We start from the raw sequence: 41,461 nt of genomic DNA on the forward strand, positions 1-41,461 counted from the left end.
GATCGAGAAACGCGGGGCTGTGCTTGAGGCGCCGCTCCAGGGTATCGACCAGCAGCGCCACCCTGGGAGCGGCCATACCCGCGGGCCAGCAGTGTTGCAGCAGCTCCAGCAGTTGCCAGGCATCGCCCGGCAGGGCGGGGAACTCCTCCAGCAATTGCAAGCCCGCTTGCAGGGCTGTCTGATATTGGCTGGCCTGCATCGCCTTGTGGCGCAGCTGGCGCAGTTCGCTCAGCCTCTGCTCTCTTGCCGTCAGGCGCAGGCCCAGCTCGGCCACCAGATGGTGGAACAGCTGGCGAGTGAGCGGGTGGGGCGCCACCCTGACGCGGTATTGGGTCAGTTGGGTCAGGTAGCGCTGGGCGTGGTGGGGCAAACCGCAGAACTGGCTGACTGCAAAGCCGAGCAGCAGGGTGAGGTGGTTGTCGCTCCCCTCATCCGGCTGGTGGTGGGCAATCAGGATCAGCGCCTCGTCAAATCGGTAATCCAGCCCCAGCATCAACGCCTGCAGCAGCTCATATTCGTGGGGTTGCAGGTGGACGGTGCGCTTGAGGTGCTTCCACTCCTGTTGCAGGGAGCGGATCCGGTTGCTGGAAGGGGCGTGCCACAGCACCGCCAGACTGGCATTGAGCATGAAGCTGTCGATGGCGAGCCGGACGTGCTGCTCGCTGAAGTGGCGCAGGGTCAGGCTGTTGGCCTGCTCCAGCACTTTCTCCTCATCTTGCAGCACCAGCCCGAGCAACATCGCCAGTTGATGCCAGCGTGGCTGATGGGGGCGGATCTGCAGCAGCTCTCCCATGGTCTCCCAGGCCGCCAGCCAGTAATGCTGATGCAGCTGGCTGGCGAGTTGCAGCTCAAGCCGGGTGGCCATCGAGACGCTGGCCTGATGGCGCTGCAAGTCGGTCCGGGCGCTCTGCAATTTGCCGAGCCCCAGCATGGCGTAGAAGAGCCCGGCCCTTGGCCAGCTCGCCTGATACTCGTTGGCACAGAGGGCATAGTGCTGGGCGGCGGTGACCCGCTCGGTCGATTGCAGCAGCAGATAGCCCTTGAGCCGATCCAGCCAGGGGGTCAGCGAGCGATTCTCCCGTTGAAACAGCAGGTCTTCACAGAGGGCGGTAGCCAGTTGCCACTCCCGCAGCAGAATTGGGGCGGCCAGCGTGCGGGTCAGGCTGCTTAACTTCACCAGCTGGCCGAGCACCGCGGTGAGCTGCTGGGTCATGAAGGGAAGAGCCAGATAGAGGGAGAAGTAGAGATCCGAGGGGAGAAACTCCTGCTCGCTCTGATCGGCATCGAGCAGCAGCAATACGCAACCGGGTTGCAGCAGGCCGAGATAGTGCGCTTCGTGCAGCAGCCGTGCTCCGTCAAGATCCTGCTGCTTGTCCTGCTGACAGATGATGGCGTCGAAGGCGTGCTGTTGCAGCAGGGCCAGCAGGCCACTGCGCTCGTGGTTTGGATGGCTGTGGTAGTGGATCCGGTCGGCGGGCACTCCCTGTTCGGTCAGTTCCCGGGTGATGGCGCTACGGAGCAGGGGATCCTCTTCGAGCAGCAGTATCGTCATGCAGGTACTTCCTGTGAGCAAACCATTAGGTTGATTATGGTAGACCCAAGAGGAACATAGGCACAGCACTCGCTGAGTGAAAAGCTGACAGTAGCCAGCAGTGTGCTGGAGGGCGCACTATGGGCTGTCATTTCAATCGGTTATGCCATCGCTCAGGGCTGCGACCTGTTATTGCAGAGGGCGGACCTGCGTCCCGAAGGGGCAGTCGCTCTGGCGGATCAGCCGCGACCCCTTGCCCTGTTCCCCCAGCCAGCTCAATTCCAATTTGCCGAGGCGGCCCAGATGGCGCAGCTCGAACTCGTAGCGCTGGCAGAGGTTGTCCTGGGGCAGGCTCGCCATCCCCGCTGGCAGTCGGTATTGATAGCGCAGGAGTGGCCCATCTTCCAGCTTGCTGGTCACTGGCACCAGCCCCTCTGGGGTGGGCTGCGGTGCCCCGAGTGCGCGGCGCAAACTGAGCGGTGCATCGATCGCCTTTTGATAGTGCAGGCCGTTCATCGCCGCCAGCTCCTCTTCCAGTCGTTGCAACTCCCCTTCCAGCCCATTGAGCGCGGCCCCCAGCTGCTGGTGGGTCGTTGACGAGGCGCAGCCACCCAACAACAGGGTGGCAAGCAGCAGGGCGGCTCTGATGGGGGGCACGGCATCTCCTTGGCTATGACGATGAAGCGTGAAGGTCAGGTCGGTTGGCCTGACTATAGCAGGGGATTGCTGGGGGGCGTCCCCTGCAGCAGTTGGGCCAGACGGGCCAGCCCTTCGCCGACCCGGGCGTCGGTGGCGGGTTGGCTCAGGCTCAGGCGCACCCCCTGTGGAGCAGCAAACTGGCCGGCGGCGAAGTGTTCCCCGCTCGCCACACCAACGTCAAGGGCGTCGGCGGCGGCAGCAAACTGCTGGCTGCGCCAGGGCTCCGGCAGCGGCAGCCAGGCGTGCATGCTGCCCGGCTGCCAGCGGGCGGCGGGCAGCAGGTGGCGCAGCAGTTCGCCACGGCGTTTGAGGATCTCCCGCTGCTGCTCGACCAGCGGCATGATCTGGCGCTGACTGACCATTTTGCAGGCGAGCTCGATCAGCAGCGGGCTCACCATCCAGCTCGACAGCCGCATGGTCTGGGCGAAGGCGCTGCGCAGGGCAGGGGGCGTCAGCACGAAGCCCACCCGCAGGCCGCCGCAGGCGATCTTGGCCAGACTGCCCAGATAGATGACCCGCTCCGGCGCCAGATTGACCAGAGGGATCACAGGTTGCTGGGGCAGCAGGCCGTTGACGTCATCCTCGATGATCAGCAGATCGTGGCGACGGGCGATGGCGACGATGGCCTCCCGCCGCGCCAGACTCATGATGGCGGTGGTGGGGTTTTGCAGGGTCGGCGTGAGGTAGAGCAGCTTGGCCCGGCGGGTACGGCAGGCGGCGTCCAGCGCTTCGGGCAGCAGCCCCTCCTCGTCCATCGCGAGCCCCATCACCTGATTCTTCAGCTGGCGGACATTGCCCAGCATACCGGGGTAGCTTAGCCCCTCGCACAGGATGGTCTCCCCCACGCAGCCGGTCGCCAGCAGCGCCAGCATGATGCCGTGCTGGGCGCCGTGGCTGAACAGCAGGCGATCCTCACTGCAGGCCACCCCTTGCTCCGCCAGCCAGTCGACAAACTGCTGGCGCTGATCCGGTCGTCCCGCCTCCTTGTCGTAGCCGAGCAGGGCGTTGAGATCCCCGTCCGCCACTTCCCCCAGCATGGGGCGAATGATGGCCGCCCGATCCAGCTGCACCGGCAGGTTCTGCCACAACTCGATGCGGTGCCCCTCCTCCTGGCGGATCACCCACTCATTGGCGGGATCCGTGTTCGCTCCCTTGACCCAGGTACCGTGGCCCACCCGGGCGGCCAGCAGGCCGCGCCGCTCCGCCTCGCTGTAGGCGCGGGTGACGGTGCCGACGGTGACACCCAGACGATCCGCCAGGGATCTGTGGGTAGGCAATCGGGTCTGCGGTGGCAGCTCGCCATTCGCGATCCCCTGTTCGATCGCTTTGACCAGCTTGAGGTAGAGGGGTCCATCGAAGGCCGCAAGGTCGGGTGTCCAGATTGTCATGGTGACAATAAATCCATTGATCCAAATTTGTTGTCAATATAGCGTGATTTTCAACCTGATAACAACCAAATAGCACGCATTGTATCGATACAATGTGGCAAGCAAGGAGTCACAATATGACGATGGAGTGGTATGTCACCCTGTTCGGTTTTGCCGTACTCACCTGCGGTACGCCGGGGCCCAACAACCTGATGCTGACGGCCTCCGGCGCCAATTTCGGGGTGCGTCGCACTCTGCCACATCTGCTCGGGGTGGGGCTGGGGCAGCCGGTGTTGCAACTGGTGCTGGCGCTGGGGCTTTATCCGCTGTTCGAGCGCTGGCCCCTGCTACGGCTCGGTTTGCAGATCTTCGGCAGCCTCTATCTGCTGTGGCTGGCGTGGCGTATCGCGGTGGCCGGGGCGCCGGGGGATCCGGCCCGGAGCGCCCGTCCGCTAACCATGCTGGAGGGGCTGGGTTTTCAGTTCCTCAATCCCAAGGCGTGGATGATGGGGATCTCCGCCATCAGTCTGTTCAGCCTGCCCGGCGCCAGTTACTGGTCGAGTCAGCTGGCGGTGATGGTCATGTTTGCGCTGGTGGCCCTGCCGGTCTGCTTTGTCTGGGTACTGTTCGGCCATCAGCTGAGCAACTGGATCAGCTCGGATCGGGGCTGGCGGCGGCTCAACGGCTCCCTCGGTCTGCTGACGGCGCTCTGCGTGGTGATGCTCTGGTATTGAGCCGTGCTGCGCTGATGGGGGAGGTGGCCGAGAAAGAGGCATTTCTGACTTGTCGCCACGGGGTTGGCTCTGCATATTAGAAGGCTTTCCCCATAACGGGGGCGTTGCATCGACAAGAGGTTGAGATGGATCTGAACTGGTTACTGCCCCTGGCGGGGTTTGCTCTGGTTACCTGCGGCACGCCGGGGCCCAACAATATGTTGCTCACCAGCGCCGGGGCGGCGCAAGGTTTTCGCCGCACGATTCCCCTGCTGGTGGGGGTGGTCGGGGGGATCAATCTGATGATCCTCGCTACCGCGCTGGGGCTTGGCGTGGTGTTCGAGAAGGTGCCGCTGCTGCACGACGGCCTCAAGCTTATCGGTTCGGCCTATCTGCTCTGGTTGGCGTGGAAGGTGGCGACGGCCAGCGGCCCGGCCGAGGGCAACCGGCCGCTCATTCCCGCCCATCAGGGGGCCATGCTGCAACTGCTCAATCCCAAGGCATGGATGATGGCGCTCTCCGCCATCAGCGGTTTCACTCTGGCGGGGGAGGCTTACTGGCCCTCCGCGCTCTGGGTGTTGGTGATCTTCTTTATTACCGGCCTTTACACCGGGGCGTTCTGGGTGTTGTTTGGTGCCCAGGTGCGGCAAATCATCCGCACTGCCCGGGGTTGGCGGCGTTTCAACCTCGGCATGGGGCTGGCGACGGCCGCCTGTGTCGGGATGATCTGGATTTAGCTCGGGGTTGACCCGGGCCTTTACCGGCTGTCTTGTTGGCCCTGCGGGGCCTTTTTTATCTCGATCCAGTGACCTTGCCTGCAAGGTGGCGTGGCTCTGCCCTCCCTTGGGATGAAAGGAGTTCATATGAAATGTATCGGTCTGCTGGGTGGCATGAGCTGGGAGTCCACCGTCAGTTACTATCAGGCGCTCAATCGCGGGGTGCGGGCGCAGCTTGGCGGCTTGCACTCGGCGCGGGTGCTGCTCAACAGCGTCGACTTTGCCGGTATCGAGCGGTTGCAGCATGCCGGTGACTGGCCCGCTACCGCCCGCCTGCTGGCGGCGGAGGCGCGCAAGTTGCAGGATGGCGGCGCCGATTTCTTGCTGATCGGCACCAACACCATGCACAAGGTGGCGCCCGAGATTGAGGCAGCCATCGATATCCCGCTGCTCCATATCGCCGATGCTACCGCGGCCAAATTGCAGGCGGACGGGATAACCCGGGTCGGCCTGCTCGGCACCCGCTTCACCATGGAGCAGGATTTCTACAAGGGGCGCTTGCAGGCGCGTTTCGGGTTGACGGTGCTGGTGCCCGATGAGGCCGGGCGGGAGCGGGTGCACAGGATCATCTATGACGAGCTCTGCCTGGGGGAGATCCGCGAATCGTCGCGGGCCGAGTATCTGGCGATTATCGAGGGGCTGGCAGCCGCTGGCGCCGAGGCGGTGATCCTCGGCTGCACCGAGATTGCCCTGCTGGTGGGGGATGCCCGAGCGGCGGTGCCGCTCTACGACACCACCGCCATCCATGCCGAAGCGGCGGTCGCGCTGGCACTGGCATCCGATTAATAAACTGGTCAGATCTCACTATTCATGCTTGTCTCATACCCCTTGCCATAAAAGCGTGTAAAATTGCGCCCTGAATTTTCCCCGGCCAACGCGGGTTGGCTGCGGTTTCCTAGCATGCAAGGCTGACATTGTGACTGAAGTAGATAGATTCGCGGATATTCGCCCCTACCGCGATGAAGAAGTGCCGGCAGCCATCGAACGGCTGATCCAGGATGATGAATTTATCGGCGCCATCGCCAAGTATCGTTTCGGTTCCCTGATGAGCTGGCTGGGTTGGGCCATCCGCCCGATGATCCGCCTGTTCCTGCGCCGCAAATGGTCAAAAGTGACCACAGTGCATCAGGTCCAGATGGGGGTTACCCGGTATATGTCCCGCATGATCGCCACCTCCACCAAGGGGGTGACCTTCTCCGGGATCGAGCATCTTAAGAAAGAGCAGGGCTATCTGTTTGTCTCCAACCACAGAGACATCGCCATGGACCCGGCGTTCGTCAACTGGGGGCTGCACACCCACGGTTTCGATACCGTGCGCATCGCCATCGGTGACAACCTGCTGCGCAAACCCTGCGCTACCGAGCTGATGAAGCTCAACAAGAGCTTTATCGTCAAACGCTCTGCCAAGGGGCCGCGGGAGATGATGAAGGCGCTCGGCGAGCTGTCTGCCTATATTGGCAACTCGGTTCACGAAGGTCACTCCATCTGGATCGCCCAGAAGGAAGGGCGCGCCAAGAATGGCGATGACAAGACCGATCCCGCCATCCTCAAGATGTTCTACGTCGACGGCAAGAAGCAGAAGATCGACTTCGTCGACTACATGCGCAGCCTCAATATCGTGCCGGTCAGCATCAGCTATGAGCTCGACCCCACCGACAAGGCGAAGGCGCGCGAGCTCTACGAGAAGTCGGTCAACGGCAGTTACGAGAAGGGCGAGTTCGAGGATATCGAGAGTATCGTCGCCGGTATCGTTGGCATGAAGGGGCGGGTACACGTCTCCTTCGGTGCGCCGATTACCGAGGGCTTCAGCGATCCGGACGAACTGGCCGCGCTGATCGACAAGGCGATCTGGAGCAGTTACCACCTGTTCCCCAGCAACTATCTGGCGGCCGATGTCTCCGGCAAGGCCAATACCATCGAGCAGGCGGCCTTCCTGACCCGTCAGTCAGAGGTGCCGGAAGAGCACAAGGCGATCTGGCGGGCCATGTACGCCAAACCGGTGGAAAACGCCCAAAAGGCTTGAATGAAACCGGTGGCTAAACGGTTTTGCGAAAAAAACGGGCGCTGATGCGCCCGTTTTTGCGTCTGGTCAAAGTCGAGGAGGAAAGGGTGGTGAATAATATGGTTTCAGCTGGTACGATCACTATGAAAATGGGATTATGTCTCTTGGCAAGGTGCTGACGAGTGTGTAACAGTGCCCATATAGCTGAACATGAGCAAAAGCTCTAAACCGGTTTGCACGGATTGCAGACGGCATTATTGAAGGACCTGTCACAGGTCCTTTTTCATTGGCTGGAAAAGATGCCGCTCAGATATACCTAACAGGAAACAGACGCCATGATCACCGGTAGCCTGAACACCCTGCAGCGGACGCCGCTGCCCGCCCCGCTGGCCCGCATTATGGCCGAGGTGGTGAAGAGCGTGGCTCACTGGGGTGACGCTCCGCTCGGCAAGACCGAGATCGATGGCCTCAACCTGTTCTGTCTGGTGAGCGAGGATCTGACCGAGCCAGCCGCGGATCGCCGTGGCGAATTCCATCAGCAGTATCTCGATATCCAGTTGCTGCTGCGCGGTGAAGAGTGGATAGGTGTGGGCCCCCACGACTACGTGAGCGACGGCGCCGACCATCCCCATCCCGACCTCTGGTTTGTCGATGACGAGCAGACCAGCTATCTGGCGCTGCAACCAGGCGATTTCGCCATCTTCTGGCCGGGCGAGCTGCACCGCCCGCTCTGTACCTTAAACCAGCCCGCCAAGGTGAAGAAGCTGGTGGTCAAGGTACACAAGAATCTGCTGGTTATCGCTTGAGCATTCCCATTGAGGCGAGCCCTGCGCAGCTGATGCGTTGAGACTCGCAAGCATTGAAACCAGTGATACGTACCACAAGTTGCGATCACTCTTTCAAGAGCAAGAATTGAAAAATTGGACGCACCCTCCTGCGACCATAAGCCCCCGGCAGGGGAATCCCATCCTCTTTTGGATGACACGACACTGTCGGCATAAAGCCGAAGCACAGGAAGATGTAGAAAATGAGCAAGTTGGTATTGATCCTTAACTGCGGTAGCTCTTCCCTGAAATTTGCCGTAATGGACGCCGAAACAGGTGAGGACATGCTGTCCGGCCTGGCCGAATGCTTCAATCTGGATGATGCACGTATCAAATGGAAACTCCACGGGGTCAAGGGCGAAGCCATGCTGGGAGCGGGTGCCGCTCACCAGGAGGCCCTCGACCATATCGTGGGTCACATCCTGCCGCAGGATCCGACTCTTGCCGAGCAACTGGTGGCCATCGGTCACCGAATCGTACACGGTGGCGAGCAGTTCTCCCGCTCCGTGCGTATCGATGACGGCGTGATCGCCGGTATTGAAGCTGCCATTCCGTTCGCCCCGCTGCACAACCCGGCGCACCTCATCGGTATTCGCGCCGCGCTGAAAGTGTTCCCGCAGCTGTCCGAGAAGAACGTGGCCGTCTTCGACACCGCCTTCCACCAGACTCTGCCGCAAGAGGCCTACCTCTATGCGCTGCCGCACAAGCTCTACCGCGAACACGGCATCCGTCGTTACGGTGCCCACGGTACTTCTCACCGCTACATCGCGGAAGAAGCCGCGAAAGAGCTGGGCAAGCCGTTGAATGAACTGAACATCATCAACTGCCACCTGGGTAACGGTGCCTCTGTCTGCGCCATCAAGAACGGCGAATCCGTAGACACCTCCATGGGGCTGACTCCGCTGGAAGGTCTGGCGATGGGTACCCGCTCCGGTGATATCGATCCGGCCGTGGTCTTCTTCATGCACGACCAGCTCGGTTACAGCGTGGAGCAGATCAACCACACCCTGACCCGTGAGTCCGGTCTGTTGGGGATGACCGAAGCGAGCAGCGATTGCCGCTACGTCACCACCAACTACGCCACCGACGCCGGTGCCAAGCGTGCGCTGGATGTCTTCACCTACCGTGTGGCAAAGTATGTCGGTGCCTACGCCGCTGCGATGGACGGTCGTCTGGACGCCGTGGTCTTTACCGGTGGTATCGGTGAGAACGCCGCCATGGTGCGCGAGATGGTGCTGAACCGTCTGGCCCTGTTCGGCTTCAAGGTGGACAAAGAGGCCAACAACGCCGCGGTACTGGGTGGCGAAGGTCGCATCACCACCGCCGACAGCCGTTGCGCCATGGTGATCCCGACCAACGAAGAGCTGGTCATCGCCCGCGATGCCCTGAGCCTGGTCTGCTAAGTCAGCCTCGCTCTGAAACAACGCCCGGCCTGTGCCGGGCGTTGTCATTTCTGGCGTACGCCGATTTGACATGGGGGAGGGGAGCGGTACCCTGACCATCACTGTTTTTGCAGCCTGCGGGCTGCCCGGTTCGGGAGAGAGCAATGAAAGAGGCGTTTTTTAACTGGTTGTCGGGCCTTGGGGTGGAAGTGACCAGCCTGATGGCGCTGGTGATCGCGCTGGGCTTTATCGTCATCACCTCGTTGCTGCTGCACATGGCGCTGCACCGGGTGCTGCTGGTCCGGCTGGTGGGGATCCTCGGCAAGGCCAAGCAGGTGTGGCTGCCGCCCCAACTGCAACAGCGCCTCTTCAACCGGCTCGCCTTCGTGCTGCAGGGGGCCGTGCTGCTCGGTCAGGCGGAGATCTGGCTACCCCGTCAATCGGATAGCCTCAAACTTATCGAGATGGTGGCCCAGCTCTGGATCTTGCTGTTCCTGCTGCTGGCCTTCTTCGCCCTGCTCGACTGCCTGTTGTCGGTGAGCCGTTACACCCGCCTTGGTCGGGATTTGCCACTGCGTGGCATCTTCCAGGGGGCCAAGCTGGTAGGCAGCATTCTGGTGGGCATCCTGATGATCGCCCTGCTGCTCGGCAAGTCGCCGCTGTTCCTGTTCAGCGGTCTGGGTGCCATGACCGCAGTGCTGATGCTGGTGTTCAAAGACCCTATCCTCGGACTGGTGGCAGGGATCCAGCTCTCCGCCAACCGGATGCTGAGCGTCGGTGACTGGCTGCAGATGGACAAGTACGGTGCCGATGGCGAGGTGACCGACATCGGCCTCACCACGGTCAAGGTGTCGAACTGGGACAAGACCATTACCACCATTCCTACCTATGCCCTGATCTCCGACTCTTTCAAGAACTGGCAGGGGATGACCGAGTCGGGGGGCCGTCGCATCAAGCGCAGCGTCAATATCGACATGACCAGCGTGCGCTTTCTGACGGCCGAGGAACAGTTGCAGCTCAAGCAGGCCCAACTGCTGGCACCCTATCTGAGCCGCAAGGAGCAGGAGCTGAGTGCCTACAACCAGCAGCTGAGCGATGCCCTGAGCTGCCCCATCAACGGTCGTCACCTCACCAACCTCGGCACCCTGCGCGCCTATCTGGATGCCTACCTGCGTGCCCACCCCGGCATTCGCAAGGACATGACCCTGATGGTGCGCCAGCTGGCACCCACGTCAGACGGTCTGCCGCTGGAAATTTACTGCTTTACCGCGACTACCGCATGGGCCGATTACGAAGGGATCCAGGCCGATATTTTCGACCATATCTTCGCCATCATTGAGCAATTTCATCTGCGGTTGCATCAATCTCCCACAGGTTACGATATGCGTGCCTGGCAACGGGGATAAACAGGGAAATGGGGCGGGTCGAGGATGCGGAAAAAACCGTATATTAATCATCGACCCGTCGCCACTTGTCAGTTGAAATTTGCCGTGCAGAGGAGAAAAATGGCGGCCTTCTCTTCGCGCCCCTGATCCCCTCTTGATCAGCTGCCAGCCCAGAGACGTCACTTCAAGTCATCATCATGGGAAAGTTATGAAGCTCCTTCGCAATAGTGTGGCAACACTCTGCTACAGCCTGCTGCTGACCGCTGCGCCGGTTTTCGCTGTTGAATATGCTCTGCCTGCGGCCAACAGCCGTCTGGTAGGGGAAAATCTGGAATATGTGGTTCCGGCCGAAGAGAACGGCCAGCCGCTGGAGGCCATTGCGGCCAAATTCCAGCTGGGGCTCACCAACATGACCGAAGCCAACCCCGATGCGGATCCCCTGCTGGTACAGACCGGCGAGAAGCTGGTGATCCCCCAGCAACTGATCCTGCCGGATGCACCCCGTGAAGGGATTGTGCTGAACGTGGCCGAGATGCGCCTCTACTACTACCCCAAGGGTAAAAAAGTGGTGGAAGTGCTGCCCATCGGCATCGGCCAGCTCGGTACCGATACCCCGGAAAACTGGGTGACCAGCGTGCAGCGCAAGAAAGCGGGCCCGACCTGGACCCCGACCGCCAAGATGCATGCCGAATATGCCGCCCGTGGCGAGAGCCTGCCTGCGGTCTGGCCGGCCGGTCCGGACAACCCCATGGGTCTGTTTGCCCTCTACATCGGCAAGATGTACGCCATCCACGGTACCAACGCCAACTTCGGCATCGGCCTGCGGGTGAGCCACGGTTGCGTGCGTCTGCGCAACGACGACATCGCCTACCTGTTCAAGCAGGTACCGGTCGGTACCCGCGTTCAGTTCGTCAACCAGCCGATCAAGGCCTCTCTCGAGCCCAACGGTGTCCGCTATCTGGAAGTGCACCAGCCGCTGTCGCGCAGCGAAGAGGAGTTCAACTCCAAGCTGCCGGCACCGCTGCCGATGACTCCGGCGGTGACCCGCTTCATTGCCCACGCCGACAGTGACTCCCAACTGGTGAAGCAGGCGCTGGAGCAGCGCAACGGCATGCCGATGGCGATCAACCGCTAACGGCAAATCCCCATCACGACAAAGGGCGAACAGCATGCTGTTCGCCCTTTTTGTTTCTGCTGCGTTGACTCAGCTTCGCAGCAGATTTGTCTGCAGCTCGCTGCCGAGCTGATCGAGCAGCTGATAGCGCGCCTTGTAGCTGGCCCGCTTGCGGGAGGGGATCTCCTCCAGCGTCTTGCGGGGCACCTCCAGCGGCAGGCTCATCCAGAGTTCATCCTGCACGCTGCCCTGATGCTCCTGCCACAAGCCGTCGAGGTCGAACTTGACCCGATCGGCGGTGCGCTTACTGCTCTGATAGACGTGGCTTTGGGTGCGGATCCCGAGCAGGCTCTTGCACGCCAGCCCCCGGGCCAGCTCGGCGGCCATATAGACCAGCAGGGACATGGGGCGCAGCCCGCCGCACGCCTTGGTGACCAGCTTGATCTCCTCGCTCTGCCCCTTGCCGCCCTGCAGCGAGCAGATCTCGAGGGTCGGGTTCGGCGCGGGGCGCAGATTGAGGGCCATGTAATAGAGCGCAGCGTCACCCAGCTTGAGGGTCAGGCTCATCTCCCCCTCTTTGCCCATGTGGGTTTGGTAATCCAGTTGCAGGGTCAGCGGTGCCGTTAGCTTGTCGCTCTGCCACTGGGCCAGCAGCAGGCCGCGCCCGCTGTAGATTGCCAGTTGTTGCGCCTTGGGCAGCTGACGTGCCAGCTGCTGGTAGTGGCCGCTGATAAGCCCGGCTCGCAGGCGCTTGTTGAGCCCCTTGTGGCGATAGGGGTGGATCGGCTTTTCCAGAATATCGGGAAAGCGGCTGATCGCCTGCGCCAGCAGCGGTTGCTCCTGCTGCTGGCGATAGAGGGCGCGGGCGCCGGGATTGAGCCAGAGACGCCCCACATACTTGGCCCGTCTGATGAGATGACCCGACTCCTCCACCGGGTGAAGGCGGCGGGCGAGGGTTCGCAGGTGTGACAGATGAGATGACATGGTGCCGACCTCTGACTGGTGTAATGAGACAGGGCGGGGAGTGTAGGAGCGGGGCGCTGGCTTGTAAAAAAATGGATAGTAACAAAATGTGAAAACATAACGCTCAGTAGCGGCTGGCGCGGCGAGATGACCGCCACGGCCACGGCAGGAAATCTGGCGCCATCCTCTTGATGCGGCAGATGATTTGATGCGCAAAGGTTTTTATTGTGTTTTGTGTTTGTTAAAAGTGATTGAGCTGGCGCGAACGGCTGATTAAGCTAGGCCGGTTTTTTAGGGATGAGCCCGTCACCAGAGCGGGCAGAAAATGACACAAAACGGAGTTTTGCATGACAGCTAGCACACCCATGTTAATCACCTTCCTGGTGTATATCCTCGGAATGGTGTTGATCGGCTTCGTCGCCTATCGCGCCACCCGCAACTTTGATGACTACATTCTGGGCGGTCGCCGGATGGGGAGCTGGGTGACCGCTCTCTCTGCCGGCGCCTCCGACATGAGCGGCTGGTTGCTGATGGGCCTGCCCGGCGCCGTCTTCGTCAGCGGTATCTCCGAGAGCTGGATCGCCATCGGTCTGGTCATCGGCGCCTACCTCAACTGGCGCTGGGTAGCGGGTCGCCTGCGGGTACATACCGAGAAGAACCGCAACGCCCTGACCCTGCCGGACTATTTCACCTATCGCTTTGAAGATCACAGCAAGGTGCTGCGCATCCTCTCTGCGCTGGTGATCCTGCTGTTCTTCACCATCTATTGCGCCTCCGGCGTGGTGGCCGGTGCCCGCCTGTTCGAGAGCACCTTCGGCATGGATTACAACACCGCCCTCTGGGTCGGTGCCGCTGCCACCATCACCTACACCTTCTTCGGCGGCTTCCTCGCGGTGAGCTGGACCGACACGGTGCAGGCGACCCTGATGATCTTCGCCCTGATCCTGACCCCGGTCTTCGTCATCATCGCCGTCGGCGGGATAGACAGCGCCATGATCGAGGTGGCCGCCAAGAGCGCCACCAACCTCGACATGTTCAAGAATCTGGATGTGATCGCCATCATCTCGTTGATGGCCTGGGGTCTTGGTTACTTCGGTCAGCCCCACATTCTGGCCCGTTTCATGGCGGCGGATTCCCACCACTCCATGGCCAATGCCCGCCGTATCAGCATGACCTGGATGGTGTTCTGCCTCGCAGGCGCGGTTGCCATCGGCTTCTTCGGGCTAGCCTATTTTGCCCGCTTCCCGGAATTGGCGGCTGGAGTGACCGGAAACCCGGAGCGGGTCTTTATCGAGCTCTCCAAAATCCTGTTCAACCCCTGGATCGCCGGTGTGCTGCTCTCCGCCATTCTGGCGGCGGTGATGAGCACTCTAAGTTGTCAATTACTGGTCTGCTCCAGCGCCATCACCGAGGATCTCTACAAGCCGTTCCTGCGCAAGAACGCCTCCCAGCGTGAGCTGGTGTGGGTTGGTCGCCTGATGGTGCTGCTGATCGCGGTGATTGCCATCGCCGTCGCCATGAATCCGGAAAACCGGGTGCTGGGGCTGGTGAGCTACGCCTGGGCCGGTTTCGGTGCCGCCTTTGGCCCCGTGGTGCTGCTCTCGGTGCTGTGGCCGCGAATGACCCGCAACGGCGCGCTGGCGGGCATGCTGGTCGGTGCCATCACCGTCATCGTCTGGAAGCAGTTCGGCTGGCTGGGGCTGTATGAGATCATTCCGGGCTTCCTGTTCGCACTGCTGGCCATCGTGGTGGGCAGTCTGCTTGGCGAAGCGCCCTCAAAAGCGATGCTGGAGCGTTTCCGCGATGCCGAGGAGGAGTACAACACTCCGGCCGAGAGCGCGGGAGAGCCGGTCGCGGTGAACTGATCCCCCTTACCGCTTTCTGATTGAGAGCCCCGCCCCCGGACAAGGAGCGCCCTGGTTGGCCATCCTTGCGCCGGTTTGGCGGGGCTTTGTGCTATCTGATTCACTCTTGGGCACTTTTTTATGTTCGGCCGGTGGCTCCCGGGTGCTCGCTTTCTTTTGTCTTGGCACCGAATATGGGACACTAGGCCGCCTGAAGGAGACCTAGTGCATGCGGCTATTCACCCTGATCCTGATCCTCCTGCTGGGGGGACTGCAATATGACCTCTGGCTGGGGAAGAACGGGCTATCCGATTATCAGAACCTGTCGGAGGCCATCTCGCAGCAACAGCGGGACAACCAGACTCTCAAGGATCGTAACGACCTCATTTACCGCGAGATAGATGATCTCACCTCTGGCCTCGAGGCCATCGAGGAGTTGTCGCGCAACGATCTGGGTTACATCAAGCAGGGGGAGACCTTCTACCGGATCATCCCCAAAGAGAAAGACAAAGAGACAGCGCCGGACGATGAGCCCTACGATGACTGATGCCAGCCGGGTATCCGGCCTGACGGCGATCGTCCCTGCCGCCGGTATCGGCAGCCGAATGGGGGCCGATTGCCCCAAGCAGTACCTGCAACTGGCGGGTAAAACCATTCTCGAACATACCCTGGAACGGCTGCTCTCCCACCCGGCCATCGCCCAGGTGATCGTGGCGCTGGCGCCCCATGACCGCTGGTTCGAGGCCCTGCCCGTGGCGGCCGACCCGCGCATTGTGCGGGTAGAGGGAGGCGCCGAGCGCGCCTTTTCCGTCCTCAATGGTCTCCATGTGGCGCAAGGAGAGTGGGTGCTGGTGCACGATGCGGCCCGCCCCTGCCTGACTCACGGCGATCTCGATGCGCTGATTGCCGCGGCCATGGGCTGTGGCGGCGCCATTCTCGGCAGTCGGGTGCGCGATACTATGAAACGCTCCGATGGGGAGGGCAATATCATCGCCACCGTCGAGCGCGAGCAGCTCTGGCATGCCCTGACGCCGCAGATGTTCCCGACCCGTGCCCTGAAACGGGCGCTCGAAGAGGGGCTGCTGCTGGGCGCCACCATCACCGACGAGGCCTCCGCCATGGAGCGGGCCGGATTCACGGTGCGGATGGTGGAGGGGCGCGCCGACAATATCAAAGTGACCCGGCCGGAAGATTTGTCGCTGGCGGGGCTGTTTTTAAGCCAGCAGGCATAAGCCCCTCAGTCAGAACAGACCGTTCAGAGCAGAGTGTCTCGAACAAACAGGCCCGAACAAGGAGTTAGCATGATCCGGATTGGACATGGTGTGGACGTACACAAAATTGATGGGGTTGGTTTCAGCATGTTGGGAGGTTGCCGCTGATGATGCGCATTGGTCATGGTTTTGATGTTCATAAATTTGGTGGTGTTGGCCCCTGCATGCTGGGTGGCGTGCCGGTTCCCTACGAGCAGGGGCTGGTTGCCCACTCTGACGGCGATGTGGTGCTACACGCGGTGAGCGATGCCCTGCTGGGGGCCATCGGTGCCGGTGACATCGGCCGCCACTTCCCCGATACCGCTGCCGAGTTCAAGGGGATCGACAGTCGCATTCTGCTGCGTGATGTCTTTGCCCGGGTACAGAAGGCGGGGTATGCCATCGGCAACCTGGATGTGACCATCATCGCCCAGGCCCCCAAAATGGCCCCCCATATCGACGCCATGTGCGCCGTGCTGGCCGCCGATCTGCAATGTGATTTGAACCGGGTGAACGTCAAGGCGACCACCACCGAACAGCTTGGGTTTACGGGGCGCAAGGAAGGGATCGCCACCGAAGCCGTCGTCCTACTGGTGAAACAATAATGCTGGAACAACTTGCCTATCTGCACGGGGCGCCCACTGCCCGCGGTATCCTCAAGGCCGAGGCCGCCGACTTCGTGGTCAATGAAGATCTCGGGTTTGAGCCTTGCGGGGAAGGGGAGCACATCTTCGTCCGTGTGCGCAAAACTGGCGAGAACACCGCCTGGGTGGCGGGTCTGCTGGCCGATGCGGCCGGGGTCAACCGCAATGCGGTGACCTGGGCGGGCCTGAAGGATCGCCACGCGGTGACCGAGCAGTGGTTTGGCATTCATCTGCCGGGCAAGGCCGAGCCGGACTTGTCGGTTATCGAGAGCGACAGCATCCAGATCCTGCAAGCCAAGCGTCACAACCGCAAATTGCGGGTCGGCTACCTCAAGGGTAACCACTTCACCCTGCGTCTCACCGGTCTGGAACAGGCCGACGGGCTGGAGGCGCGCCTGCAGGCCATCGCCACTCAGGGCGTGCCCAATTACTATGGTGAGCAGCGTTTTGGCCGCGATGGCAACAACTTGGAAGCGGCCAAGGCGATGTTTGCCGGCAAGCGGATCAAGGATCGCAACAAGCGTTCCCTCTACCTCTCTGCCGCTCGCAGCATGCTGTTCAACGCCATTGTCAGCGCCCGTATCGAACAGGGGCTGGCCCATCAGCTGCTGGCCGGTGATTGCGTGATGCTCAAGGGTAGCCACTCCATCTTCAGCGAAGAGAGCGTGACCCCCGAGCTGGAAGCGCGTCTCGCCTCCGGCGATGTGCAGCTCACCGCGCCCCAGTGGGGCCGTGGCCGCCTGGCCAGTCAGGGGGCCGCTGCCGAGTTCGAACAGGGCGTGCTGGCCCCTTACAGCGATTGGTGTGACGGGCTGGAGAAAGCCGGGCTGGATCAGGACCGCCGCCCGCTGCTGCTCAAGCCGGAGCAGATGAGCTGGCAGCTGGACGGCGAGGCGCTGACCCTCTCCTTCTTCCTGCCGGCGGGCGCGTTTGCCACCAGCGTGGTGCGCGAGTTAATGCAGGCCGAAGAGGCCGATCACGGTTTCAGGAATCAGACCGATGCGAATTCTGGTCAGTAATGATGATGGTGTGCATGCCGAGGGGATTCGTGCCCTCAGCGAGGCGCTGCGCGCCTGCGGCGAGGTCATTGTGGTGGCGCCGGATCGCAACCGCAGCGGCGCGAGTCACTCCCTGACGCTGGAAGTACCGCTGCGGGTTACCCGCATCGCAGAAAACGGCTTTAATGGGTGCGAGAGCTATGCGGTGAAGGGGACGCCGACCGACTGCGTGCATCTGGCGGTCAACGAGCTGGTGCGTCCTGAACCCGACATGGTGGTGGCCGGCATCAACCACGGTGCCAACCTGGGGGATGATGTCATCTACTCGGGGACGGTCGCCGCGGCCACCGAGGGGCGCCATCTTGGCTACCCCTCCATCGCCATCTCGCTGGTGGGCAATACCCACTTCGCCACGGCGGCCCACTATGCGGCCCTGCTGGTGAAGGGGCTGATGAAACACCCCCTGCCTGCCGATCAGATCCTCAACGTCAACGTGCCGGACTTGCCCCTCGAGCAGATCAAGGGGATCAAGACCACCCGCCTTGGCAACCGCCACCGGGCGGAGTCGGTGATCTGCACCGAGGATCCCCGTGGCCAGCCCATCTACTGGATCGGCCCCCCCGGTAGCCAGCAGGATGCCGGTGAAGGCACCGATTTTGCTGCCATCGAGCAGGGCTATGTCTCGATTACCCCTCTGACCATCGACATGACTGCCTACGACAGTCTCGCCGGTCTGGGGGCCTGGTTAGATCTGCAGGGATGAGGGTGGTGTGATAGTACAGCGCCTGTTAAATCAGCTCATTGCGCAGGATATTCGCGATTTTCGCGTGCTGGCGACCATCGCGAAAGTGCCGCGCCAGCTGTTCGTGGACGAGGCCATGGCGCACAAGGCGTGGGACAACACCGCCCTGCCCATTGGCCACGGCCAGACCATTTCGCAGCCCTATATGGTGGCGCGAATGACCGAGTTGCTGATGCAAAACAATCCGGCCCATGTGCTGGAGATTGGCACTGGCTCGGGCTACCAGACGGCGATCCTCGCCCATCTGGTGGAGCATGTGTATACCGTGGAGCGGATCAAGTCGCTGCAGTTCCAGGCCAGACGCCGACTGCGCCAGCTCGATCTGCACAATGTCTCGGCCAAGCACGGCAACGGCTGGCTGGGGTGGCCCAACAAGGGGCCTTATGATGCCATTCTGGTGACGGCCGCGGCGAGCGAGATCCCGACGGCGCTCACCGATCAGCTGGCCGAAGGGGGTCGACTGGTGTTGCCCGTGGGTGACAGCCAGCAGACCCTGCAACTGATCGAACGATCCGGATCCCAGCTGACCAGCCGTATTCTGGAGCCGGTACGTTTTGTTCCCCTGATTGACGGAGATGTTGAGTGAAGTTGTTTTCCCGTTTGTACGTACTGGTGATGCAGTGGGCCCGCCACAAGCATGCCCCCTGGTATCTCTCCATCACCGCTTTCATCGAGTCGGTATTCTGGCCGATCCCGGTGGATGTGATGCTGGCGCCGATGGCGCTCGCCAAGCCCCACAAGGCGTGGCACTACGCCACGCTGGCTACTGTCTTCTCTGTGCTGGGCGCCCTGTTTGGCTATGCCCTTGGCTATGCGCTGTGGGATCCGGTCGTGCTGCCATTGGTGGAGTCTGTGGGCTATCAGGACAAGATCGAGATTGCTCGCAACTGGTTTGAGCAGTGGGGGATCTGGGTCATTTTCATTGCCAGCTTCACCCCTATCCCCTACAAGGTGTTTACCGTGACGGCAGGGTTGTTGCAAATGGCTCTGCTGCCCTTCATCATCACCTCCCTCATCGGTCGTGGCATGCGCTTTTTCCTGGTTGCGGGCCTGATGCGCTGGGGTGGCGAGAAGATGGAACGCAAACTGATGCACTACGTAGATGTGCTCGGTTGGCTCTGTATTGGTCTGGCCGTGGTGGCCTATTTCTGGTTTAGTCGTTAAGGATCCATTATGCGTTCGCGTATTTGGCAAGGAAGCAGTGTCGTGGTGTTGTCATGGCTTCTGCTTGCCTGCTCCTCCAGTAAAAATGCAGCTCCGGTAGATGGTGTTGATGAGGGGCAGTTTGTCTCGACCATTCCGGCTCGCCAGAGTGGTGCCCAGGTCAGTGCCCCCATTCAGGGCGGCAGCTATGTGGTGAAGCGGGGCGATACCCTCTACTCCATCGCCTTCAACTCCGGCAACGACGTGCCGTCGTTGGCCAGCCTCAACAACATCAGCCCGCCCTACAACATCTATCCGGGGCAGCGACTGCGACTCGATGGTTCCAGCGCCAGCATGAGCAGCAGCCGCAGTGCCGGTACCTATGAGGTGCGCCGCGGCGATACCCTGAGCAGCATCGGCCGCCAGTTCGGCATGACGCCGCAGGCGCTGGCCCAGAGCAACAACCTGAGCGCCCCCTATGCGCTGCAACCCGGTCAGGTGCTCAATGTCCAGACCGCAGGCGGCGGTTCGACCCAGATGGTGGCTGAGACTCGTCCGGCAACCGTGACACCGGTGGCCGTGAGCCGTCCCAGCAGCGGTCCGCGTCCGTTGGCCGAGCCGAGTGGATCTGGTCAGACCACGCCGTTCATCTCTCAAAAATCCGTTGCTCCGGCAGCACCGAAGGAATACGCTCAGTCCAAAGAACAAAAAATAAACAACTCCCAGTCGAGACTTGCTTGGCATTGGCCCGCAAAAGGCCGGATTGTCGAGGGGTTCTCTGTTGCAGAACAGGGTAACAAGGGGATCGACATAGCCGGCCAGAAGGGGCAACCCGTCTACGCCGCCAGCAGCGGTAAAGTGGTATACGCTGGCAGTGCTTTAAGGGGGTACGGCAAGCTGATTATCCTCAAGCATGATGATGACTATCTCTCCGCTTACGCACACAACGACGAGTTGCGGGTGAAGGAAGGGGACAGCGTCAAGGGGGGCTCGGTCATTGCCAATATGGGTAGCACGGACGCGCCGGATGTGCGATTGCATTTCGAGATCCGGTACAGAGGCAAGTCGATCAATCCGATGAGCTATTTGCCAAAGCGTTAACCCCAGAGAGACCGTCTTACTCTGGTAACGTCAGGGAGACACACCATGAGCCAAGAACAACTGGTAATGCAGGATGCAGAGTTAGAGTTTGACGCTGAACCCGAATCTCACGAGGTAGAAGAGTTGCAGGAGGTAGCCGCCGAGGCGGACGAGACTATCTCCGATGAGTTGCTGGCACCTGAGCTGAACAAGGTGATGGATGCCACGCAACTCTATCTGGGGGAGATAGGTTTCTCCCCGCTGCTCACTGCCGAAGAGGAAGTCTACTACGCCCGTCGTGCCTTGCGAGGTGACAAAGCCGCCCGCAAGCGCATGATCGAGTCCAACCTGCGACTGGTGGTCAAAATCGCCCGTCGTTACAACAACCGCGGCCTGGTGCTGCTGGATCTCATTGAAGAGGGCAACCTCGGTCTTATCCGTGCGGTCGAGAAGTTCGACCCCGAGCGCGGCTTCCGTTTCTCCACCTATGCCACCTGGTGGATCCGCCAGACCATCGAGCGGGCCATCATGAACCAGACCCGCACTATCCGTCTGCCCATTCATGTGGTCAAGGAGTTAAACGTTTACCTGCGCACCGCGCGCGAACTCTCTCACCGTCTCGATCATGAACCGACCGCCGAGGATATCGCCTTCGCTCTGGATCGTTCGGTGGATGACGTGAACCGCATGCTCAAGCTCAACGAGAAGATCACCTCGGTGGATACCCCCATCGGTGGCGATCGCGACAAGGCGCTGCTGGATGTGCTCTCCGACGAGCGCGGCATGGGGCCTGAGCTGGAGTCTCAGGAAGATGATATGCGCAGCAGCATTGTCCACTGGCTGGAGGAGCTCAACCCCAAGCAGCGGGAAGTGCTGGCCCGTCGTTTTGGTCTGCTGGGCTACGAGCCGGCCACCCTTGAGGATGTGGGAGCCGAGATTGGCCTGACCCGCGAGCGCGTACGCCAGATCCAGGTGGAGGGGCTGCGCCGTCTGCGGGAGATCCTGCTGAGCCAGGGGCTCTCCATCGAGGCGCTATTTCGTACCAATTAAGCATCCGCACCAATTAAGCCCGCACCAACGGAATGCGGCATCAGCCAGATAGCACGAGGGGAGCAACAGCTCCCCTCGTTTTTTATTGCCTGTGGTCTGGCGATGGCTTCGTGGTTATACCAGCTCAGCCAGCATGGTGTCGGCGTAGGGCACCAGTGCTTCGCCATTTTTCACTTTGGCGAGATAGTCCGGGTTGGCGATAAGCGGACGACCGATAGCCACCAGATCGAAGCGGTTGGCCTCGATGGCTGCGGCGGCGCGCTCGGCGTCGTAGTTGCCTACACCGACCAGATTGCCCTTGTAGTGGGCGCGCAGATAGTCGGAGGCACGGCCACCCAGATAATCGAAAGTGAGGTTGTCATCAAAGATGCCAAGGTGGATATAGGCCAGCGGGCGATCGTTGAGCTTGCCCAGCAGATAGTCGAACACGGCGCGATCTTCCGGGCTGCCCGCCAGATGGACATAGGCACCCGGGGAGAGGCGAATACCTACCCGATCACCACCGATACGGGCGCTGATGGCATCGACCACTTCCAGCGCGAAGCGGCTCATCTTTTCCGGGCTGCCGCCGTAGTTGTCGGTGCGCAGGTTGGTGGAGTGGTGCAGGAACTGGTCGATCAGGTAGCCGTTGGCACCGTGGATCTCCACCCCGTCAAAGCCCGCCTCGATGGCGTTGGCAGCGGCCAGGGCGTAATCCAGCACCAGCTGGGCGATTTCGGCCTCGGTCAGGGCGCGCGGCACCTGATAGGTCAGCTCGCGCATGCGGGGCACAGTGCCCTCGTGCGCCACGGCAGAGGGGGCCAACACTTCAGCCTGATGGAAGAAGGGGTGGGAGAGGCGGCCGACGTGCCACAGCTGGGCGAAGATCTTGCCGCCTTTGGCGTGTACGGCGCTGGTCACTTTCTTCCAGCCATCGATCTGCGCCTGGGTGAAGAGGCCCGGGGTATTGGGGTAGCCCTGCGCGTCGGGGCGGATGATGACGGCCTCTGAAACAATCAGGCCGATGTCGGCGCGGCGGCCGTAATAGGCAGCCATCTGCTCGGTCGGCACCAGACCGGGGCCTGCCATGCAGCGGGTGAGCGGGGCCATCATGAAACGGTTGGCCAGGGTCAGAGTGTCATTGAGTCGATACGGCTGAAACAGGGTATTCATGATAGGTTGTCCTGAACGGGTTATTCTTGAACGTGCATTCAAGACGTTTTTTGCGTCGGGCGCAAGCTTTTTTTGAATGCGCGTTCAAGAAGGTTGGCCCGAGCAGGCGGCTGGGGTAAACTTGCCGCCCTTTCCAGCCACTCTTTATCGGCGGGCCCTGTTGCCCCTTGCCGGTGAACCATTTCCCACGGGAGGAACCATGCGCATAGCCGAGTTTGATCGGGACGAGGTACTGCGAAATGCCATGGAAGCGTTTCGCGCCAAGGGATATGCCAAGACCACCATGCAGGAGCTGGTGGCCGCCACCGGCCTCCATCCGGGCAGCATCTACGGCGCCTTTGGCAACAAGCGCGGCCTGCTGCTGGCGGCGGTGGATCACTATGTCGAGGGTAAACGCACCCAGCGCCGCTCCTTGCTCGACAACCCGAGCCCGCTGGCGGGCCTTGCTGCCTATCTCGACCGGATTGTGGGGGAGGCGCTCTGCGGCTCCTGTCTGGTGACCCGCACCATGATGGAGCTGAGCGAGCAGGATGAGGAGCTGACCCAGCGGGTCAAGGGGATCTATGGCGAGCTGGAGCAGGATCTGGCCGAGTTGCTGACACAGGCGCAGGCCAAGGGCGAGCTGGCCCCGGATAGCAATATCCACACCCTCACTGCCCTGCTGCTGATCAACCTGCAAGGGCTGGTCACTTTCGCCCAGTGCCGCCCCGATCGCCCCCTGCTCGACGACGTAGTCGCCCAGCTGATGCGGGCCCTGCGGGCGTAACGCGATACCGCAGAAACAACAGTGGCTCCCTCGGGAGCCACTGTTGTTTGCGGGAGGGTTACCTCGGCCCCACCAGCTCTTTCATCAAATCTTTCAGCCACACCAGTGCGGGTTGCTGGGCGTGCACGGGGTGCCAGACGCAGTTGAGGTGGTAGTCGGGCACGTCCTCGGGCAGCGGCAGGCTTTTCAGCGGCCAGTGGGTGGCGAGCAGCTCGGCCACCATGCTGGGCAGCACCAGCAGGTGATCGCTCTGGCTGACGATGGCGGCGGCGGACATATAGCTCTGGCTGTTGACCGAGATGGTGCGGCTAAAGCCCTGACTCTTCAGATAGCGGTCTAGGCTCGCCTCCGAGGTGCCAAGGGGCGAGTGGAACACATGGGGCATGGCGATGAGCTGCTGCAGGGTGATGCGCTCCTGCCACAGGGAGGGGTCATCCTCGGCGCCGGCGGGGGCCGATTTGGCAATCGGCAGATCGGCGCGCACCAGCCCGGCCAGCGGCTCGGTGAGCCAGGTCTCTTTGCCGAGATACCCCGGCACCTGCATGTACTCGTCAAAGCCCAGCACCAGATCGATCTCGCCGCTCGCCAGCTCGGCTTCGGGCAGGGTGTCGCGCAGGATGCGGATCTCGATGGTGACCCCCGGCGCCAGCCCTCTGAGCCGCTGAATAAGCGGCGGGATCAGCACGCACTCCACGTAATCTGTGGTGCAGAGCACGAAGCGCCGCTTCGACTGGCTCGGCTCGAACTCTTCTTCCTCGGTGAGCTGCTGCTCCAGCAGCCGCAGCGCCTGCTGCACCCCGAGATGCAGCCGCTGGGCGCGCGGGGTCGGCAGCATCCCCTGCGGGGTGCGCACCAGCAGCGGGTCGCCGAGAAAGGTGCGCAGCCGGTTAAGGGAGTGGCTCATGGCGGGCTGGCTGATAAAGAGCGCTTCGGCGGCGCGGGTGACGCTGCCCTGCGTCATCAGGGCGTCAAAAGCGAGCAGCAGATTGAGGTCGAGCTGGTGCAGTTTCATGGGGGGATTATTCGCCGTGTTTATGGGACAATCCATCCTATTCATTTGATGGATGGGGGCGCAACGTCTTAATCTGCGACCCACTCTTATTTTTCCGGGTTCCCGCGCCGCATCTGGCGTAAACGGGGGCCTCAATCCATGCAAGGAGCCTTGCGATGAGCATCAAGACCATTAACTCCACGCCGGCCGCCGACGGCTTCACCATGCCCGCCGAGTGGGCGCACCAGCAGGCCGTCTGGATGATCTGGCCGTTTCGCCCGGACAACTGGCGCGTAGCCGGTCGCTTCGCGCAAGAGACCTTCGCCAAGGTGGCCGATGCCATCGGTGGCGCCACCCCGGTCTTTATGGGGGTACCGGCCCAGTTTATGGAGCAGGCCCGCGCCATCATGCCCGCTCACGTCACTCTGATCGAGATGAACAGCGATGACTGCTGGGCTCGCGATACCGGCCCGACCATCGTCACCAACGCGGCCGGCGAGTGCCGTGGGGTGGATTGGGGCTTCAACGCCTGGGGCGGTCACAAGGGCGGTCTCTACTACCCGTGGAATCAGGATGAAGAGGTCGCTGCCCAGATGCTGGCCCAGCACGGCATGGCTCGCTACGACGCGCCGCTGATTCTGGAAGGGGGCTCCATCCACGTCGATGGCGAAGGTACCTGCCTGACCACCGCCGAGTGCCTGCTCAACGAAAACCGCAACCCGCACCTGACCAAAGAGCAGATCGAAGCTCACCTGCGCGACTATCTGGGCGTCACCAGCTTTATCTGGCTGGACGAAGGCGTCTACATGGACGAAACCGACGGCCACATCGACAACATGTGCTGCTTCGTGCGTCCGGGTGAAGTGGCCCTGCACTGGACTGACGACCAGAACGATCCCCAGTACGCCCGCTCCGTGGCCGCCCTCAAGGTGCTGGAAGCGGCGGTCGATGCCAAGGGTCGCAAGCTGAAAGTGTGGAAGCTGCCCCAGCCGGGCCCGCTGTTCTGCACTGAAGAGGAGTCTGCCGGCGTCGAGAGCGGCAGCGGTGTGCCGCGCGAGGCCGAGGGCCGTCTGGCCGGTTCCTACGTGAACTTCCTCATCACCAACGATCGCATCGTCTACCCGCTGCTGGATGCCGCCACCGATGGCGAAGCCCAGCGCATTCTGGAAGAGATCTTCCCGGAGCACACCGTGGTCGGCGTGCCGGCCCGCGAGATCCTGCTGGGCGGTGGCAATATTCACTGCATTACTCAGCAAATCCCCTCAGGGAAATAAGAACCTGTTCCAAGCCAGCTGAGGTTGGTATTCAAAACCCCACACAGTGGGGTTTTATCCCTTGATAGTGTGATGGTCGCAGGCGCTGATGCGGCGATCATCATGACAAACAGTCACCCTTTTACAGGAGATCAAAATGATCGAAGTGACCGAGGTTCCCATTGCCGAGCTGCGTGCCGCGCTCGAATCAGGCCGCACCACAGCGGTCGAACTGGTCAAGGCCTATCTGGCCCGGATCGAGGCCTATAACGGTCCCGAGAGTGCCACCAAACTCAATGCCGTGGTGGTCGCCAATCCCGATGCGCTGAAAGAGGCCGAGGCTTCCGATGCCCGCCGCGCCCGTGGCGAGACCCTGAGCCCGCTCGATGGCATCCCCTACACCGCCAAAGACAGCTATCTGGTCAAGGGGTTGACTGCCGCCTCCGGCAGCCCGGCCTTCAAGGATCTGGTTGCCCAGCGCGATGCCTTTACCGTGGAGCGCCTGCGCGCCGCCGGTGCCATCTGCCTTGGCAAAACCAATATGCCGCCGATGGCCAATGGCGGCATGCAGCGCGGCGTCTATGGCCGTGCCGAGAGCCCCTACAACGCCGACTACCTGACCGCGCCGTTTGCCTCCGGCTCCTCCAACGGCGCCGGTACTGCCACCGCCGCCAGCTTCTCCGCCTTCGGTCTGGCGGAAGAGACCTGGTCGAGCGGCCGTGGCCCTGCCTCCAACAACGGTCTGTGCGCCTACACCCCGTCCCGTGGCGTGATTTCTGTGCGCGGCAACTGGCCGCTGACCCCGACCATGGATGTGGTGGTGCCCTATGCCCGCACCATGAACGATCTCTTGGAAGTGCTGGATGTGGTAGTGGCTGACGATGCCGACACCCGTGGCGATCTGTGGCGCCTGCAGCCCTGGGTGCAGCTGCCCAAGGCCTCTGAAGTGCGTCCTGCTTCCTATCTGGATCTGGCTGCCAAGCCCGATGCCCTCAAGGGCAAGCGCCTCGGCGTACCGCGCATGTTTATCAACAAGGATGAACTGGCCGGCACCAGCGAAAACCCCGGCATCGGCGGCCCGACCGGTCAGCGCATCCATACCCGCGAGACCGTGATCGCCCTCTGGGAAGATGCGCGCAAGGCGCTGGAAGCCGCTGGCGCCGAAGTCATCGAAGTGGACTTCCCGCTGGTCTCCAACTGCGAAGGGGACAGACCCGGCGCGCCGACCGTGTTCAATCGCGGCATCGTGAGCCCGGAGTTTCTCAACGACGAACTGTGGGAACTCTCCGGCTGGGCGTTCGACGACTTCCTGCGCGCCAACGGTGATCCCAAGTTGAACAAGCTGGCCGATGTCGATGGGCCGAAGATCTTCCCCCACGATCCGGGCACCCTGCCTAACCGCGAGGGCGATCTGGCGGCGGGCATGGACGAGTACGTCAATATGGCCAAGCGCGGCATCAAGCGCTTTGACGAGATCCCCACAGTGCCGGACGGCCTGCGCGGCCTGGAGAAGACCCGTAAGCTGGACTTGGAGGACTGGATGGACGGGCTCAAGCTCGACGCCGTGCTGTTCCCGACCGTCGCCGACGTCGCTCCGGCTGATGCGGATGTGAATCCGGCCTCCGCCGATATCGCCTGGAGCAACGGCATCTGGGTTGCCAACGGCAACCTCGCCATTCGCCACCTCGGCGTGCCGACCGTCACCGTCCCCATGGGGGTGATGGCCGATATCGGTATGCCGGTGGGCCTGACCTTCGCCGGTCGCGCCTATGACGACAACAACCTGCTGCGCTTTGCCTCGGCCTTCGAGTCCACCGGCAGCAAGCGTATGGTGCCGCCACGCACGCCGCCGTTGGGGTGATAGCCCCAAGTATAAATATCCCTGCGTTGTCGGGGGATAAATAAAGCCCACCTACCTAGCAGGTGGGTTTTTACTTTCTACTATGTTCACATGGCTTAAGGTGCGGAGATAGTAATAAACGAGTTTAATATCCCAGAAATACAATATTTATCTATCTACAGTTTTAGTTACTATTTACTTTTATAAAGTTCGACTTTTCCTTTAAAAAAGTCGACGATTTTATTAAAACTACATTTAGTCACTGATGGTGGGTGGTTAGTGGTCACTTTTTTAATTTCATTTACAATTCTATGTTCGATGGCTCTTGCCTCATTTGAGGACTGTTCACTGTAATATGTTCCAATCTTAAATATTGTCAGTGTAAGAGCTGTTGTCACCTCAAAAGCAATGATTAATCGAGGAAGTTCGCCTTTTGCGCTTATAGTGGAGTCGCCTATTGTCGCCATGACAACTATCGAATAGTACAAACTATTTAGGTAAGTGCGTGCGATGTCAATAAAGTAGTCCACAGGTCCTTTAAAAGAGTTAAAGTCATATTCCGAGTCTGCTTTTATGACGCGCAAACCAGAAATGGAATTTTGCCCTGCATCTGTAATAGCTACAAAGAAGTAACAGCTTGCACATAAAACAGCCAGTGTTATAAAAAGAAATTTAAGCTCATTTATAGAAGCAGTTTTCTTATTTACACTATTGATTACATCTATAAGTAATTTTAAAACAAATACATATAGAAATACTGCCATCATAATCCAAAGGTATATAAATGTACCATTTCCTCTTATGTAAGGGAGTGAAAGTCCCATGATAAATACGCATGCGGTAAAAAAAAGGTTTTTGGAGTAAACTTTATTGATATCTTCCATTTCTCACCCGAAACTCAAAATAAATTATGATGTAAGTAAGGTTTTAGCATTAATGATAATGCCATTCTATAATTTGTGCAGTCAAGCTGGTTTCGCTATGAAAATTTGTTTTTATTCTTCTGTTTTCAATGGTTTGGGGGAGCTCTGTTTGTCAGAAAATTATTGCTGCTGCTGTTGGCTATTAAAAATGAAATGAAGTTAAGAAGCTGTTTTTTGATTTTAACTTGCCATAACCCATTGATGTCATGGGTCTTTTTCATAAGAATCATCTATAAGATAATGAGTTGGATTAACACCGATGCCATCGGATGTTTGCAATAGGGTTGATTTCCATGTAGGGCGATAGGTTCGAACAGGGAAGCCTATTTGGACGATCGCGAATAGGTAGTGGTCGAGACACCGCTTATATCCAGAGTTTCTTGTCGGTCTTATAATGACTTGGTACGTGGCGGTATGCGGACGATTATGCTGCGCTAATCGACCCTACATGATGTGGCTTATTGTTACCTCCCCTCATCCCCGGCCCTTCTCCCGCAAGGGGAGAAGGGAGCAAAACGGTTCAGCTGACTGTGCTTTACGTACGAGGTTCGGATGGGGGTTTGGAATTGGCACAGGCCATCCCCTCTCCCTCGGGAGAGGGCTAGGGTGAGGGGCTGCTATCTGTGTTGTCGTTTCGTTTTGAGCCTTTACCTCTCTCCAGTTCCCGCACCGTCGATCGCCATATTGGTCGTGGCTCGTCGCCGATTCCCCCCTGATTTTTCTGCATTCCCCCTGACTTCACCCAGACTTCACACAACCTCATTTTCCCCTCACAAATCCCCCATATCTTATGCCCACTGCTTAAAAGGCCCGGCTTGCCACAGGGGTGGCGAGGGGGCGGTTGGTTCGAGGGAGCAAGATGATGAAAGGTTGGATGAAGTGTGGATTGGCCGGGGCCGTGGTGCTGATGGCGAGTTTCTGGGGGGGCAGCGTGCGGGCGGCGGGGATCGAGCTCAAGCAGGTGAGTGGCCCTGTCTATGTGGTGGAGGATAACTACTACGTAAAGGAAAACTCCATGGTCTATTTCGGGGCCAAGGGGGTGACGGTGGTGGGGGCGACCTGGACGCCGGATACCGCCCGCGAGCTGCACAAGCTCATTAAACGGGTCAGCAGCAAGCCGGTGCTGGAGGTGATCAACACCAACTACCACACCGATCGGGCTGGCGGTAACGCCTACTGGAAGTCCATCGGGGCCAAGGTGGTGGCGACCCGCCAGACCCGGGATCTGATGAAGAGCGACTGGGCCGAGATTGTCGCCTTTACCCGCAAGGGGCTGCCGGAGTATCCGGATCTGCCGCTGGTGCTGCCTAACGTGGTGCACGATGGCGACTTCACGCTGCAAGAGGGCAAGGTGCGCGCCTTCTTCGCGGGCCCGGCCCACACGCCGGACGGCATCTTTGTCTACTTCCCCGACGAGCAGGTGCTCTATGGCAACTGCATCCTCAAGGAGAAGCTGGGCAACCTGAGCTTTGCCAATGTGAAGGCCTATCCGCAGACCATCGAGCGACTCAAAGCGATGAAGCTGCCGATCAAGACGGTGATCGGCGGCCACGACTCGCCGCTGCACGGCCCCGAGCTGATTGATCACTACGAGGAGCTGATCAAGGCGGCGTCGCAGTCATAGCTGCTGCGTGGCAGACAGCCTGCAAGCCGTGCCATCGCTGCAATCAGCAGCCATAACGGTACACCACAAAACGCCCGCTTTCAGGAAATAAGCGGGGGTTTTGCTGTTGCGGCTTTTCTGCGGCCACTTGTTGCGGGCGTGGGTGCGTCGAGATTAAGGCTGTTCAAGGGGGGTGGGCTTTCATAAGATGGCCCTCTCTCTTTTCCCTGAAAGTTATCCATTTTCGTTATGCAATACGCCTCTCTCGCGCGCCTCAAGCAGGCCTTTATCACCGGGATGTGGGCCTCGCTGGTCAGCATCGTTATTGGCTTCGCCTTCAAGGTGTGGCTGGCGCAGTGGGTCGCCAAGGGGGAGCTGGCGCTGTTTAACAGCGTGGTGGATTTGATCTCCCTCTCCTTTATTCTGATGACAGGTTTTCGCTCCTCCATGGTTGTGAGCTACTCCCAGACCAAAAACGATCGGGACATCATCAATATCTTTCGCTACTTCCTCATCGGCATCGTCCTGCTCACCTGGGGGGCGGTGATCCCCTATATCAAGCACGGGCTCCATATCCGGGTGGAGTATCTGCAACTGGTGGGGGTTATCTTCGGGCTGGGGCTCAAGGTCTACTTCACCAATCTGGTGGCCATGTACCGGATGTATGCGCTCTCCAACCGAGTCACCTGGCTGGAGCCGCTGGCCAACGGTCTGCTGTTTATGGCCTGCTATTTCGGGCTGGGGATGGATGCGCTTGCCTCGCTCTTCTACGGGCTGACCTTCTCGTCGCTCGCCATCGCCGGTTATATGTATGTTTCGCGGCGCCGGGCCATCGCCACCAAGCCGCTCGCCAAGGTGGCGCTCGGCCCCGAGATGGTGAGCTATGTGAAGAAGAGCTTTACCGCCTCCCTGGAGGCGGGGGCCAGTATCCTGATGATCTACATCACTGTGCTGCTCACCATCCGCCACTTCAGCATCGACGAGCTGGGGGATTTTCAGGTGGTGGTGCGCCCCATCTTCACCTATATGACCACCTTGTTTGTCTTCCCCATCTACCGCTTTGTGCTGCCTGAGCTGGCGGTCAATCTGCGCAATGGCGACCACCGCCAGATCCGGATGATCCGGCGCTGGATATTCCGCCTCTCCGCCATCGTCAGTCTGGCCTTCTTTGGCTTGATGCTGCTGGCGGGCAAGCCGCTGGTGCTGTTGTTCTTCCCTGCCGACTACGTGGGGGCGGTGCCTGTGCTGTTCCACTTCTCCATCTTCTTCATCTTTATGATGCTCAACGGCTATCAGCTCGCCTATATCAAGGCTCACGGCCACTTTACCCAGAGTTTGTTGATCCGGCTGGCGGGCATAGTGGCGCTGGTCGCCGCCTACTATCTGGTGGCCGAGTTCACCGCCAACGTGGTGGCGATTATCGTGGCGCTTGGCCTCGGTTACCTGGTGATGTTCGTGCTCTCCACCCTGGCCGAGCAGCGCATCCTGCGGGCCCTGCCGCCGGAACTGGCGGCTGCACCGTAGGAGTGGAGCAGGTGTGTATCGGATAGCAAAAAACGCCCGTGCGGGCGTTTTTTTATTGGCGGCGAAGGGCTGCTTAGCGCTTGCCCTTACTGCCTTTATTGCCCGCCAGCGCCTGCTTTCTGGCGCGCTGCTTCTGGGCCGCCTTGCTGTTGCGACGCGGCTCGGGCTCAAAGCGGGTCAGATCCGGCTCAAAGCCCGGAAACCACTGCTGGGGCAAACGGGTGTCGAGTACCGCTTCCACCTTCTCCAGCAGGGGCGCATCTTCCGGGCTGAACAGGGTAATGGCGAGCCCCTTGTTGCCGGCGCGGCCGGTGCGACCGATGCGGTGGACGTAATCCTCGGCCACAAAGGGGAACTCGAGGTTAATCACGTAGTTGAGATCCGTGATATCGAGGCCGCGGGCCGCCACGTCGGTGGCGACCAGCGCCTGCAAGGTGCCGGCGCGAAACTCCAGCAGCACTTTTTCACGCGCGCTTTGCGACAGGTCGCCGTGGAAGGCCAGCGCATTGATGCCCGCTTTGCCAAGCTGCTGGGCCAGTTTGTCAGCCCCTTGGCGGGTGCGGCTGAAGATGAGTGCCGGTGCCCACCCTTTCACTTTCAGCATGTGTTCGACCAGCGCCAGCTTGCGATCGCTATCCACCGTGTAGACCCGCTGCTCCACCTCAGCCGCCGTGGTGTTGCGCGGCGCTACTTCAATCAACTCGGGGTCGCGCAGCAACACCTTGCAGAGGGCAAACAGGTTGTCGTCGCAGGTGGCGGAGAAGAGCAGGGTCTGGCGATCCGCCGGGATCTGTTTGAGCAGCGCCTTGATCTCGTCCATAAAGCCCATGTCGAGCATGCGATCCGCCTCGTCAAACACCAGATGGCGCAGGCTATCCAGGCTCAAGGCCCCCTGACGCAGATGGTCGAGCAGGCGGCCCGGGGTGGCGATCAGGATATCCACCCCGGCTTGAAGCGCCTCCACCTGCGCCGCAATACTCACCCCGCCGTAGACCAGCGTGCTGGTGAGAGCTGTGCCCTGCCCGTAGCGCGCGACACTCTCGGCGACCTGCACCGCCAGCTCGCGGGTCGGCACCAGCACCAGCGCGCGGATCGGGCGGGGCTCTGCTTGTGGCTGTTGTAGCAACTGCTCCAGCAGCGGCAGCACAAAGGCGGCGGTCTTGCCGGTGCCGGTCTGGGCCCCCGCCATCAGATCGCGTCCCGCCAGAATGACCGGAATGGCGCGAGCCTGAATGGGGGTCGGCGCAGCATAGCCGAGCTCGGTCAGGGTCTGCTGCAGACGGGGGGAGAGGGCCTGTTCGGCAAAGGAGGCTGTGGACATAGGGGCACCAGTCGGGGTTATCGCGGCCAGCGGCCACGATGCAGTGAGTGATCGTGGCCGCGATGGTAACAGAAGCAGGGGGAGCGGCAGAAGGCGGCTATACCTCTGCGTCGTCCGGCAACGGGCGGATCAGCCGGATCTTTTTGCCCTCGTAGCAGGCGATGTTGTGTTTGCCGTGCTGTTTGACGTGGTAGAGCAGCTCGTCGGCGAGATGCACCGCCTCGGTGACGGTGAGGTAGTCACGAATGCGGATCACCCCGGCGGAGAAGGTGATGGGGGTGGGCAGCTCGGGGATCCCCAATGGTCGATCCAGCAGGCGACCAGCTGAGTGGATCATCATCTCGTCATCCTCCATCCCCTTGAACAGCACGATAAACTCCTCGCCGCCCCAACGGATGGCGCTGTCCACCTTGCGGATATTGCTTCTGAGGTGGCGGGCAAAGGCGACCAGTGCCAAATCCCCGACGCCATGGCCATAGGTGTCGTTGATCGACTTGAAGTTGTCGATATCCAGGATCATCAGGTAGTCGTGCTCATGGAGCAGACTCTGGCAGAGCACATCTCTGCGGGGCAGCCGGGTCAGGTGGTCGGTGTGCGCCAGGGTGCGCAGCCGCAGGTAGATCTGCTTCCAGGCCACCATGCCCAGCAACAGCACGATGAGATAGACCTTGAAGGCTGCACTTTGCAGGGCCAGCTTGACGAAATCGAACCAGCTGTAGGACCACTTCAGATAGAGATCATCCCCCGCCTTGGTGCGCATAAAGGGTTTGCTCAGGCAGAGATGCCTCGGGCGGCAGGGCTCGGCGGCTTCAAACGATATGTTGGTGCGGGTCGGATTGATGGTATCGAAGGGTCGCAGCACATCGTTAAATGCTTCATCGACGGCGATGTCGATACCGAGCAGTCCGTATTTGTAACCGCCGCGCCCCGACTGATGAATGAAGGGGAAGTACATCACTATGGTGTTGCGCATGCTGAAGCTGTCGATCTCGATATCGGAGACAAAGGCTTCATCGGTGCTGCACAAAGGGCGGCCGGGGGCAAAGCTGGCGCAACCGAAGTAGTGATACCAGGCGGGCAGTGTCATCAGGTCCACCTTGATCGGCGCCAGTCTGGCGGGCAGCACATTGTTGTCGGCCACCATCCCGATCAGCCGGTAGTCATTCCAGATGGTGTAGATATTGATCACCTCCGGGTAGGAGAGGGCATAGCGGAAGGTGTTGAGGATGTTGGCGGCAGGGTATTGCAGCGGAATATCGGCAAAGCGGTATTTGCTTTTGAGGTCATATCCGTAGAGATAGTCGCTGCCGACGCTATTCGGGGGCGGTGGTTGATCGAGCAGATGGTGTTGTGCCAGATAGCTGGTGATGTTCTCCACCTTGAGGATCTTGGCCCGTTGGTAGAAGACCTCGAACACGTTCTTCTGTCTGGCGGTGATGAGATCCATGTCGTGCTGGATAGTGAGATAGGTGTAGTAGAAGACAGTGCCCAGCCCGGTCAGGGCGAGCAGGGCCAATCCGGCCACTTTGACGATGAACTGGCGAGCAAACGCCGGTGGCCAGCGCAAGGCTGGGGGGTTACCTGAAAATAAGGTCATAGGTGTCTGGTTAGAGTACCGATAGGGGCGTGGGCGCCATACGGGCAAAGTATACGCGAATGAAATCCCGACAGGATCCACCGACAAACCTTGCTAGAAGCTGAAGCCCTCACCACTTATTTATCCCTACTCCACGATCAGCACGCTCTCGCTGGCCAGATGGTGCAGCCACTCCCTGACGATCAGCAGCACGGCGGCAAAGTGCTCGTCGCGGGGCAGCAAGCTGGCGGCGAGGGGATCCCCTTCAGCCATGGCGGCCAGCTGGCCAAAGGCTTGCTCCACCAGATCCCGATCGAGCTGGTTGTCCCCCAACGCTTCGGCCAGTGATGGCTGACTGCGCAGGGTCAGCTGCAAGCCGGGCGGGATCTGCGGGGCGATGCGCATCAGCTCATCTTCCACCACCATGATGGCGCGCTCCAGTTCGAGCGGGGTGGGCGGCGCGTGGCGAAACGGTCCGGGCTGGATGGCGTGGGTGCCAAAGGCCAGCGGGTAGTGTGACGGGGCAGCATCTGCCTGGCTCAGCCAGAGCTGGCTGCTCTGTTCACCAATCTCCAGCAGCAGGGTCATCATCTCCGGTACGGGTTGTGTCATGGTGCTGAGCTCCTTTATTGTAAACGTTTTCTCATTCTGCCTTTGATACCCCCGCTGCCGACGTTTGGCGAGCACAATTTCTGCGAGTCGTCCCTCACTTTGTTGCAAACCCCTTGCAAAAAAATCCATTGGTGGCAGTCTGGATGTCTAAATGGCTATTGCCGTTTCGTTATCCTCAGATGATTCAGGAGTTCAGATATGGATATTCGCACCGCTCCCCGCGCCATCGCGCTCGCCCTCATGCTGGCAAGCGGCATCGCCGCCGCCAACGAAGCGCTGGTGATCCAGACCGATTTCGGCCTCAAAGATGGCGCCGTGTCGGCCATGAAGGGGGTTGCCTTCGGGGTGGATCGCACCCTGCCGCTCTATGACCTGACCCACGAGATCCCGGCTTACAACATTTGGGAAGCCTCCTACCGCCTCTACCAGACCCTGCAGTATTGGCCCAAGGGGACTGTGTTTGTCAGCGTGGTTGATCCCGGTGTCGGCACCGAGCGCAAGTCAGTAGTGCTCAAGACCAGGAGCGGCCACTACATCGTGACCCCGGACAACGGCACCCTGACTCTGGTGGCCGAGCACTTCGGCATCGAGGCGGTGCGCCAGATTGACGAGAAGCTCAACCGCCTCAAGGGCTCCGAGAAGTCCTACACCTTCCATGGCCGTGATGTGTACGCCTACACCGGCGCACGGCTCGCCTCCGGCGCTATCAGCTATGAGCAGGTCGGCCCGCTGCTGCCTGCCGAGGTGGTGAAGATCTCCTATCAACCTGCGGTAGCCGAGAAGGATGGCACCCTCAAGGGCACCATCCCGATCCTCGATGTGCAGTACGGCAACGTCTGGACCAATATCGACGATGCCCTGCTGACCAAGGCGGGGATCAACAAGGGGGATAACGCCTGCATCAAGATCCGCGAAGGGGATGTGGTCAAATATGACGGCAAGGCCCCTTACGTCAGCAGCTTCGGCGATGTGCCGGAAGGTCAGCCGCTGGTCTACCTCAACAGCCTGCTGCAGGTGTCGGTGGCGCTGAACATGGACAGCTTCGCCGCCAAGCATCAGGTGCAATCCGGTGCCAACTGGCATATCAGCCTGAATAAGTGCTCCTGAAGATTGTCGGGCTTTCGACAAGCGGGTTTGAAGCAAGAGAGGGCAGCCAAAGAGGCTGCCCTCTCTCATCGGGTGGTAAGGCGTTGCTGATAAGAGGTTGTTGTCAAAAAGCATATTAATTGAATGCAATTGATAATGATTGGTATTTGGTTGGATAATCGCGCACTTGTCTGACCACCCAACCATACCGAATGAAAACCAGCCTCTTACTGCTCAGCCTGCTGGCTCTGACCGCATGCAATGACAATCACAGCAATACGTCGGTGACCCCCTCACCCGAGGTGACCCCGCCGGTCGTCAAGCCGACCGAACCGCCCATCACGCCGCCAACAGTGCCGCCGGAAACCCATACCCGGATTCCTCTGACCATTGAGGTCAATGTGGCCGATAGGCTGGGGGCGGGAGCACAGCTTGAGGTGAGACAGGTCGCCACCGGGATCCGCGTGCAACAGGCCATCGAACCGGGCCAGCTTGCCCGCATCACCTTGCCTGAAGGTCTGCAACTGGATCAGCCGCTGGAGCTGCTTGGCAGCGACGAGGGCTATCTGCTGCGAGCGGTATCGGTGCGGGTGGCGGATCTCTCGGCCGGGATCACTCTGGCGCGCCGCAACAGCGTGCCGCGGTTGGGATTGAACGAGGAGGAGACGGCGCTCTTCCTGCTGGCGGATCAGAGCGGAGATGGTTCCCTCAGTCAGGCCGAGTGGGGCAGGACAGAGGAGATCCGCGTGCAGCAACAGGCGGCCATTGAGGATTACGCTGCCTTCCTGCTGGCCCAGCGCCAGCCGGGCGCAGTGCTCGACTATGCCGACAGTTGGCAGATGCTGCTGGCCCTGCGCGATGACAAGCAGGCGCGCAGCTGGTATCAGCGCAGCAACAGCGCCCAGATCCAGTCCGCCCGCACCCAGCTCTATCCCGCCAATCCAAGCCAGCCGGACGAGCCGGAGACGGCAGATCTGCTGCGCCTCGATGAGCAGGGGCTGCTGGTGGTGCGTGGCCTCTGGCAGTGCCTGCACGATGTGCGCACGGTCAGCGGGGTCAAGGGTAGCCAGTACTGGCTGTATGGCAGTGACACCAGTGCGTTGGCGGTTGCCAGCCAGCCACAACTGGCTACGGGGCTGACAGCTTGCGGCCGCAGCGACTGGCGCCTGCCGACCCTCACCGAGTTCGAACGGGTGCTGAGCAGTGACAAGTCGGCATGGCGCTATCCCAATACCTTTGCTGTTGGCCTGCCCGCCCAGATCTGGCTGCAGGATGGTGCGGGTCAACCCCGTCTCTATCAACTTGCGACCCGAACCTGGCTGGATGAGGGAGAGGGGAGTCTGCTCTGGTATGCGCTGGCACCCTATCCGGTGCGTCCCTCCGTGGTGCGCGACAGCAGCAAGCCGGACATGGCGGCCCTGCGCGCCCAATATAGCGGTTCATCGGCCCAATGGCCTGCCGCCCGGGTGGATGAAGGGGTGGAATGGCAGGAGCTGGGGCCGCTGCCGGCGGTTCCCTTCCCGGCCGACAACCCCTATAGCCGGGCCAAGGTGGTGCTGGGTCAGCAGCTCTTTTTCGACAAGCAGCTCTCCAAGGGGCGGGACATCAGCTGTGCCAGTTGCCACGATCCGCAAAAGGGGTGGAGCGACGGCCTGAGCGTCTCGGTCGGTCATCTGGGCCAGAAGGGCAATCGCAACGCTCCTTCCATCCTCAACAGTGCCTTCAGCTCGACCCAGTTCTGGGACGGGCGGGTCGCCACGCTGGAGGAGCAGTCGCTTCACCCGATCCAGAACCCCATCGAAATGGCGCTGAGTCATGACGAGCTGCTGGCTCGCTTGCAGGCCAGCCCCGACTATCAGGCTGCTTTTGCCACCGCCTTTGGCGATCAGGGGATCACGCTGGAGCGGATCGCCAAGGCGATCGCCACCTTCGAGCGCACCATCATCAGCCGCGACAGCGATTTTGAGCGCTTCGTCAAAGGGGATAGTCAGGCGCTCAGTGACAAGGCGCTGTGGGGGATGCATCTTTACCGCACCGATGGCCGCTGCATGAACTGCCATTCCGGCCCGCTGCTGAGTCAGCACGGATTCGAGAGTGTGGGGCTCACCTATTACGGTCGTGGCAAGCTGGAAGATCGCGGGCGCTTCCTGCAGACCCGTAACAAGGCGGATATCGGTCGCTTCAAGACCCCCAGCTTGCGGGACGTCGCCTTTACCGGCCCCTATATGCACAACGGCATCTTCCCGATCCTGGCCCAGCGTATCGGCGGCTCGGTGCAGGGGGTGGTGGCCATGTACAACTTTGGCGTGACCAAGTGGAGCAGCGGGGTCGGCTTCCCGACCGGTGCGGATCAATATGATCCCTTCTTCCCCAAAGCCTCCGATCACCTGCATGCCCTTGGCCTCAGCAATGACGAGCTCGATGCCATCGGTGAGTTTTTGCGCAGTGCCTCGGCCGAGCCGCGCCGCACCCCGGCCACTGTTGCTGAGCTGGGGGTGAGTGAGGCGGATGACCCGGCTCCGGTGGGAGCGGTGATCACCGGCTTGGCCGTGCTGCCTGCCCAGCCTCAGCTGGAAGTGGGGCGGACGCTTCCTCTGCAACTGCAGTGGCAATTGAGCGATGGATCTCTCGGCCCGCTCGATGGGCCTGTTGATTGGCGCAGCGAACAGCCGGAGTTCGCTACCGTGAACACGCAGGGCGAGGTGCGCGGTGTGGCGGTCGGTACGGCACGACTGGTGGCGACCACGGCTCGTCACACGTTGACCGTGACGGTGCAGGTGGTGGATGCCCAGCCCGATTTTGCCCGGGGTTGTCGTCAACCCGATCTGGTGGCGGGCAAGCTTGCCTTTGTCTGCCAGTTGACCAAGGACGAGGCGGAGCGTCTGTCCATCTCCTATGACGGTGTGAGCAGTGACAGCGATGGCGACTACAATCCCTTCCCGCTGGAGTATGTGACCATGGGTCAGGCGCGGGCGCGGGATTACTGCCAGCAGCTGGTGGCGCGCGGCCACGATGACTGGCGTCTGCCGACCCGGGCCGAGCTGGAGGTGCTGTTTGCCGCCTACAACAAGGATGGCGCGACGGATCAGTTGCTTCAGCAGCAGGGTTGGCCGCTCTACAACCGCTACTGGAGCAGCGATGCGACTGCCAATGACGATGGTGAGCTGCCGCTGTTCGACCTGAGCACCGGCGACCCGCTGTGGGATCTGGCGGACGAGGCTCATGCCGCCACCTGCGTCAGGGCAATCTAGCCTTCATAGATAGTTAGATGATAAACGGGCGCCTCGGCGCCCGTTTTGTTCTCTGGGAATACAGAGGGATCAGAACTCGTTGGAGAGCGCCTTGTACCCTTTGACCAGATCGATATTGGTGTGGGCCACGTCCTCGGAGAACTCGGCTGCATCCACTGAAACCCGTGGGATATGGGTCAGATCGCTCTGCTGGTTGATGCGGGTGGTGGAGGGGACGTAGAACTCCGGCGGCAGATCGCAGCCATCGATCACCGAGTTGTGACGCACCACGGCACCGTCACCGATATGGCAGTTGAACAGCACGCTGTTGAAGCCGATAAAGACCCGGTTTCCCACTTCGCACGGTCCGTGGACGATGGAGCGGTGGGCGATGGAGGTGTACTCGCCGATGGTGACGGCTGCGCCGGATTTGGAGTGGATTACCACGCCATCCTGGATATTGGAGTTGGCGCCGATGACGATGGGTTCCATATCTCCACTCTCATCCACCTCGTCGGCACGGATCACTGCATAGGGGCCGACAAAGACATTCTCTTTGATGATCACCTTGCCGCAGATGATGGCGGTCTTGTCGATATAGGCGGATTCGTCGATGACAGGCAGATGGCCGGAGGGATTCTTGCGGATCATGTTACATCCTGTGGTTGCTTGAAATGATGCGGTGGCGCACCCGGCGCCAGGATGCCAGCTTACGCCTCGTTAGTATCCGGTGAAACCCCGAAGTGGTCTGACCCTTGTCGCAAGCCTTGGCGGGAGCACTGTTTCCGCGCGCTGGAATATGGGAGCATTGCAGCCATTCCCGAGTTGGTTGAAATGGACATATATAGATGAAGAAGATGATTGCCCTGTTGGCGGGTGGTTTGTTGCTCTCCTCGGCCGTGCAGGCCAAAGGGGAGGCGGGGGAGTTTGACTATTACGCCATTGCGCTCTCCTGGTCGCCCGAGCATTGCGCCGTCAAACCGGCGGATCGGGACCAGTGTTCCCGCAAGTTGGGGTTCGTGCTGCACGGTCTTTGGCCCCAGTACGATCGCGGTTACCCCAGCAACTGCACTCGCGAACGGCTCGATCCCGATATGGAGAGCGAGTTTGCCGACCTCTACCCCAGCCGTTTCCTCTATCGTCATGAGTGGGAGAAGCACGGTACCTGCTCCGGCTTGAGCCAGCAGGCCTTCCATCAGCTGGCGAGCGATTTGCGCCAGAAGGTGAAGATCCCGGCGGCTTATCAATCCCCGGAAGAGCCGCTGCGCAAAACCAGTTTCCAGCTCAAGGCCGATCTGGCGAGCGCCAACCAGTGGCTGGCGCCCGACAACATCACGGTGGCTTGCGCAGATGGTGGCCGCTTCCTGCGGGAGATCTACATCTGCGTCAATAAAGAGGGGACGGATGCGGTCACCTGCTCCGCCGAGATGCAAAAGCGTGAGCGTCGCTCCTGTGGTCAGCCGGACTTCCTGCTGCGCAGCGTGCGTTAAGCCTCCACTCTCTTCATCAGGCCCCTTGCGGGCCTGATGTGTAACCACGGTTATCAGAAAGGAGTCTGACAGATGGATGGCAATAACCGGTTTGGCCCGACAGAGCGGGCAATGCTGCTCGGGGTGAAAGGGGTAGGGCCGACCGTTATCGGGCGGCTCGAACAGCTGGGCTATCATACCCTGGCCGGATTGGCCGAGGCCGACACCACCCATATTGTCCAGCGGGTAGCCAGCATGCTGGGCTCGACTTGCTGGCAGAACAGCCCGCAGGCGCGCAGTGCTATCGACGGCGCCATTGCGCTGGCCCGCGCACATCTGGCGGCGAATGCGACAAACGGGGTGAATGGATGAGCCTCTTTACCGAACTGGGGATGCGTTATCCCATCATTCAGGCGCCGATGGCCGGTGTGCAGGGAAGCGAGCTGGCGCTGGCCGTGACCCGTGCGGGCGGCTTGGGCTCCTTGCCTGCCGCCATGCTCACATCAGCGGAGCTGTGCAGCGAACTGGGACGACTTACCCAAAGCGGC

General features: G+C 60.7%; 39 protein-coding genes (2 of these 39 only partly in view). 28 read left to right on the forward strand and 11 right to left on the reverse strand.

Annotation, left to right across the window (positions count from 1 at the left end):
• The 3 genes from I6L41_RS20355 to I6L41_RS20365 all read right to left on the reverse strand — a co-directional run.
• A protein-coding gene (locus I6L41_RS20355) for a hypothetical protein (protein WP_216960973.1) crosses the window boundary here: on the reverse strand, positions 1-1,552 show its 5' portion. 110 nt of this gene lie to the left of the window's left edge; the window shows 1,552 of its 1,662 coding nt (coding positions 1-1,552); it begins with the start codon at positions 1,550-1,552; its stop codon lies beyond the left edge, outside the window.
• A gap of 168 nt (positions 1,553-1,720) precedes the next feature.
• The gene (locus tag I6L41_RS20360; RefSeq protein ID WP_216960976.1) at positions 1,721-2,188 is read right to left on the reverse strand and encodes a hypothetical protein; all 468 of its coding nucleotides are present in this window, start codon (positions 2,186-2,188) and stop codon (positions 1,721-1,723) included.
• A 53-nt stretch (positions 2,189-2,241) separates the two neighbouring features.
• A complete protein-coding gene (locus I6L41_RS20365) occupies positions 2,242-3,618 on the reverse strand; it encodes a PLP-dependent aminotransferase family protein (RefSeq protein ID WP_216960979.1) in 1,377 nt (458 codons plus the stop codon).
• Positions 3,619-3,734: 116 nt separating this feature from the next.
• Here I6L41_RS20365 and I6L41_RS20370 point away from each other — a divergent pair, with 116 nt between their 5' ends.
• The 8 genes from I6L41_RS20370 to I6L41_RS20405 all read left to right on the forward strand — a co-directional run bounded on the left by I6L41_RS20370 (position 3,735) and on the right by I6L41_RS20405 (position 11,814).
• On the forward strand, positions 3,735-4,331 hold the full coding sequence (locus I6L41_RS20370) for a LysE family translocator (RefSeq protein ID WP_042052350.1): 597 nt from the start codon (positions 3,735-3,737) through the stop codon (positions 4,329-4,331).
• A gap of 125 nt (positions 4,332-4,456) precedes the next feature.
• Positions 4,457-5,047: a LysE family translocator gene (locus I6L41_RS20375; RefSeq protein WP_005335534.1), complete on the forward strand. Its 591-nt coding sequence runs from the start codon at positions 4,457-4,459 to the stop codon at positions 5,045-5,047.
• Positions 5,048-5,173: 126 nt separating this feature from the next.
• Positions 5,174-5,872 carry an aspartate/glutamate racemase family protein gene (locus I6L41_RS20380; protein WP_216960982.1) on the forward strand — a complete coding sequence of 233 codons (699 nt, stop codon included), beginning with the start codon at positions 5,174-5,176 and terminating at the stop codon, positions 5,870-5,872.
• Between the two features lie 130 nt (positions 5,873-6,002).
• Positions 6,003-7,109 (forward strand): 1-acyl-sn-glycerol-3-phosphate acyltransferase, encoded by a 1,107-nt coding sequence (locus I6L41_RS20385; protein ID WP_042084524.1) that lies wholly within the window; start codon positions 6,003-6,005, stop codon positions 7,107-7,109.
• A gap of 314 nt (positions 7,110-7,423) precedes the next feature.
• On the forward strand, positions 7,424-7,894 hold the full coding sequence (locus tag I6L41_RS20390) for a YhcH/YjgK/YiaL family protein (protein ID WP_216960986.1): 471 nt from the start codon (positions 7,424-7,426) through the stop codon (positions 7,892-7,894).
• Between the two features lie 221 nt (positions 7,895-8,115).
• A complete protein-coding gene (locus tag I6L41_RS20395) occupies positions 8,116-9,315 on the forward strand; it encodes an acetate kinase (protein ID WP_005354534.1) in 1,200 nt (399 codons plus the stop codon).
• A 143-nt stretch (positions 9,316-9,458) separates the two neighbouring features.
• Positions 9,459-10,700, forward strand: a complete 1,242-nt coding sequence (locus tag I6L41_RS20400; protein ID WP_005335524.1) for a mechanosensitive ion channel family protein — start codon at positions 9,459-9,461, stop codon at positions 10,698-10,700.
• Between the two features lie 187 nt (positions 10,701-10,887).
• Entirely contained in the window at positions 10,888-11,814 is a 927-nt protein-coding gene (locus tag I6L41_RS20405) for a L,D-transpeptidase family protein (RefSeq protein ID WP_005354531.1), read from the forward strand.
• 69 nt (positions 11,815-11,883) lie between these two features.
• Here the strand turns inward: I6L41_RS20405 and I6L41_RS20410 are convergent, their stop codons facing one another.
• The gene (locus I6L41_RS20410) at positions 11,884-12,777 is read right to left on the reverse strand and encodes a DUF535 family protein (RefSeq protein ID WP_216960989.1); all 894 of its coding nucleotides are present in this window, start codon (positions 12,775-12,777) and stop codon (positions 11,884-11,886) included.
• Between the two features lie 326 nt (positions 12,778-13,103).
• On the opposite strand from I6L41_RS20410, the gene putP reads away from it, so the two are divergent.
• The 10 genes from putP to rpoS all read left to right on the forward strand — a co-directional run bounded on the left by putP (position 13,104) and on the right by rpoS (position 21,567).
• Entirely contained in the window at positions 13,104-14,621 is a 1,518-nt protein-coding gene (gene putP / locus I6L41_RS20415) for a sodium/proline symporter PutP (protein ID WP_216960993.1), read from the forward strand.
• A gap of 208 nt (positions 14,622-14,829) precedes the next feature.
• Positions 14,830-15,147 (forward strand): cell division protein FtsB, encoded by a 318-nt coding sequence (ftsB, locus tag I6L41_RS20420; protein ID WP_005335520.1) that lies wholly within the window; start codon positions 14,830-14,832, stop codon positions 15,145-15,147.
• Entirely contained in the window at positions 15,140-15,832 is a 693-nt protein-coding gene (gene ispD / locus I6L41_RS20425) for a 2-C-methyl-D-erythritol 4-phosphate cytidylyltransferase (protein WP_058053303.1), read from the forward strand. The genes ftsB and ispD overlap by 8 nt, the downstream gene beginning before the upstream one ends.
• 146 nt (positions 15,833-15,978) lie before the next feature.
• Complete coding sequence (gene ispF / locus I6L41_RS20430) at positions 15,979-16,455, forward strand: 2-C-methyl-D-erythritol 2,4-cyclodiphosphate synthase (RefSeq protein WP_005335518.1); 477 nt, start codon at positions 15,979-15,981, stop codon at positions 16,453-16,455.
• Positions 16,455-17,513: a tRNA pseudouridine(13) synthase TruD gene (gene truD / locus I6L41_RS20435; RefSeq protein ID WP_069528913.1), complete on the forward strand. Its 1,059-nt coding sequence runs from the start codon at positions 16,455-16,457 to the stop codon at positions 17,511-17,513. The genes ispF and truD overlap by 1 nt, the downstream gene beginning before the upstream one ends.
• Entirely contained in the window at positions 17,494-18,255 is a 762-nt protein-coding gene (surE, locus tag I6L41_RS20440) for a 5'/3'-nucleotidase SurE (RefSeq protein ID WP_216960997.1), read from the forward strand. Before truD ends, surE begins: the two co-directional genes overlap by 20 nt.
• 7 nt (positions 18,256-18,262) lie before the next feature.
• Entirely contained in the window at positions 18,263-18,880 is a 618-nt protein-coding gene (locus tag I6L41_RS20445) for a protein-L-isoaspartate(D-aspartate) O-methyltransferase (RefSeq protein ID WP_005335507.1), read from the forward strand.
• Positions 18,877-19,458 (forward strand): YqaA family protein, encoded by a 582-nt coding sequence (locus tag I6L41_RS20450; RefSeq protein WP_005354505.1) that lies wholly within the window; start codon positions 18,877-18,879, stop codon positions 19,456-19,458. The genes I6L41_RS20445 and I6L41_RS20450 overlap by 4 nt, the downstream gene beginning before the upstream one ends.
• A gap of 9 nt (positions 19,459-19,467) precedes the next feature.
• Complete coding sequence (locus tag I6L41_RS20455) at positions 19,468-20,538, forward strand: LysM peptidoglycan-binding domain-containing protein (RefSeq protein ID WP_216960999.1); 1,071 nt, start codon at positions 19,468-19,470, stop codon at positions 20,536-20,538.
• Between the two features lie 45 nt (positions 20,539-20,583).
• On the forward strand, positions 20,584-21,567 hold the full coding sequence (gene rpoS / locus I6L41_RS20460) for an RNA polymerase sigma factor RpoS (RefSeq protein WP_005335504.1): 984 nt from the start codon (positions 20,584-20,586) through the stop codon (positions 21,565-21,567).
• A gap of 114 nt (positions 21,568-21,681) precedes the next feature.
• Here rpoS and I6L41_RS20465 read toward each other — a convergent pair whose 3' ends face one another.
• Positions 21,682-22,719, reverse strand: a complete 1,038-nt coding sequence (locus tag I6L41_RS20465) for an alkene reductase (RefSeq protein WP_216961002.1) — start codon at positions 22,717-22,719, stop codon at positions 21,682-21,684.
• 199 nt (positions 22,720-22,918) lie between these two features.
• Here I6L41_RS20465 and I6L41_RS20470 point away from each other — a divergent pair, with 199 nt between their 5' ends.
• Positions 22,919-23,485: a TetR/AcrR family transcriptional regulator gene (locus tag I6L41_RS20470; protein WP_042081487.1), complete on the forward strand. Its 567-nt coding sequence runs from the start codon at positions 22,919-22,921 to the stop codon at positions 23,483-23,485.
• A gap of 58 nt (positions 23,486-23,543) precedes the next feature.
• Here I6L41_RS20470 and I6L41_RS20475 read toward each other — a convergent pair whose 3' ends face one another.
• A complete protein-coding gene (locus I6L41_RS20475; protein ID WP_120415475.1) occupies positions 23,544-24,497 on the reverse strand; it encodes a LysR family transcriptional regulator in 954 nt (317 codons plus the stop codon).
• Positions 24,498-24,652: 155 nt separating this feature from the next.
• On the opposite strand from I6L41_RS20475, the gene aguA reads away from it, so the two are divergent.
• Both aguA and I6L41_RS20485 read left to right on the forward strand, forming a co-directional pair.
• Complete coding sequence (aguA, locus tag I6L41_RS20480) at positions 24,653-25,750, forward strand: agmatine deiminase (protein ID WP_216961005.1); 1,098 nt, start codon at positions 24,653-24,655, stop codon at positions 25,748-25,750.
• 136 nt (positions 25,751-25,886) lie between these two features.
• Positions 25,887-27,590: an amidase gene (locus I6L41_RS20485; RefSeq protein WP_216961008.1), complete on the forward strand. Its 1,704-nt coding sequence runs from the start codon at positions 25,887-25,889 to the stop codon at positions 27,588-27,590.
• Positions 27,591-27,760: 170 nt separating this feature from the next.
• Here the strand turns inward: I6L41_RS20485 and I6L41_RS20490 are convergent, their stop codons facing one another.
• The gene (locus tag I6L41_RS20490; RefSeq protein WP_167565352.1) at positions 27,761-28,453 is read right to left on the reverse strand and encodes an ion channel; all 693 of its coding nucleotides are present in this window, start codon (positions 28,451-28,453) and stop codon (positions 27,761-27,763) included.
• Between the two features lie 898 nt (positions 28,454-29,351).
• Between I6L41_RS20490 and I6L41_RS20495 the strand changes: the two genes are divergently transcribed.
• Complete coding sequence (locus I6L41_RS20495; RefSeq protein WP_216961012.1) at positions 29,352-30,116, forward strand: CphA family subclass B2 metallo-beta-lactamase; 765 nt, start codon at positions 29,352-29,354, stop codon at positions 30,114-30,116.
• 228 nt (positions 30,117-30,344) lie between these two features.
• Positions 30,345-31,619, forward strand: coding sequence for a hypothetical protein (locus tag I6L41_RS20500; protein ID WP_216961015.1), 1,275 nt, complete (start codon positions 30,345-30,347; stop codon positions 31,617-31,619).
• A gap of 73 nt (positions 31,620-31,692) precedes the next feature.
• On the opposite strand, the gene I6L41_RS20505 is transcribed toward I6L41_RS20500, so the two are convergent.
• The 3 genes from I6L41_RS20505 to I6L41_RS20515 form a co-directional block, all read right to left on the reverse strand.
• The gene (locus I6L41_RS20505; protein ID WP_216961018.1) at positions 31,693-32,940 is read right to left on the reverse strand and encodes a DEAD/DEAH box helicase; all 1,248 of its coding nucleotides are present in this window, start codon (positions 32,938-32,940) and stop codon (positions 31,693-31,695) included.
• Between the two features lie 97 nt (positions 32,941-33,037).
• A complete protein-coding gene (locus tag I6L41_RS20510; RefSeq protein WP_216964012.1) occupies positions 33,038-34,507 on the reverse strand; it encodes a GGDEF domain-containing protein in 1,470 nt (489 codons plus the stop codon).
• A gap of 156 nt (positions 34,508-34,663) precedes the next feature.
• Positions 34,664-35,128 (reverse strand): hypothetical protein, encoded by a 465-nt coding sequence (locus tag I6L41_RS20515; protein WP_216961021.1) that lies wholly within the window; start codon positions 35,126-35,128, stop codon positions 34,664-34,666.
• 198 nt (positions 35,129-35,326) lie between these two features.
• Here I6L41_RS20515 and I6L41_RS20520 point away from each other — a divergent pair, with 198 nt between their 5' ends.
• Positions 35,327-36,235, forward strand: a complete 909-nt coding sequence (locus I6L41_RS20520) for an S-adenosyl-l-methionine hydroxide adenosyltransferase family protein (RefSeq protein WP_216961024.1) — start codon at positions 35,327-35,329, stop codon at positions 36,233-36,235.
• A 191-nt stretch (positions 36,236-36,426) separates the two neighbouring features.
• Positions 36,427-39,465 (forward strand): cytochrome c peroxidase, encoded by a 3,039-nt coding sequence (locus tag I6L41_RS20525; RefSeq protein ID WP_216961027.1) that lies wholly within the window; start codon positions 36,427-36,429, stop codon positions 39,463-39,465.
• Between the two features lie 69 nt (positions 39,466-39,534).
• Here the strand turns inward: I6L41_RS20525 and I6L41_RS20530 are convergent, their stop codons facing one another.
• A complete protein-coding gene (locus I6L41_RS20530; protein WP_005335471.1) occupies positions 39,535-40,095 on the reverse strand; it encodes a carbonate dehydratase in 561 nt (186 codons plus the stop codon).
• 197 nt (positions 40,096-40,292) lie between these two features.
• On the opposite strand from I6L41_RS20530, the gene I6L41_RS20535 reads away from it, so the two are divergent.
• From I6L41_RS20535 to I6L41_RS20545, 3 genes are all read left to right on the forward strand, one after another.
• Positions 40,293-40,934, forward strand: a complete 642-nt coding sequence (locus I6L41_RS20535) for a ribonuclease (protein ID WP_216961029.1) — start codon at positions 40,293-40,295, stop codon at positions 40,932-40,934.
• A 72-nt stretch (positions 40,935-41,006) separates the two neighbouring features.
• The gene (locus tag I6L41_RS20540; protein WP_216961031.1) at positions 41,007-41,285 is read left to right on the forward strand and encodes a helix-hairpin-helix domain-containing protein; all 279 of its coding nucleotides are present in this window, start codon (positions 41,007-41,009) and stop codon (positions 41,283-41,285) included.
• On the forward strand, positions 41,282-41,461 hold the start of the coding sequence (locus tag I6L41_RS20545; protein ID WP_216961033.1) for a nitronate monooxygenase family protein. Its footprint extends 867 nt past the window's final position; only the first 180 of its 1,047 coding nucleotides appear in the window; its start codon is at positions 41,282-41,284; its stop codon lies off the right edge, out of view. Before I6L41_RS20540 ends, I6L41_RS20545 begins: the two co-directional genes overlap by 4 nt.

Source organism: Aeromonas sp. FDAARGOS 1411, from assembly GCF_019047125.1.
Lineage (GTDB): Bacteria > Pseudomonadota > Gammaproteobacteria > Enterobacterales > Aeromonadaceae > Aeromonas > Aeromonas veronii.

Bases quoted from the DNA above. Each gene is read 5' to 3' on its own strand.
- I6L41_RS20365 (WP_216960979.1), bottom strand. From the start codon at position 3,618: ATGACAATCTGGACACCCGACCTTGCGGCCTTCGATGGACCCCTCTAC.
- I6L41_RS20370 (WP_042052350.1), top strand. From the start codon at position 3,735: ATGACGATGGAGTGGTATGTCACCCTGTTCGGTTTTGCCGTACTCACC.
- I6L41_RS20375 (WP_005335534.1), top strand. From the start codon at position 4,457: ATGGATCTGAACTGGTTACTGCCCCTGGCGGGGTTTGCTCTGGTTACC.
- I6L41_RS20380 (WP_216960982.1), top strand. From the start codon at position 5,174: ATGAAATGTATCGGTCTGCTGGGTGGCATGAGCTGGGAGTCCACCGTC.
- I6L41_RS20390 (WP_216960986.1), top strand. From the start codon at position 7,424: ATGATCACCGGTAGCCTGAACACCCTGCAGCGGACGCCGCTGCCCGCC.
- I6L41_RS20395 (WP_005354534.1), top strand. From the start codon at position 8,116: ATGAGCAAGTTGGTATTGATCCTTAACTGCGGTAGCTCTTCCCTGAAA.
- I6L41_RS20400 (WP_005335524.1), top strand. From the start codon at position 9,459: ATGAAAGAGGCGTTTTTTAACTGGTTGTCGGGCCTTGGGGTGGAAGTG.
- I6L41_RS20405 (WP_005354531.1), top strand. From the start codon at position 10,888: ATGAAGCTCCTTCGCAATAGTGTGGCAACACTCTGCTACAGCCTGCTG.
- I6L41_RS20410 (WP_216960989.1), bottom strand. From the start codon at position 12,777: ATGTCATCTCATCTGTCACACCTGCGAACCCTCGCCCGCCGCCTTCAC.
- putP (WP_216960993.1), top strand. From the start codon at position 13,104: ATGACAGCTAGCACACCCATGTTAATCACCTTCCTGGTGTATATCCTC.
- ftsB (WP_005335520.1), top strand. From the start codon at position 14,830: ATGCGGCTATTCACCCTGATCCTGATCCTCCTGCTGGGGGGACTGCAA.
- ispD (WP_058053303.1), top strand. From the start codon at position 15,140: ATGACTGATGCCAGCCGGGTATCCGGCCTGACGGCGATCGTCCCTGCC.
- ispF (WP_005335518.1), top strand. From the start codon at position 15,979: ATGATGCGCATTGGTCATGGTTTTGATGTTCATAAATTTGGTGGTGTT.
- truD (WP_069528913.1), top strand. From the start codon at position 16,455: ATGCTGGAACAACTTGCCTATCTGCACGGGGCGCCCACTGCCCGCGGT.
- surE (WP_216960997.1), top strand. From the start codon at position 17,494: ATGCGAATTCTGGTCAGTAATGATGATGGTGTGCATGCCGAGGGGATT.
- I6L41_RS20455 (WP_216960999.1), top strand. From the start codon at position 19,468: ATGCGTTCGCGTATTTGGCAAGGAAGCAGTGTCGTGGTGTTGTCATGG.
- rpoS (WP_005335504.1), top strand. From the start codon at position 20,584: ATGAGCCAAGAACAACTGGTAATGCAGGATGCAGAGTTAGAGTTTGAC.
- I6L41_RS20465 (WP_216961002.1), bottom strand. From the start codon at position 22,719: ATGAATACCCTGTTTCAGCCGTATCGACTCAATGACACTCTGACCCTG.
- I6L41_RS20470 (WP_042081487.1), top strand. From the start codon at position 22,919: ATGCGCATAGCCGAGTTTGATCGGGACGAGGTACTGCGAAATGCCATG.
- I6L41_RS20475 (WP_120415475.1), bottom strand. From the start codon at position 24,497: ATGAAACTGCACCAGCTCGACCTCAATCTGCTGCTCGCTTTTGACGCC.
- aguA (WP_216961005.1), top strand. From the start codon at position 24,653: ATGAGCATCAAGACCATTAACTCCACGCCGGCCGCCGACGGCTTCACC.
- I6L41_RS20485 (WP_216961008.1), top strand. From the start codon at position 25,887: ATGATCGAAGTGACCGAGGTTCCCATTGCCGAGCTGCGTGCCGCGCTC.
- I6L41_RS20490 (WP_167565352.1), bottom strand. From the start codon at position 28,453: ATGGAAGATATCAATAAAGTTTACTCCAAAAACCTTTTTTTTACCGCA.
- I6L41_RS20495 (WP_216961012.1), top strand. From the start codon at position 29,352: ATGATGAAAGGTTGGATGAAGTGTGGATTGGCCGGGGCCGTGGTGCTG.
- I6L41_RS20500 (WP_216961015.1), top strand. From the start codon at position 30,345: ATGCAATACGCCTCTCTCGCGCGCCTCAAGCAGGCCTTTATCACCGGG.
- I6L41_RS20505 (WP_216961018.1), bottom strand. From the start codon at position 32,940: ATGTCCACAGCCTCCTTTGCCGAACAGGCCCTCTCCCCCCGTCTGCAG.
- I6L41_RS20515 (WP_216961021.1), bottom strand. From the start codon at position 35,128: ATGACACAACCCGTACCGGAGATGATGACCCTGCTGCTGGAGATTGGT.
- I6L41_RS20520 (WP_216961024.1), top strand. From the start codon at position 35,327: ATGGATATTCGCACCGCTCCCCGCGCCATCGCGCTCGCCCTCATGCTG.
- I6L41_RS20525 (WP_216961027.1), top strand. From the start codon at position 36,427: ATGAAAACCAGCCTCTTACTGCTCAGCCTGCTGGCTCTGACCGCATGC.
- I6L41_RS20530 (WP_005335471.1), bottom strand. From the start codon at position 40,095: ATGATCCGCAAGAATCCCTCCGGCCATCTGCCTGTCATCGACGAATCC.
- I6L41_RS20535 (WP_216961029.1), top strand. From the start codon at position 40,293: ATGAAGAAGATGATTGCCCTGTTGGCGGGTGGTTTGTTGCTCTCCTCG.
- I6L41_RS20540 (WP_216961031.1), top strand. From the start codon at position 41,007: ATGGATGGCAATAACCGGTTTGGCCCGACAGAGCGGGCAATGCTGCTC.